This window comes from Micromonospora sp. NPDC005257 (assembly GCF_042872445.1).
Classification (GTDB): Bacteria; Actinomycetota; Actinomycetes; order Mycobacteriales; family Micromonosporaceae; genus Micromonospora.
Map to the genome: position 1 here is coordinate 1 of NZ_JBIAKL010000022.1, position 45,901 is coordinate 45,901.

The window sequence follows — 45,901 nt, forward strand, 5'->3', positions numbered from 1 at the left end:
GACTGCTGTCCTACCGGGAGCTTCGTCCTATCTGGAGCAGCGACACGCCGCTGAGCGCCTGCTCAGGAGCCCTTGATCACGATGAAAATGGCTCAGTGGAACGGAAGAACCGAGAACAGCTCGGGAATTCCGTAGAAGACGAGATACGGCCGCCTGCCCTGGGAAAGCTCGGTGGGGTGGATGTTCAGCCGCCGGTAGCCCATCTGCGCGATGGCTTCCTCGGCCCCGTACAGCCAGGCGTCCATCTCCTGATCGGTCGCCCGGGGATAGGCGCGCCTGCGCGCCTCCGCGTAGTTCAGGAGCCCGATGAGCCCCAGGACGACGAGCACGGCGCCGCCGACCCCGCAGAGGAACCCCAGGCAGATTGCCGCGTCACCGACGGCGAACATCACCAGGGCCATCAGCAGGAGTCCGCCACCGAATGCCAGCTTGACGTACTGGGCTACCGGTGTGGACGGCTCGGGCGCGAAGTACTTGCCGGCTCGCTCTGCGCGTTGTTCAGGATGCATCAGATTCCCTGGTTTCGGCTGAGCCCCTGCCACGTCGGGCACTCGACAGCAGGAACGTGGTTGATGATTTCGCGGGCGCGATCACTGCCGACGCCCCACAGCGCCGCCTGGAGGTCGCGAAGCCTGAAGCGGTCGGTCGGAATGCCACGGATTTCGTAGTAGTCTTCGATGATCAGCGCCCAGAGGGCTCGCAAATGGTTGCTCGTGTCGCCGGGATCGATCTGAATGCCGATCTGCAGCAGATTTTCCATCGCCCGGATCACCTCGTACCGGTATCCGCCGGGGCGCCGGCCGCCGAGAGCGGCCAGCACCCGGTAGTAGTAGACATCGACCTCGCGTGGATACATGTTCACGAGGGTGTTGAAGCGCTCCAGGGCACGTGCGTATGCCCCGTTGTTGAGAGCAGCGATCGCCTCGACGAATTCCGGGTCGACGCGGATCTGCTCCGGAAGCAGATCCGCAAGCGGTGGCCAGGCCTCAGCCAGCGTGGCAAGCGGGATGACCCACGAGATCCGCAGCCTCTTGTCCATGTCGGCTGTCGAAATCATGCCGACGACGCGGCCGGACGTGACGTCGACAATGGGGCCGCCGCTGTATCCGCGCTGGATCTGGCCGTCGAAACCGGGCAGACCGTTCACCTGAATGAGCTTCCCGGTCTCATCCGGCCCGATGACCTGGACCCGGGTCCGCTGACCGCGGTCGTCCGCCGACGAATACTGTTCCGGAAAGCCGAGCGCGTCGAGCGGCGTCTCCGGCCGCGGCGGCTCACTGGGCCCGAGCGGCGCCGCGGGCCAGCTCTCCGGAACGTCGACGACTGCCACGTCGGTCCCGTCGTACCGGCCCGGGCTCCAGCCCGGAACCGCGTAGCGCGCGGAACAGACCTGGCCCGAGCCCCAACCCCCTGGCGCCTCCGCCCAACACCGGACTCGACCCTCGACCACGTGAGCGCATGTGAGGGCCACGCCCGGCGCCACGACGAATGCGGTTCCCAGCACCTCCGACGGAGCACCACCATTCGTCGTGGCCCGGATCCGCAGCCGCCAGGGTTCAGAGGAGGTGATCATTTCGGGGCGGAGTCTTCCCGTCGCCAGACCAGTTCGACACCGAAGTTTCCTTCGTACGCGGTCTTCGCGATGACGGCGTTCATCTCAGCCGTCATCTTCACGGCAAAGGTGAGCTTGACCTCGCTCGGCCCCAGGTCCTCGCGAAACACACGCATGGCCTCCATGGCCGCCGAGCGGACGCTCCGAAGTGACTCGTCGAAGGATCTCGGCTCGGTGCGAGCACTGCGGCCCACCGGCCCGATACCGGCGTTTTCGCCATGGATCTCCAGCTCCTGGCCCTCGACCTCAACGAGAACCGGATCCGCTCCATGCACCGCAAATTGTCTGGTAACTGGCACAGCACTCCTTCAGCTGGAAGGAAAAGAGGGCATCGCGACAATGCAGACGACGCGCCAATGCGTCGGGGATCGACCGGCAGCACACCCGCAACTTGCGAGGATCGTTCAACCGGCTACAAAACGATCCTGGCGTTCGTGCGCTGATGCCAGGATCAGACATTCGGCCGGTTCGATTGTCAGCAACACGACTACTGGTCTCTACTTAGGACTTCGGGCTGAGGATCGGATATGCACCGGCACAGGACTGGTGACCGGATGGGCGATCCGGACGCCTATTCATCCACCATTTCCCGACGAGAGGGCACCGAGCGGATGACACCGGCTGAGCGGTGCTGATCCACCCGCGGCCGAGGGGCTTAGGGGATCACGTTCGGCGGCATCGAAGGCACCCCGCCTTCGGGTACGGTGACGCTTCACGAGTCGCGCCCTTACCGTCGAAGGCCTCGCCGTTCAGGAGGTGACGCGCGTGCGTAGGACCAGCCGTATGTTGTGCTGGCCGCTCAGCGTCTGCCTGATGGCGGCGCCGGCAGCCTGTACGTCCTCAAGCGGATCCAGCCAGGATGAGGCCAGACCAGTCGCACCAACTGCGTCCCTGGGCACTGACCCCAGTGCGTCCCCGTCGACTGACGTGAGCGCCGGACAGGAGTCGTGCACTGTATCCGTCGATGCGATCAAGGAACCGCCGGCGGGTTATCGGCTCGTGGGAGAGGACGTTGCAGTACCTGCACGGCCGGTGCTTCAAGCAGAGGAATCGGGGGAACCGGACCCGGCAGCCCGGCTGTTCGCCAAATGGGGACTGGTCGTACGCGGCGGCGCAGTGGTTGATCTTCGGGTGGCAGCCGGCTGGGAGGACAAGGCGCGTCTCGGATGGGGCTCGTCAGTGGTGCCAGCCGTGAGCGCCCATGTGCGTGCCTGCGCATCTGCCGATGACCGACCTGAGTGGCTGGCCTTCGTCGGCGGCACGTGGGTTGCGCGACCAACCTGCCTACCGCTCACCATTCAGTCGCGGGGGCAGACGGCACAAGTACGGCTGGGTATCGGTGTCCCTTGCGACGGAACCGACCCGCCGAGTTCCTAGTAAGGCTCGCCAGGAACCTCCGCCGTGAGGCGGATTCTCGACAAGGCCGAGGAAACGACTGGTGGGGCGGGCGAGAGCTAGAACCCGCGAACGACCCGGTCGGGTGCGGTTTTCTAGCAGCGAAGCGCGCCTCGTCTCCCTCGATGACCAGAATGAACCACGGCACCTCGCGCCCGTCCCATGCCGCACCACCGACCAGCCCGTCCGCAACCTCAAAGCCAGCCGGCACCGCAAGGTGGACCACGGCATGAGGCGGTCAACGCAGAAGACGACCCCCGTGAGAGCCTGTCGCGATGTCGCGTGCCCGCCTAGCGCTGACCGCCGGGGTTCTCCTGCTCATCGCCTCGTGCCTGCTGCCGTGCCTGCCGTTCCTGGATCTGTCCGGGATCTCGATGCCCTACCAGGACCCCACCCCCGAGATGCTGGAGAAGCAAGCCGCCGACATCACCACAGCCGAACACAGACTCGCCGTCCACACAGCCGTCGCCGGTGCACTCGCCGTAATCGGCCTGGCAGCCTTCATCTACGCCTGGAAGCACAGACAGACCCGCAAGGCCGACCACGGAATCTAGACCAAACGTAAAGCATGTGCTGGGACGGATTCGTCAAGCATGTGGTGAGACTAGACAGACGCGGTCGAGCCTGTGTCCTCCGCCGGGTTTCGCGGAGCACACCGCGTGGGGCTCGCACCTCCGGAACATCGGCGCGACCGGACTGCGGCAGCCCAGGCTTCGTACACATGTGCGATGTGCGGCTTTCGGAATTTCGACCTAGCCTGCGTGGTGACCGCCGCCGCGCCATTGGCCGTGGAATCGCGGCGGCGGTCTATTGCCCCACTCCAGGTATTCGAGAAGGAGCAACGTGACAATCCTAGTAACCGGAGCGACCGGCAACGTGGGTCGCCAGGTGGTGGCCGGGCTCGTCCGGGCCGGACGAACGGTGCGGGCGATGACCCGCCAGCCGCAAACGCACCGGCTACCGGACAGGGCTGAGGTGGTCCAGGGAGACTTCGAACGTCCCGCGACCTGGCGAGCGGTGCTGGACGGAGTGCGGTCGGTGTACCTGTTCCCGTTCGCGTACGCCGCGACCGACCATGGGTTCGTCGATGAGGCGTTGAAGGCCGGCGTCACCCGGTTCGTCGTGCACTCCGCGGCGGCGGCCGGGTTCACACCCGGAACCGGTGGCGACGGCGCGCTCGGGCGGCACCTGACCGATGAGCGGGTGGCGCACCGCGGGCTGGAACTGCTGGTGGAGGCCTCGGGTGCCGAGTGGACGCATGTGCGGCCGGGGTTGTTGGCCGCCAATTCGCTGCGGTGGGCCGACCGGATCCGAACCGAGCGGGTGGTGCGGGAACCGTACGCGTCGGCCGGCTATCCGGTGGTCCATGAGGCCGACGTAGCCGACGTGGCGGTCGCGGCGTTGCTGACCGACGACCATGTCGGTGCCGCGTACACCGTCACCGGCCCGGTGAAGGTCTCGCAGGCGGAGCAGGTCACCGCGATCGGTGCCGCCATCGGCGTGCAGGTGCGGTTCGAGGAGCTCGATCCGGCCGAGGCGCGCACGCAGTGGCTGCGCGACGGCTTCGATGAGGAAACCGCCGACTGGATGATCGCGCTGCTCGCCGACGCGGTTGACGGAACAGGTGCGTTGCCGCCGACGGACACCTATCTGCGGGTGACGGGGCGGCCACCGCGCACGTTCGCCCAGTGGGCCAACGATCACGCCACCGACTTCCGGCCCGAGGCGACGCGATGACGATTCTGGTCACGGGTGCCACCGGCATGGTGGGCCGACACGTCGTCGCCGAACTGGTGAAGACCGGGCATCGGGTCCGCGCACTCACGCGGACGCCGTCGGCGGCGAGCCTTCCGGACGGGGTAGAGGTCGTCGGCGGCGACCTGACGGATCCGCTGTCGCTGGAGCCGTCGCTGAACGGCGTCGAGAAAATGTATCTGTTCCCTGTCGGACGGACAGCGCGTGAGTTAGTTGCCGTCGCGAAGCGGGCCGGCGTGCGGCGCATCGTCGTGCTGTCCGGGGCGCTGGCCGACACCGACGACAGCGAGGACGGATACCTGGCGGTCGAACGTGCCGTCGAGGACTCTGGTCTGGAGTGGACGCACGTCCGGCCCGGGGAGTTTGCCGCGAACTGGCTGGACTGGGCCCCGTCCATCAAGGAAGGTCGGGTGGTTCGCCGCCCGTACGGGGCTGCGGTCACCCAACCCACCCACGAGGCGGACGTCGCCGCGGTCGCCGCGACAGTTCTCATCGAGGACGGGCACGCCGGCCGGACCTACACCCTCGCCGGCCCCGAGGCGCTCACCACCGTGGCGCAGGTGCACGCGATCGGCACGGCGATCGGTGCCACGGTGCGGTTCGAGGAGCTCGATCCGGCCGCGGCCCGGGCCGAGTGGATCGGCAACGGCTATCCAGAGACGTTTGTCGACTGGATCTTCACCATGTGGGCGGAGTCCGCGCGTGACCCTGCCCCGACGAACCAGGAGTGGGCAGGCATCGTCCCGCGCCTGACCGGCCGACCCGCACGGACATTCGCGCAATGGGCCACCGACCACGCGGCCGAATTCCTTTAACCGCGGTTCGCCTGGGTCGCCAGCAGCATGGCTGAGCTGAGAAAACGGCTGGTGGGGCGGGCGGGGTTCGAACCCGCGACCGAGGGATTATGAGTCCCCTGCTCTAACCGGCTGAGCTACCGCCCCGTCACCGCGCCGGATCGTAACCCGCCGATCGTTTCGCGGACCACCACCGGCCGGGCGGAAAGACTACCGCGACAGCACGATGGGCTACGCGAGGATAACAACGCGCAACCCACCGGCCAACGGCTCTACGCGCGCCGAAGATCGGCGAGAACGGCGCCGACCGTACGCCAGCCGCTGGCGAGCGCGCCCTGGATGGACGGGCTGTCCCGGTGGTCCCCGGCCACGTACAGGCCGTCGCCCAGCGCGACCGGTTTGCGCAGGCGGCCCTGCGGCGGCGGGGCGGCGGGCAGCGCGTCCGGCACGGTGACGGTGGTGAGGTGGGTCCAGTCGGCGGTGGAGCGGCCGTAGAGGCGGTCCAACTCGCGGCGGATCACCGGTTCGGGCGGGGTCTGCGGGCCGACCACCGAGGTGGCGACCAGGTGCTGGCCGTCGGGGGCGTACGTGGGTGCGGCCCGGCTCACCACCACCGTGTTGGCGATCGTTTCCCGCCGGTCGCCGTCGAGCAGCAGGATCGGCTCGTCCAGTGGCGCCGTGCCGGTGCGGTGGTAGTAGGTGGTGTAGGCGTGCATGCGTACCCGGGTAAGACCGGGCAGCAGCGTGGCCGCCGCCGGCGGGTCGACAGCGACCACGACGGCGCGGCAGGTGATCTCGCCGGACGGGGTGCGGACGCGGCCGGGCGCGACCTCGGTGACCGGGGTGTTCAGGTCGATCAGCTCGGCGGGCAGCGGCGCGGCGAGCGCCCGGGGCAGCGCCGCCATGCCGTCCGCGGGCAGGCCGATCCGGCCCCGGGCGAAGGAGCGCATGATGACCGCGAGGACGTGGCTGGAGGTGGCCAGCTCGCGGTCGAGCAGCACGCCGGACAGGAACGGCCGGAGCAGTTCCTCGATGATCGCGTCGGAGAGCCCGGCCCGGCGCAGCGCCTTCTCGGCTGTGGTCTCGGGCGTGTGGAGCAGCCGCCCGACCGGCAGCGTCGCGTAGCCGGCCGCGAGCGCGCCGAAGCGCAGCCGGTCGGTCAGTGATCCGATGCCGGCGGTGAGCGTGGCGGGCGCGCCGGCGGGTTCGCGCAGCGGGTTGACGAGTCGTTCCAGCCGGTCGCCGCGGCGCACCAGCACGCCGGGCGTGAACCAGCCCATCCCGAGAGCGCCGACGTCGACCAGGCCGGCCAGCCGCGGGTACGCGGTGTTCAGCACCTGGAAGCCGCGGTCCAGCAGGAACCCGTCGACCCGGTCGGTGGCGGCCCGCCCGCCGAGCCGGTCGGCGGCCTCCAGCAGCCGCCACGGCACGCCGGCCCGGTGCAGCCGCCGCGCGGCGGCGAGCCCGGCCAGGCCGCCGCCGACGACCACGACGTCGGTGTCAGGCACGCTCCACCCCCGCGCCGGCCCGGTCGCCCTCGCGGTGCGACCGCGACAACCGGCCCGGCCACCAGACCTTCGGACCGATGTCGTACGCGAGCGCGGGCACCAGCAGCGAGCGGACCACTATGGTGTCGAGCAGGACACCGACGGCGACGGCCACGCCCAGCTCGACGAGCACCACGAGCGGCAGCACGGCGAGTGCGGAGAACGTGGCGGCGAGCACGATGCCGGCGGAGGTGATCACGCCGCCGGTGACGGCCAGGCCGACGAGCACACCGGCGCGGGTGCCGCGGCGTACCGACTCCTCCCGGACCCGGCTCATCAGGAAGATGTTGTAGTCGATGCCGAGCGCGACCAGGAAGACGAACGCGAACAGCGGGAACGACTGGTCGACGCCGGGGAAGTCGAACACGTACCGGAACAGCAACGCGCACAGGCCCAGCGTGGCCAGGAACGACAGCACCACTGTGGCGATCAGCAGCACCGGGGCGACCAGGGCGCGCAGCAGCACGGCCAGGATGACCGCGATGACCAGCAGCACCACCGGGATGATCACGTTGCGGTCGCGGACCGAGGCGTCGGCGGTGTCCACGTTGATCGCGGTGAAGCCGCCGACCACGGCGTCCGCACCGGGCACCCGGTGCACGGCCTCGCGCAGGTCACGGATGGTGCGCTCGGCGCCGTTGCTGTCCGGCGCGTCGGCGAGCGTGACGTTGAGCTGCACCCGCCCGTCGACCACCTTCGGCGGAGCGGCCGGGTCGGGCGGCGCGTTCTCGCCACGCTGGCCGAGCGGCGCGACCGCGGCCACCCCCGGGACGCCCTGCGCCACCTGGGCGACCTGACGCGCGGTGTCCTGGGTGGTGAAGATGGTGGCGGGGCTGCCGGTGCCGGCCGGGAAGTGCCTGTCGATGACCTCCTGCCCGGCCACCGAGTCGGTGCGCTGGGTGAACAGCTGGGACTGGCCGAGCGTGGTGGCGCCGAGCTGGGTCACTCCGATCGCGAGCACTGCAAGCGCGACGGCGGTGACGATCCAGACGGTACGCGAGCGCCGCGCCACGAAGCCGGCGATCCGCGCCCAGATGCCGTGCTCGGCGCGCGGGTCGGCCTCGTCGTGCCGGGGCCGCCGGGGCCAGAACGCCCATCTGCCGCCGAGGACCAGCAGCGCGGGCAGGAACGTGAGCATCACCAGCAGCGTGGCGGCGATGCCGACGGCGCTCACCGGGCCGAGCGCCCGGTTGGAGTTGAGGCTGGACAGCAGCAGGCAGAGCAGGCTGACGATGACTGTGGCGCCGGAGGCGACGATGGCCGGCGCGGCGCCCTTCCAGGCGGTCCTCATCGCGTCCCAGGGCCGCTCGTGCCGGTGCAGCTCCTCCCGGTAGCGGGCGATGAGCAGCAGCGCGTAGTCGGTGCCGGCGCCGAAGACGAGCACGGTGAGGATGCCCTGCGCCTGCCCGTTGAGTTTGACGATGTCGTGGTCGTCGAGCAGGTAGACGAAGACGGCGGCGAGCGAGTATGACATCCCGGCGGCCAGCAGCGGGAAGACCCAGAGGACCGGGCTGCGGTAGACGATCAACAGGATGACCAGCACCACCGTGAGCGTGACCAGCAGCAGCGGCCCGTCGATCGCGCCGAACACCTCGATCAGGTCGCCGAGCAGCCCTGCGGGTCCGGCCACGTCGACTGTGAGCCCGTCGCGGTCCGGGCCGGCGATGTCGCGCAGGCGTTCCACCACCGCGCGGATCTGTTCGCCCTCGCCGCTTTCGATCGGGACGATCACCTGGGCGGCCTGCCGGTCCTGGCTGACGATCGGTGGCGGCAGCGGGCCGACCACGCCGGGCACGTCGGCGAAGCGGGCGGCGTCGGCCTGGATCCGTTGCTGGTCGACCGGGGTGAGGCCGCCGGCGCGTTCGTAGACCACGAGCGCCGGGGTGGTCTCCCGGTCGACGAATCCGGCGGCCAGGTCCTGTGCGCGGGTGGCCTCGGCGTCGGTCGGCAGGAAGGAGGCGTTGTCGTTGGTGGAGACCTCGCCGAGCTTGCCCGAGTACGGCCCGGCGACGCCGCCGATGATCAGCCAGCCGAGCACCACCGCCACCGCGACGAGCGTCGCGGTCCAGCGGCTGCGTCCTGCGGCCATCTCCACCGTCCTCGAATCGACGCATCAATCGACGCAGCGGGAGTCTAGGTCGACGCCGACCATCCTGCCGGGCGAACGGTGACTCGGGGGCGGAAACCGGGCAGCCGGGACACGCGAGGGGTGGGAACGACGAACGCCCGCCGGCGGGGCCGACGGGCGTGACATGGAGCGAAGCTCCCCCGATTGGACTCGAACCAATAACCTGCCGGTTAACAGCCGGCTGCTCTGCCAATTGAGCTACAGGGGACCGTGCACCGCTCGGATCGGATCTTTCCGCTCCGTGCGACGGGGACAAGAGTACAGGACATCCGGGGGTGGTGCGCCAGGGGGTTACCGGACCGGACCCGACCGGCGGACGCGCCAGAATTACGGACAAATCGTCATCTCGGCACAGGGAGGCATGAGCAGAGAGCAGGATGGGTAGTTAGCCGTCGACAGAGAACGCAGGCGCGAGATGGTCGTTCCGCCGAGCCGGCGGAAATCGGCAGAGAGCGTCAGGTACGGAAGGAGCCGCCATGCGCGGAAAGATCATGTTTCTTGGCGGGCTGGCTGCGGGATTCGTCCTGGGCGCCCGTGCCGGCCGGGAGAAGTACGAAGAGCTGGTGGTCCGCGGACGCAAGGTCCTCGACCACCCGACCGTCCAGGAGGCGGCCGGGGTCGCGCAGGCACAGGCGACCCGGCTCTACTCCGAGAGCAAGGACAAGCTGGGGCAGACCAAGCTGGGTGAGAAGCTCGCCACCGGCAACGGCGGCAAGCCGGGCATGACCGAGGCCGACAAGCCGTTCGCGGGCACGCCGGCCGCGGTCGGCAGCCGCAGCGCCAACGGCACGGCCTCGAACAGCACGTCCGGCTCGACCTCGACCGGCACGAGCACCAAGCCGTCCAGCACCGGCAACACGCTCTGACAACAGCGGACAGCGGGCCGGTCACCTCCGGGTGACCGGCCCGCTTTCGTGCGAACGAGGCTGCGCAGGCCCGGCTCCCGCTACCGGGGCGCGGCGGCCCACCGACGACCTGATGGCGCAGACGGATCGTGGCGGCCACGCTGCCCGGTGCAGGCCGCCGGCGATCCACCTACGTGATCAGGTCGGGAGCCGCCTGAAAGGGCGTGCCCGGCCGAGGTCACTCGCGGCTGCTGCTGAACGCGGCGTCGAAGGCCGCCGACGGGGCGTCGAACGCCAGGCGGCGGACGAACTGGAGTGCCTCCGGCGCGCCGACCAGGCGGTCCATGCCGGCGTCCTCCCACTCGACCGAGATCGGACCGTCGTAGCCGATCGCGTTCAGCGCGCGGAAGCAGTCCTCCCACGGCACGTCGCCGTGGCCGGTGGAGACGAAGTCCCAGCCGCGCCGCAGGTCGGCCCAGGGCAGGTGGGAGGAGAGCCGGCCGCGCCGCCCATCGCCGGTACGGACCTTCGCGTCCTTGCAGTCGACGTGGTAGATCCGGTCGGCGAAGTCGAAGATGAAGTTCACCGGGTCCAGCTCCTGCCACACGAAGTGCGACGGATCCCAGTTGAGGCCGAACGCCTCCCGGTGCCCGATCGCCTCCAGCGTGCGCTTCGTGGTCCAGTAGTCGTAGGCGATCTCGCTGGGGTGCACCTCGTGCGCGAACCGCACGCCCACCTCGTCGAAGACGTCCAGGATCGGGTTCCACCTGTCGGCGAAGTCCTGGTAGCCGCGCTCGATCATGGCCGGCGGCACCGGCGGGAACATCGCCACCGTGTGCCAGATGGACGAGCCGGTGAAGCCGACGACGGTGCGTACGCCCAGCTTCGCCGCCGCCCGCGCGGTGTCCTTGATCTCCTCGGCGGCGCGGCGGCGCACCCCCTCCGGCTCGCCGTCGCCCCAGATCCGGGCCGGGAGGATGTCCCGGTGCCGCTCGTCGATCGGGTGGTCGCAGACGGCCTGCCCGACCAAATGGTTGGAGACGGCGAACACCTGGAGGTTGTGCTTGGCGAGGGTGGCCAGCTTGCGCTCCACGTACGAGTCGTCGGCGAGCGCCCTGCCCACCTCGAAGTGGTCGCCCCAGCAGGCGATCTCCAGCCCGTCGTAGCCCCACTCGGCGGCGAGCCGGCAGACCTCGTCGAACGGCAGATCGGCCCACTGGCCGGTGAAGAGCGTGATGGGTCGCGCCATTGTCCTTCTCCCCTGTGGTGATGGGGGATTCCGTCGCGGACCGGGGCGAGGACGACCGGAGACGGCGGCGCGTGGGCACCGGTGGACGCCGGGGCGTCTGCTCCCGGACGGGTTGCGCCTCCCGCCGGTCACCGGCCACCTCGCGGTCGCCGCCTCCACTCTATGGCAGCCGTCACGGCAGGGTCCAGCAGTCATTCGCGCCGGTCGACGCACCCCCGGCCGAGAGTGCCTCGCGTATTTGTCCCGCCGATTTCGCGAGACAGCCGGGATCGAGCCGGTCCACCGGTGCGGCCGGGGAATCCCGGTCCGGCCGCACCGGAGGGCCGTGCTGGTCGTGCCGGCGGATTCCCGGCGGCACGCTCCCCGCCGCCGGCCTCGTCCCCGCCGCGGGGCGCAACCGCGGCGGGCCCTCGCCGGCCGGCGCCGGTGAGTGTCGGCGGACCCCGAGGGGTCGCCTCGGGTCAGGCGGAGGCTTCGGCCAGCGCGGGCTCCACCTCCGTCCAGGCGGCCCGCTCGGCCGAGCGGGTGACCGCGTCGAGCACGAGCTGGACCTGAAGCGCGTCGGCGAACGACGGGGCCGGGTCGGCGCCGGTGGCGACCGCCTCGACGAAGTCGCGCGCCTGGTGGGTGAAGGAGTGCTCGTAGCCGATGATGTGGCCGGGCGGCCACCACGCACCCAGGTACGGATGCTCCGGCTCGGTCACCAGGATCCGGCTGAAGCCCTGTTCGGCGGCGGGCCGGCTGGCGTCCAGGAACTCCAGTTCGTTGAGGCGTTCCAGGTCGAACACGACACTGCCGCGTGACCCGTTGATCTCGACCCGCAGCGCGTTCTTGCGGCCGGTGGCGAACCGGGTCGCCTCGTACGTGGCCAGCGCTCCCCCGTCGAGCCGGGCCACGAACACCGCCGCGTCGTCCACCGTCACCTGCCCCGTCGCGGTGCCGTTGCCGTCGGCCCGCGCGGCCAGTCCGCTCGACCCGGCGACCAGTGGCCGCTGGCGGACGAACGTCTCGGTCAGCGCGCTGACCCCCGTGACGAGCTGACCGGTGACGTACTGGGTCAGGTCGATGATGTGCGCGCCGATGTCACCGAGCGCGCCGGAGCCCGCCCTGTCCTTCTGCAACCGCCACACCAGCGGGAACTGCGGATCGACGATCCAGTCCTGGAGGTAGACCGCCCGGACGTGCCGGATCTCGCCGATCCGCCCGTCGGCCACCAGTTGCCGCATCAGGGCGACCGCCGGCACCCGCCGGTAGTTGAAGCCGCACATGGCGCGTACCCCGGACTCGCGTGCCCGGGCCGCGGCCTCGGTCATGTCGCGGGCCTCGGCGACGCTGTTGGCGAGCGGCTTCTCGCACAGCACGTGCTTGCCCGCGGCGAGCGCGGCGAGCGCGATCTCGCGGTGGCTGTCCCCCGGCGTGCAGATGTCGACCACGTCGATGTCGTCGGACTCGACGAGCCGCCGCCAGTCGGTGGTGTAGCCGTCCCAGCCGAGCCGGTCGGCGGCCTCGGCCACCTTCGGTTCGTCACGGCCGCAGACGAGCGCCATCCGCACCCGCGCCGGCAGGTCGAACACCCGGTTCACGGTGCGCCACGCCTGGGAGTGCGCGGCGCCCATGAACGCGTAGCCGACCATGCCGACGCGCAGGATGCTGTCGTGACTGGACAAGGTGGGTCTCCCCCCGTGTGTCAGAACCCGAGCTTCAGGTAGTCGCTCGCGTTCTCCTTGGTGATCGTCTCGGAGGCGAGCACGATCTCCTTCGGTACCTGGAGTTCGACCAGGTCGGACATGCCCTTCCCCTGGCCGATCAGGCGGGCCAGGGAGATGGCCGAGGAGGCCATCGACGGGCTGTAGGTGACTGTGGCCTTGAGGACCGTGTTGTCGGCGGCGATGTCCTCCATGGCCTTCTTCGAGCCGGCGCCACCGACCATGAGGAACTCCTTGCGGTTGGCCTGGTTGACCGCCGCGAGCACGCCGATGCCCTGGTCGTCGTCGTGGTTCCAGATCGCGTCGATCTTCGGCAGCGCCTGGAACAGGCCGGTCGCGGCCTGCTGGCCGGAGTCCACCGTGAACTCGGCCGGCCGCCGGTTGGCGACCTTCAGCCCGTACGAGGCGAGCGTGTCGGCGAACCCCTTCGAGCGTTCCTGGGTCAGCTCCAGCGACTCGATGCCGGGGATCTCGCCGATCACCGGGTTGCTCACGCCCTTGGCCTTCAGCTGCTCGGCGATGTAGGTGGCGGCGGCCACCCCCATGCCGTAGTTGTCGCCCTTGATCTGGCAGCGGTAGGCACGCGCGTCCGGGAAGGCCCGGTCCAGGTTGACCACCGGAATGCCGGCCTTCATCGCCTCCAGGCCGAACGCGTTGAGTTCCTTGCCGTCGTGCGGCAGCAGCACGATCACGTCCGGCTTCTGCGAGATCAGCGTGGACAGCGCCGCGCGCTGGGCCGCCGCGTCCGCGCCGGCCTCGACCGACTTCAGCTCCACGTCCTGGTACGCCCCGGCCTGCGCCTTGGCGTTGTTCGTGATGGCGGCGATCCAGCCGTGGTCGGCGGCCGGGGCGGAGAAGCCGATGCTCACCCTCTTGCCCGGCTCGGTGTCGGCGCCGGAGCCGGCCGCCTTGGTCTGCGCCTCGGTCGGGCTCTGCTCGTTGCTGGTGCAGCCGGCGAGCAGCACCCCGGCGGAGACGGCGGCCCCGCCGAGGAGCAGCCGGCGGCGGGACAGGTCCTGGCGCGGTGTTCTCATGACGCCTCCTGGGATGAGGTGGTGGGGTGGTTCCGGGTGTGGCGGGCCGGACCACAGTCGGCGCGACGGCGGCCTGGATGTGCGCGGTGGGGTCAGGTGGTGGTGGCCCGGTTGCGGGCGAGGAACTGCGTGAGGCTGCCGAACTGCACCTGCTGGACCAGGACGGCGGCGACGATGATGCCGCCCTTGACCATGTTCTGGGCCTCGGTGGAGAGGTTGTTGATGGCGAACAGGTTGGTGATGGTGGAAAAGATGATCACCCCGAGCAGGGAGCCGATGATCGTGCCCCGCCCGCCGCTGAGCAGCGTGCCGCCGATGATCGCGGCGGCGATGGCGTCCAGCTCGTAGAGGTTGGCCATGGCCGCCTGCGCGGAGGTGGCCTGCGCGGTGAGCATGACCGCGGCGATGCCGCAGCACAGGCCGGACAGCGCGTAGAGGAGAACCGTGTGCCGGCGGACGTTGATGCCGGCGAGCCGGGCCGCCTCCGGGTTGCCGCCGACCGCCACCGTACGGCGGCCGAACGTGGTCCGGTTCAACAGCACCCAGCCGGCCGCCACCACCGCCACCAGGATGTAGACCAGCAGCGGGATGCCGAGCACGTTCGTGCTGGCGATGCCGTTGATGAAGGTGTTGCCCGACACCTGGGTCTGCTTGTCGGAGATCTCCGCCGCCAGCCCTCGGGCGGCGACGAGCATGGCGAGCGTGGCGATGAACGGCACCAGCCGTCCGTACGAGACGAGCAGCCCGTTGACCACGCCGACGGCGAGCCCGACGGTAAGCGCGGTGAAGATCATGCCGCCCGCGCCGTAGCTCTGCGTGGCCAGTGTGGTGCACCACACCCCGGCCAGCGCGACGATCGCGCCGACCGACAGGTCGATGCCGCCGCCGATGATCACGAATGTCATGCCCACCGTGACCACGCCGACCACCGAGGCGAGCTTGAGGATGGTGAGCGTGTTGCCCCACACCCAGTTCGGGTCGCCGTAGAGGTCGGGGCGGGTCAGGATGCCGATGACCACCAGCACGACGAGCGTGGCGAGCAGGCCGAGGTTGCGCTTGGCGCCCTCCCCGCCGTCGCCGCGCCACCAGGAGAGCTTCGCCGACGCGCCGACCTTGGCGGTCTCCGCCCGCTCCACCGGAGGCGACTGCGCAGGCAGGGCGGATTCGGTGACGTCGCTCATGCCGGCGCCCCGCTCCGCGCGGCGCCGGCACGAGACTCTCCGGCGCTGTATCGATGATTCGCTCGCTGCCGCTCGCTCATGCCGGCGCGCCTTCCATGAGGGACCCCGCCATGACGAGGTCGAGCACTGTGTTCTCGTCCAGTTCGCCGGCCGGGGCCTCGCGGACCACGCGGCCCTCCCGCATCACCAGCACCCGGTCGGCCAGCCCCAGCACCTCGGGGACCTCGCTGGAGACCAGCAGCACCCCCACACCGCGGGCGGCCAGATCGCGGATCACCTGGTACAGCTCGGCCCGGGCGCCCACGTCCACGCCCCGGGTCGGCTCGTCGAGCAGCAGCAGCCGGGTGTCACCGAGCAGCCACCGGCCGACCACCACCTTCTGCTGGTTGCCGCCGGAGAGCGTCCGCACCGGCCGGCGTACGTCCGCGGGGCGCAGCTCCAGCGACGCGGCGATCCGGTCCGCCTCGGCGCGTTCCCGGGCGGTGTCGGTGAAGCCGAGGCGGGCGTACCGGCTGAAGGTGGCGAGCGTGACGTTGCGGTAGATCGGCTCGCCGAGCAGCAGCGCCTGGCTCTTGCGCTCCTCCGGCGCCATGCCCATCCCGGCCCGTACCGCAGCGCCCACACTTCCGGGACGCAGCGCCCGGCCGTCGACCCGGACCGTGCCGGCCTGCGCCCGGCGCGCGCCGAAGATGGTCTCCAGCAACTCCGATCGGCCGGAGCCGACGAGCCCGGCGATGCCGACGATCTCCCCCGCCCGGACCCGGAGCGAGACGTCGGCGAACTCGCCGTGGCGGGTCAGCCCGTCCACCCGCAGCAGTTCCGCGCCGCCCCCTTGGCCGGGCGGGCGCTGCGGGAAGACGTACTCGATGGTCCGTCCGGTCATCCGGGCGACCAGATCGCGGGTCGGTGTCTCGCGGGCCGGCAGGCTCGCCGCCGTGGTCCGGCCGTCCTTGAGTACGGTGACCCGGTCGCCGATCTCGCGGATCTCCTCCAGCCGGTGCGAGATGTAGATGACCGCGATGCCCTGCGCGGTGAGTTCCCGGATGATCCGGAACAGGTTCGCCACCTCGTCGTGGGCCAGCACGGCGCTCGGCTCGTCCATGATGATCAGCCGGGCCTCGTGGGACAGCGCCCGGGCCATGCTGACGATCTGCTTGCCCGCAGCGGGCAGGTGCCGCACCAGCCGTCCCGGCGGGATCTCCGGATGGCCGAGGCGGGCCAGGATCTCCCGGGTACGCCGGGCCGTGTGCCCCCGCCGGACGAACCCGAACCGGCGCGGCTCGTGGCCGAGGAACGCGTTCTCCGCCACCGACAGGTCGTCGACCAGATCGAGTTCCTGGTAGATGGTGGCGATGCCGGCGCGCATGGCGGCCTGCGGGGCGGCGAACGAGGCCGGCTCGCCCCGCCACAGCACCTCGCCCGAGTCCGGCCGGTGCACCCCGGCCAGCACCTTGATGAGTGTGGACTTGCCGGCGCCGTTCTGCCCCAGCAGGCAGTGCACCTCGCCGGCCCGCACCTCCAGCTGCACGCCGTCGAGCGCACGTACCCCCGGGAACGTCTTGACCACGTCGGTGAGGCGCAGCACCACCTCGCCCGCGACGGCGTCGCTCACGCTGCCTCCCCGAACGCGAGGTCGCTGGCGAGCACGGCGGCGCCGGCGACGCCGGCGCGCGGGCCCAGCTCGGACAGGACGACGGGCAGGTTGCCGGTGGCGAGCGGCAGTGAGCGGCGGTAGACCACGCTGCGGATCTCGGCGAGCAGGATGTGGCCGACCTGGGCGAGCCCACCGCCGATGACGATCATCGACGGGTTGGTGAAGCTGACCAGCCCGGCCAGCACGCTGCCGACCCGTCGGCCGCCGTCGCGGATGAGCCGGATGCAGGTGGCGTCCCCCTCGATCGCCCCCTGCGCCACGTCGAGCGCGGTCACCACGCCCCGGGCGGCCAGCCGCTCGGCCAGCGCCGGGGACACCTCGGCGCGGGCCGCGACGGTCGCCTCCCGGGCCAGCGCGGCGCCGCCGAACACCGCCTCCAGGCAGCCGACGTTGCCGCAGGAGCACATCGGACCGTTCGGGTCGGCCTGGATGTGGCCGATGTCCCCGGCGCAGCCGTCGGTGCCCCGGTAGACCTCGCCGTGCAGGTAGATGCCGCAACCGATGCCGGTGCCGATCTTGATGAACAGGAAGTCGTCGACCGAGTGGGCCACGCCGCCGTGCCGCTCCCCGATCGCCATGATGTTGACGTCGTTGTCCACCACCGCCGGGCAGCCGTGCTCCCGGGTGAGCACCTCGCGGACCGGGAACCGGTCCCAGCCCGGCATGATCGGCGGGGAGACCGGCACGCCGTCGCGGAAGCTCACCGGCCCCGGTACGCCGATGCCCACCGCGTCGAGCCGCTCGTACGCGCCCTCCACCCTGGCCTTGTGCAGCAGTTCGTTGACCCGCTGGAGCGTCACCTTCGGGCCGGAGCGGATGTCGGCGGCCTCGGTGTAGGCGGCCACCGTCTCCAGCCGGCCGTTGACCACCTCCACGTCGATCGAGCTGGCGCCCAGGTCGACGGCGGCGAAGCGCAGGTGCGGGCTCAGCTCGACGAGTGTGGAGCGTCGCCCGCCCCGGGAGGCGGCCAGTCCGGCCTCGGCCACGTACCCGAGGGAGACGAGCCGTTCCAGCTCGGCGACCAGGCGTGGGCGGGGCATCTGGAGCCGGCCGCCGAGTTCGGCGCGGGACACGGGGCCCTCGTCCCGGAGCAGCCGTAGAAGCCGTACGTGCAGGGGGTCGACCGTCCGCACCGGCAGTCACCTCCGCATCGGAGCCCGCCACATCGATGATGACGATGTGTGTCGTGCCCGACACAGTAGGAGTCTTCCGGGTGGCATGTCCATAGCTTCGGCACGCACGACGCAAACTTTTGTCTAGAAGAACAAAAGAAGGATTCGAATCATGAAAACGCGCCGCCCCGCCCGTGTTCGTTCCGGGCGGGGCGGCGCGTTTTCGGGTCAGCGGGAGTTCGTCCGGCCCTTCTTGCGCAGCTTGCGGTCGTCGCGCAGTTCGACGTAGGGCTCCTCGTCGGCCGGGTGCCCGGCCGCGATGGCGCGGCTGCGCTCCAACTCGGCGTCGAACTCCGCACCGAGCAGGATGGCGACGTTGCTCAACCACAGCCACACCAGGAAGATGATCACGCCGGCCACCGCGCCGTACGTCTTGTTGTACGAGCCGAAGTTGCTGACGTAGAGCGCGAACAGGCCGGACACCACCAGCCAGAGCACCACCGCGAGCACGCCACCCGGACTCACCCAGCGGAAGCCGCCGTGCCGGGCGTTCGGCGAAGCCCAGTAGAGGATCGCGAACATCAGACTCACGATCACCAGCAGCACCGGCCACTTGACGATGTTCCACACCGTGACGGCGGTCCCGCCGAGCCCGATCGCGTCTCCCACCTGCTCGGCCAGGCCACCGGTGAACACCACGATCACGGCGCTGATCAGCAGCATCACACCGATCACCGCGGTCACACCGAGGCGTACCGGCAGGGTCTTCCAGATCGGCCGCCCCTCCGGCACGTCGTAGATGCTGTTCGAGGCGCGCATGAACGCGGCGACGTAGCCGGAGGCCGACCAGAAGGCCGCCACCAGACCGACGATCGCCGCGATGCTCGCCAGCCCGCCGGACTGGCCTGCCTGGTCGATCGCGCTCTCGATGATGCGGCGGATGTTCTCCTCCGGTACCGCCTGCCCGACGGTGTCCCGTACCCCCTCGGTGGCCCGCTCGCCGAGCAGGCCGAGCAGCGAGATCAGCACCAGGACGCCCGGGAAGATGGAGAGCACGCCGTAGTAGGTCAGCGCGGCGGCCCAGTCGGTCAGGCTGTCGTCCTGGAACTCCCGAACGGTCCGCTTGAGCGTCGCCATCCAGCGCGTGGCCGACAGGTCGGCCGGGCTGTCCGGCCCGTCGTCCGGCCCCACCGGCCCCACCCGGTCGTGCGAAGCGAGGGCGTCGTCGTCGCGCCCGTCGCGGGCGTCGTCGTGGACGTCGCGGGCGGCCATGGCACCTCCTGATCGTCATGTCGTCCCGGACGACATGCCCTGGCGGCGGCGGCGATAACCACCCGCGCCCGCAAAACCGGCCACCCGACAGCCGCCCGTCGCCCGCCCTCTGCCGGTTCGCGCCCCACACCCGGGCTTCCAGCGCGTCATGCCGACGCCCCGCACGCCGCCCGCTCTCTCCTCGCCGGTGCGCGGTCCGTCGCTGTCCGCTGCTCCACAACTACCCTCGGCCACTCGCGCAACAGACACGCTCCGTAATCATGTGCGACGGCGGCTGCAGAGCAGGAAGGACGGGCGCGCCACCCTCGTCGACGCCCCGCCGCGCCCTCTCGCGATCTCGGCAACTTGTCGGCAGCCGCAGATATCCACTCGCGCGAGATCTCGACGATCGTCACGACGAGTGGAACCGCATGGGTGTCAACGGCGGGCGGAGACACCATGGCGCTCCACTCGGCGGGGCCGGCGGCGCGGTCGGGTGAGCGGGCGGGCCGGGGCGCGCACGACGACACCGCCGGTTCGGCGAAGCGGCGGTGTAAGCGGCCGGCCCGATGCCACCACCTCGGCGAAGTCGCGTTGGTCGGCGCCGCGCACGGTACCGCGCGCGACTCACCCGGCGCTCCACGCGCGGCGGACGCGGTCGGCGCGAGGGCGGGAGAGCCCGGCTCGGGCCGGTACGGCGGGTACCGCTCCACGCGAGGTGACACCGGGCCCTGCCGAACACTTTCCGTGACGGCAACCGTCCCAGAGGACCGCGTTTTCATCGTTGCAGAAGCCACCCGCCCACCCTCGGAAGTCAGCCGCGGGAGACCACCCCCAGTCGATGCGAAACAGTTTCAGGAAATGGGTACCACGAGTGAGTGGAACTCCATTCCGTCACTCATTGCAATGATGATCGGCAATGTTCCCACCATGCGCGCTATTCGCGTATCGTGCCCCCTCGTGCCGTCCGTTCGCCCCCCCGACGCGACTTCCCCCCAACCCCGGCCGCCGTCCGACGGACGACCGGGGTCCGACGTGGACGCCGAGGTGGTGTCGCTGCCACCGGACGACGGAAGCGTGGCCGGCCCCGAGTGGGCCGACGACGGGCCGGGCGAGACGCACCACCACAGCCGGACCGAACACCACACCGCGGCCGAGCAGCACAGCCCCGGCGGAAGCGACACCTACACCCCTGGCCAGACCCCGGAACAGACCCAGGACGCCCGTGAACTGGCGGCCCGGTTCGAGGAGGAGAAGCCGGGACGGGTGCTCGCCGGGCCGGTCGGGGTCCTCTTCACCGGTGTCACCGTCGCGGTCGGGCTGCTGACACTGTGGCAGGTGTTCTTCCCGCTGGCCCAGGGCAGCAAGTACTACCTCATCTTCTTCCTGGCCGGCATCCTGCCGATGGTTTTCCTCGCGTACCCCTCAGGGGTGCGGCTGCGCCGCACGGCGGTCGAGGTGGACGACCGGCACGGACCGACACCGGTGGACTGGCTGCTGGCCGCCGCGGCGCTCGTGGTCTGCCTCTACCCGGTGCTGCCGGTCACCATCGGCGCCGGTGGCGGCGGATACGACGCCTTCCTCGACCGGCAGGGCCTGCTGGACCCGCTGGACATCGCGTTCGGCACCGGGCTGCTGCTCCTGCTGCTGGAGGCGTGCCGGCGTACCACCGGGTGGATCCTGCCGGCGGTCTGCGTGCTGTTCCTCGGGTACGGCTACTACGGCGGGCTGCTGCCGCAGTCCATGCCGGTGGCACACGCGGGACTCGACTTCGGACAGCTCGTCGACGCGTTCTACAACTCCGACAGCGGCTTCTACGGCACGCCGCTGGACGTGGCCGCGTCGTACATCGTGCTGTTCACCATCTACGGCGCGGTGCTCGACCTGTCCGGCGCGGGCCGGTTCTTCGTGGAGCTGTCCGCCGCCGCGTTCCGCCGCTCCCGCACGGCCGCCGGGCGCACCGCCGTGGCCTCGGGCTTCCTGCTCGGCACGGTCTCCGGCTCCGGCGCCGCCACCACAGTCAGCATCGGCGCGGTGACCTGGCCGATCCTGCGCCGCGCCGGCTACCCGGCCGAGCGCGCGGGTGGCATGCTCGCCGCCGCCGGTGTCGGGGCGATCCTGTCGCCGCCCACGCTGGGCGCCGCGGCGTTCATCATCGCCGAATACCTGGGCGTGTCCTACCTGCAGGTGCTCGGCTGGGCGACGGTACCGACGATCCTCTACTACCTGGGCATCCTGCTCTCCGTCGAGATCGACGCCCGGCGCTCCGGCGTCCGGCCGGTGGTCATCGACACCGGCTCGGCGTGGCGGCTGCTGGCCCGTTTCGGCTACCACTTCCTCTCGCTCCTCGTGATCATCGTGGTGCTGGCGCTCGGCGCGTCGGCGATGCGGGCGGTCGTCATCGCCACCGTGGTCGCGGCGGTGCTGTCCTTCCTGGACCGGCGGCACCGGCTCACGCCGGCCCGGCTGGTGGCGGCGCTGCGCGACGGCGTACGCGGAGTGCTCGCGGTGAGTGCTGTGTGCGCCGCGGCCGGCATCATCACCGCCACCACCACGAAGACCGGCCTCGGGCCGCAGGCCGCCTCGCTGCTGATCAGCGGCGCGCAGGCGGTCAGCTCGGAGCCGGCCGTGGTGCTGGCGCTGACCGCCGTGCTCGCCGCGGTCGCGCTGAGCCTCCTCGGCCTCGCCGTGCCGGTCACCGCCTCGTTCGTCATCGGCTGGGTGATCATCGGCCCGGCGCTGCTGAACCTGGGCGTGGAAGCGCCCGCCGCGGCCATGTTCGTCTTCTACTTCGCGGTGCTGTCCGAAGTCTCGCCGCCGACCGCGCTGGCAGCGGTCGCCGCCGCCGCCGTCACCGGCGGCCGGCTGGTCCCGACCATGTGGCAGACCCTGCGCTACGCGCTGCCCGCGTACCTGATCCCGCTGGCCTTCGTGATGACACCGACCGGCCTCGGGCTCCTCGGCATCGGCGGGGCCGGGCGGATCATGACGGCCGGCCTGGTGTCGGCGCTGGGCGTGGCCGTGCTCGCGGTCGCCGCCGGCGGCTGGCTGCCCGGCGTGGGCCGGGCCGGCGTGCCGGAGCGGGTCGTCGGCGCGATCGCCGGGCTGGTGCTGCTCTGGCTGGAACCGCTGCCCATGGCGATCGGAGCGGCGCTCACCGCGCTCGCGGTCGCGGGCGTGTACGTCCGACGTGGCGCCGCCGGGCACCCCGGCCGCCCGGCGGTCGAGAAATCCGTGGACCATGGGGAGGAGAGAGAGTGGGACGGATCGACGCGAGGATAGTGGCGGGTGTCGGGACGCTCGTCCTGGTCGCCGCCGGCGCCGCCGGCTGCGGGGGCCGTCAGGACGGCGCGGCGAAGGACGACGCCGCCCGCGAGGTCAGTTGCAAGGTCACCAAGGACACCCGGGTCGGCATCGCCACCGGCAACGCCACCGGCGTGTACTACGTGGTCGGCAACGCGCTCGCCGGTGAGCTGAGCAAGGCCACCGACGGCAAGCTCACCGGGACGGCCGCCGAGACCGGCGCCTCGGTACAGAACGTCGAACAGCTCGTCGCCGGCCAGTACGACGTGGCGTTCTCGCTGTTCGACACCGCCGTCAACGCGGTGCAGGGCAAGGGGAGCTTCAGCTCGCCGCAGCCGGTCAAGGCGCTGGCCCGGATCTACGACAACTACACCCAGGTGGTGGTCCGCGCCGACGCGGGGATCACGTCGGTGGCCGACATGAAGGGCAAGAAGATCTCCACCGGCTCGCCCAAGTCCGGCACCGAGGTCATCGCCAACCGGCTGCTCACCGCCGCCGGACTGGACCCGGCCAAGGACGTCCAGGCGCAGCGGCTGGACCTCACCAAGACCGTCGACGGCATGAAGGACGGCAGCATCGACGGCTTCTTCTGGTCCGGCGGCGTGCCGACCGGCGGGGTCACCGACCTGTTCACCACGTCCGGCGACAAGGTGAAGTTCCTCGACATCAGCCCGCTGCTGCCGAAGATGGCCGAGCTGAACCCGGCGTACCAGGCCGGCACCATCGGCAAGGACGTCTACCGGACCCCGGCCGACGTGCCCACCATCGTGGTGCCGAACGTGCTGCTGGTTCGGGACAACCTGGACGCCGACGTGGCCTGCGCGATCACCCGGACGGTCTTCGAGAAGAAGGACGCCCTGGCCCAGGCGAACCCGGCGGCGAAGGGCATCGAGCTGGGCAACGCGCGCAAGACCGACCCGGTGCCGCTGCACCGCGGCGCGGAGCGGGCGCTGAGCGACCTCGGCGCGAGCTGACCCGAACGGGCCGGGCCCGGACTCGCGTCCGGGCCCGGCCCACCGACCCGATCCGGAGACCCCCGTGCCGCTGCCCCACCCGGCCCGCGTACGCCGGCATCACCGCTCCGCGGACCGCACCGGACGCCTCCGCTCGGTTCGCGTCCAACTGCTGGCCCCGATCCTGGTGGCCACCGCCGGCCTGGTCGTGCTGGGGGCGGCGCAGACCGACGCCGCGCTCGACGCGTCCGTCGACGCCGACCGGGCACGCGTGCTGGCCGGCACCGCCACCGCCACCGTACGGCTGGTGCACGAGCTGGAACGCGAACTGGGCGAGACGGCCGCGTTGCGCCAGCGCGGCGGCACGTCCGGCCGCCCGCTCGTGGACGCGCAGCGCCGCCGGGTGGACACGGCCGTGGACCGCTACCGCTCGGCCCAGGGAGACGCGCGCCGAGCCGCCCCGAATCTGGCCGGAGTGCTGGACGACGCGCGCGGGCGCCTGGAACAGCTCGCGCCCACCCGGGATCTGGCCCTGACCGGCGAGCGCGCCGACCCGGCGTACGTGTCGCTTGTGGAGTCGCTGCTCGCTGTCGCGGACGCGCTGCCGAGCCAGCTCCGCGACGCCGAACTGGCCAACCAGGCGCGCGAGGTGGCTTCGGTGGCCACCCAGGAGCACCTGTCCGCGCTGGAACGCGACCTGCTACGGGCGGTGTTCGTCCGGGGTGGACTGCAAAGTGGCGAACTGGCCCGGCTGGGCCGGCTGCGGGGCGCCCGGGAGCAGCGTCAGGCCGAGTTCCTGCGGATCGCCTCCGCCCCGGCGAACAGGGCCTGGTACCGCCTGGTCGACGGCGCCGACGTGACCACGGCTCGGCGGATGCGTGACGCCGTCCTCGACTCCGACGGCGCGCAGGGCACGGTGAAGACCGACGGTGACGCCTGGTACGTGGCGCAGAGCGGCGCGATCCGCCGGTACAACCTGCTCGGCCGGGATCTGACCGACGTGCTGGACCGGGACGCGGCGGACCTGGCCAGCGAGGCGCGGGTGCGCGCGGTGCTGACCGCGGGCGCGACGAGCACGGTCGCGCTCGGCTCGCTGGTCACCGCCGTGCTGCTGGCGGTACGCACCAGCCGGCGGCTGCGCCGGCTGCGGGTGGCCGCGCTGACCATGGCGAACCGGGAGCTGCCGGAACGGATCACCGCGATCGCGGCGGGCGAGCGGACACCCGCCGATGGTCCGGCGACCCGGATGACCGACGGGATCCGGCGGGGCCAGGACGAGGTGGCGCAGGTCGCCGAGGCGTTCGACACGGTGAACCGGGCGGCGTTGCGGCTGGCCGGGCAGCAGGCCGAGCTGCGGCTGGACGTGACGCGGATGGCGGAGGCGCTGGCCCGGCGCATCCGTACGCTCATCACCCGGCAACTGCGGCTGCTCGACGACTTCGAGCGTGAGGAGACCGACCCGGACGCGCTGGCCCGGCTGTTCGCGCTCGACCACCTCGCCGCCCGGCTGCGGCGTAACGGGGAGAACCTGCTGGTGCTCGCCGGTGGCGAGCCCGGCCGGGGCCACGAGGGCGCGTTGCTGCTCGACGACGTGGTGCGAGCGGCGGCCTCCGAGATCGAGGACTACCTGCGGGTGGAGATCGACGTGCCGACCGCGGCGGTGCACGGCGTGGCGGCCGGAAACCTGGTGCACCTGCTGGCCGAGCTGCTGGAGAACGCCACCGTCTACTCGCCGCCCGACGCCCGGGTGTTCGTCGACGGCCGGCGCACCGTCGACGGCCTGGTGTTGCGCGTACGTGACCAGGGCATCGGCGTCAGCGAGAGCCGGCTCGCCGAGATCAACGAGCGGCTGGCCGCGCCGGCCACGCTCTCCAGCGCCGCGGCGGGCAGCATGGGCCTGCACGTGGTGGCCCACCTGGCCGCGCGGCACGGGATCCGGGTGCAGTTGCACAACCCGGGCAGCGGGACGGTGGCGCAGGTCGACGTACCGGAGTCGGTGCTGACCCGGGTGGAGTCGGTGGCCTCCCGGCCGGCCGTGGAACGGCGACCGCGCGCCGCGGCCTGGTTCAAGGCCGGGCCCGCCGCTCGGTCGGCGCCCGGCTCCCGTGAGCTGGTCACCACCGCCACGGCCGCTGTCGGCCCGGTGCGCGGGGTCGCCGCCGTCCGCACGCCCGGTGCCGCGTTGCTGGCGCCGAGCGCGGCCCGGATCCGGCCGATGAGCACGCCGCCGACGCCCGTACCGACCACCGCCGCCGGGCTGCCCCGGCGGCCGGTGGGCGGGCACCTGCCCGAGCAGATGCCGGATGCCCCCGCGCCGCCGCCGGCGACCGACCTGCTCGACCCCGAAGTGGTACGCGCCCGGCTGTCCGCCCTCGCCGAGGGGGTGGCCAGCGCCACGCGCCGTGCCCCGAACACCACACCCAACGGGAGAAGACCATGACCTCACCGTCCACCGGACTGGACTGGCTGCTGGCGAACTTCGCCGAGCAGGTGCCGGACGTCTCGCACGCGCTCGCGGTCTCCGAGGACGGGCTGCGGCTGGCGTCCTCGCCGGACCTCGCACCCGATCAGGTCGACCAGCTCTCGGCGGTGATCAGCGGGCTGGCGAGCCTGACCGTGGGCGCGGCCCGGCTGATGTCCGCCGGCCGGGTACGCCAGCAGATCGTGGACATGGACGGCGGCGTGATGCTGGTGATGGCGGTGGGCGAGCGGGCGCTGCTGGGCGTGCTGGCCGCGCCCGGCTGCGACCTGGGCCAGATCGGCTACGAGACGGCGACGCTGGTGCAGCGGGTCGCGGAGGCGCTGGAACCGGCGGCCCGCCGGTGACCGGCCGCCCGCTGCGGTTGCTGGCCGCGTTGATGACGGCGGTGCTGGTGACCGCCGGCTGCGCGGCAGAGGACTCCGCTCCGGAGTCGTGGCACGACGGCCGGATCTTCCTGGCCACCGGCAACACCACAGGCGTCTACTACCAGCTCGGCGGCGGGTACGCCGACCTGATCAGCCGCCACCTGCCCGGGTACGAGGCGCGGGCGGAGCCGACCGGCGCGTCGGTGGAGAACATCACCCGGGTGGCCGGCGGGGACATGGAGATCGCGTTCAGCCTTGCCGACACGGCGGCGGACGCGGTCGACGGGCGCGGGGCGTTCGACAAGCAGCCGCAGCCGGTGCGGGCGCTGGCCCGGGTGTACAGCAACTACACCCACGTGATCGTCCGCGCCGACGGCAAGATCGGCAGCTTCGCCGACCTGCGCGGCAAGCGCATCTCCACCGGTTCACCGAAGTCCGGCACCGACATCATCGCCGGGCGCCTGCTCACCGCCGGTGGCATCGATCCGACCCGGGACATCCAGCGGTTCAACCTGTCGCTGCCGGAGACGGTCAAGCGGATGCGGTCCAAGGGCCTGGACGCGATGTTCTTCTCCGGCGGCCTGCCCACGCCGGGCGTCAAGGACCTGCTCTCCTCCTCGCCGGGCGCGTTCCGGCTGCTGCCGCTGGACGAGCTGATCGAGCCGTTGAGCGCCCGCTTCGGCGCGGTCTACACCACCGCCACGCTGCCGAAGGACGTCTACGGCACACCCGAGCCGACACCGACCATCACCGTGGCGAACGTGATCCTGGTGGCGGCGGACATGCCGGAGCAACTCGCGTACGACCTGACCCGGGTGCTGTTCACCTGGCAGGGGGAGCTGATCCAGGTGCACCCGGAGGCGGCGAACTTCAACCGGGCGAGCGCCGCGGCGACCCGGCCGATCCCGCTGCACCCGGGCGCGGAACGGTTCTACCGCGACGGCGGCTGAGCACGGGAGGGCGCCTCGGCGGCACGGGGCCGGGGCGCCTCGACGAACCGCGCCGGCTAGGGCGTCCAGTCGCGCCGTAGCAGGCCGTAGATCACCATGTCTTCGAAGCCGTCGCCGTCGTACCCGCGCTCCCGCTGGGTGCCCTCGTGGACGAAACCGCACTTCTCGGCGGTACGCCGCATGGCCGTGTTGCCGGCGAGCGTCTCGATCTCCAGGCGCCGCAGGTTGCGGTTGCGGAAGCCGTACCGGCAGAGCAGCCGGATCACCTCGGTCCCGTAGCCCTGGCCACGCGCCTCCGACAGCAGCATGATGCCGAGGTGGGCGTATCCGTTGAAGGTGTTGATGCCCCACAGCACGCCGGTGCCGAGGAACGTGCCGTCGGACACGGTCTCGGCCAGCAGCGACACCGGAGCGCCGACGTCCGGCTGCTCGGCGGCGCGCTTCTCCAGCCGAGTCCGGACCTGGTCGACGTGGTGCGGCAGGAACGGGTCGTCGTCGGTCAGGAGGTGCAGTTCCGGATCGGCGTGCAGGCGGAACAGGTCCGGCGCGTCGTCGGGAGTGGGCGGGCGCAGGCGGACCCGGTCGGTGGCGAACATGCCGCGACGCTAACGGCCGGTGGAGGGGCCGACAACCGGATTTGGCGTGCCTACCGACCGGTCGGTAGGGTGGCGGCCATGACCCCGCTCGTGCTCGCCACCGCCCTGACCAAGACCTATGGGAACCGGGACGCCCTGCGCGCGCTCGACCTGACCGTCGCGCCCGGCAGCCGGTTCGTCGTGCTCGGCCACAACGGCGCGGGCAAGTCCACGCTGCTGGAGATCGTCGCGACGCTGCGCACCCCGACGTCCGGCTCGGTACGCGTCGGCGGGTTCGACACCGTGACGCAGGCACGGGAGGCGCGGCGCCTGATCGGTCTCACGCCGCAGACGAACGCCCTGGACCCGCTCGCCTCCCCGACGGAGGTGCTCGACTTCCACGGCGTCGCGCTCGGGCTGGGACGCCGCGACCGGGCCCGCCGTACCCGGGAGCTGGTCGACCTGTTCGGCCTGGGCGAGCACCGCTCGACCCGGGTCGCCAAGCTCTCCGGCGGCACCCGCCGCAAGCTGGACCTGGCCGTGGCGCTCGTCGCCGAGCCCGCCGTGGTGATCCTGGACGAGCCGACCACCGGCCTGGACCCGCTCGCGCGCATCGACTTCTGGACCGAGCTGACCCGTCTCAACCAGGGCGGAACGTCGCTGCTCATCTCGACCCAGGACCTGCACGAGGCGGACGTGCTGGCCACCGAGATCGCTGTGCTCCGGGACGGCCGGGTGGTCGCCCAGGGGTCACCGGCGTCGCTCAAGCAGCGCGTCGGCGCTCGTACGCTGACGCTCGACATGTCCGGCGCGGACGCCGCGAACGCGCTGGCCGCCGCGTCCGAGGCCGGGTTCCGCGCCGACCCCGATCACCCGGACCGGGTACGCCTCAGCGTGCCCGACGATCCGCGGGCCCTGGCGAAGGCCCTGGCCGAGGCCGGCGACGCCGCCGCCGACATCACCCGGCTCCACCTCGCCGAGCCCTCCCTCGACGACGTCTTCGTCGCCCTCGCCGCCCGCTGAGGCGTGCCCCACCCGGAACCCCGAAAGGCCCGAATCCGTGCTCCCGCTCGCAGTCACCCCGCCTCGCCGCTCGCCGGCCCCTGTCGTCCTCGCGGCGATCAGACGCTCGACCCGGGCCGTGCTCCGTACGCCCGCGCTGCTGATCGCCCCGGTCGCGCAGTCCCTGTTCTTCCTGCTCGTCTACGCCGGCCAGCTCGACTCCGTCGGCAGCGCCTACCTGGACGGGACGAGCTTCATCGCGTTCCTGCTCCCGCTGATCCTGCTCACCGGCGTCGCCACCGGCGCGGGCGCGGCGGGCACGCTGGTGCTGGGCGACCTCACCAGCGGATATCTGGACCGCCTCCGGCTCGCCCACGGCACCACGACACCGTTCCTCGTCGGCCCGGTCGTCGCCGCGCTGATCGCCGTCGTCCTCCAGATGGCGGTGACCGTGGCCGGGGCCACGGCGATCGGCTACCGGCCGGAGAGCTGGTCCGGCGTCGCCGGGATGCTGCTGCTGATGCTGGCCCTGGGCCTCGGTGTCGCGCTGCTGAGCATGGCGCTCGCGATCCGCTCGGCCTCGGCGTCGACCACCAACCTGGTCACGCTGGCCGTGTTCGGCCTGTCGTTCTTCACCGGCGTGTTCGCGCCGGTCGACGAACTCGCCGGCTGGATGCGGGTGATCGCCGTCGTCAACCCGCTCACCTATATCGTCGACACCGCCCGCCAGCTCGGTGGGGACGCGTCGCTCACCGCGGCTCCGATCGGCGTCACGGCGATCGCCGCCCTCGCCGTCGCCGGAACCGCCGCCTGCGCCCTCGCCCTCCGCCACGCGAGAGAGAACCGATGAGCCCCACCGACACCCGCACCCAGATCATGGACGCGTTCGCCGAGCAGCTCGCCGCGACCGGCTACCAGGGCATCTCCCTGGTCGGCGTGGGCCGCAGCGTCGGCATCCAGAAGCCGTCCATCTACCACCACTTCCCCGGCGGGAAGGAGGACCTCTACATCGCGGTGGCGGAACGGTACATCCGCGACGTCGGCGGCCTGATCTCGGCGGCGCTGTCCGGCCCCGGCGACGTGCCGCGGCGGCTGCACGCGCTCGCCACCGTCGCCGCCGGGCAGCACGGCGACGCGATCACGTTCGAGCAGCGCATCTACGACACGTTGCCGCTCGTCTCCGCCGAGACCAGCGAGCACGTCTCGGGCCTCTACGTCGCCCTGATGCTGGCGCCGGTGACCCGGTTCTTCGCCGACGCCCGGGACGAGGGCGCCGTCACCGGCGAACCGGAGTTCCTGATGAACGCGTTCCTGCACCTGGCCCGCGCGGCCGACCTCACCGACGACACCGGACCCGCCCGGGTCGTCGCGCTCTTCCTCGACGGCGCCCGCCCACGTGTCTAAACTAAGCACTTAGCTAACCGAGGAGGTCGCGCTGTGTCCGCTGAGGCTGTGCACTACAACATGCATGACGCCAAGACGCACCTGTCGCGCATCATCGAGCGGGTGGAGCGCGGCGAAGAGATCATCATCGACCGGGCGGGCACCCCCGTGGCAAAGGTCGTACCGCTGGTGCGCCGGACCGACCGCACGGCGGTCGGCTCCCTCGCGGGGCAGGTGGACCTCTCGGGTGACTGGGATTCGCCGCAGACCAACGCCGAGATCGCCGCCGACTTCGGGATCGGCGCATGACCCTGCTGCTGGACACTCACGTCGCGCTCTGGGCGATCACCGGCGACGCCACCCTCGGCGTCGAGTTCCTCGACCGGCTACGCCACGATCCCGACATCTTCCTCTCCCCGGTCAGCCTCTGGGAGATCACGATCAAGCAGCAGGCGGGAAAGCTCGCCGGTCCTCCCGAACTCGCGGAGCGGGTGCGGGACATGGGTTTCCGTGAACTACCGGTGACCCATGGCCACGCCATCACCGCAGGCCGCCTGCCGCCGCATCACCGGGATCCCTTCGACCGCATGTTGGTGGCGCAGGCGATCACGGAGAACCTGACCCTGGCCACCCGCGACGCTTCCATCCCGCTCTACGAGGTCGACGTCCTCAAGGTGTAGGCCTCAGGCGTCGGCGGGGGTGGTGGCGGCACGCGCCGCCGCTACCAGCCGGGCGGTCTCGGCGGTCACCGCCTCGTCGCCGGGCGTCCCCGGGTCGTAGCGGACCGTCCAGGTCAGACCGTCGACCCCGGGCACCCGCCGGGCCGCGATCCGCCCGGCGCCGCCGGGCATCTCGTGGTGCGAGGTGTACGCCACCGAGCCGGTGACCCGGGCCCGGACCTGGTGCGGCAGGTCACCGGGGTCGACGAGCAGGTACGTCTCGGGGAGGCCGTCGGCGACCACCAGGTAGCCGTCGTGCTCGGCGACCGGCTCGGCCGGGGTGACTGTCAGCTCGCGGCCCGACCAGACCGCCTTGAGGATGTCGTGCCAGCCGATGCGGTCCACCCGGCCGGGCAGCCAGAGCCCCCGGTTGCTGGCGACCAGCACGCCGTCGTTGCCGCCCTCGCCGGTCCCCGCGGCGGCCCAGGCGAGCACCCGCTCGTCGGCGGCCAGTGGCGGCCGGTCGGCCGACGGGAGTTTCGGCCGGCGGTTGAACAGACCCATCACAAACCTCCGGCGGCCTGCTCGCGCAGTGCCCGTGCGTGCTGTTCCAGCGAGAGCAGTTCCCCGAACAGCGCGAAGTATTCGTCCTTGTTGCTCACCGGGTTGATCCGCTGGACCTTCGATTTCAGGTCCCGGATGCGGCCGGTGACCGAACTCCACTGGAGCCGCGCCATGGTGATCGAGACGTACCGCGGGTCGGGCTCGCCGTCGATGCGCAGCGGCTCCACCGCCAGCTCACCGACGAGCGCCTGCCCGGCCAGGTCGTCGCAGGCGTCGCGGACCCGCTCGATCCAGACCGCGCCGCCGGTGGCGCCGGACGCGCCGCCGGCCGCGGCCACGGCGGCGCGCACCGCGACGTGCACCGGGTGCTGGTAGTCGCCCGCCTCGACCGCGTCGAACATCGGGCCGGCCAGTACCGGCTCCTGCAACGCCAGCTTCAGCGCCTCCCGCTCCACCATGGACCGGGGATTGTCCACAGCGGGCACGGCCCGGGCGGGGCGCGCGGGCGCGGCGCGGTTGCCGGGCGCCGGCTGCCCGTGCGCGGCGGTGAGCACCGCACGCTGCACCGGCTCGATCTCCATGCCGAGGTCACCGGCGAGCTTGCGCACGTACTCCGGGCGCTTCTCCCGGTCCTTGATCTTCGCCACCAGCGGCGCGGCGCGGCGCATGGCCTCGACCCGGCCGTCGACGGTGTCCAGGTCGAACCGGTTGATCATGTGCCGGAGCGCGAAGTCGACGAGCGGCTCGCGGCGGGCCACCAGGTCGCGTACGGCCAGGTCGCCCTTTGCCAGGCGCAGCTCGCACGGGTCCATGTTGTCCGGGCTGACCGCGATGAAGGTACGCCCGACAAAGCGCTGGTCGTCCTCGAAGGCGCGCAGCGCGGCCTTCTGCCCGGCCGCGTCGCCGTCGAAGGTGAAGATGATCTCCCCGGCCCGTTCGTCGCTGTCGAACAGCACCCGGCGCAGCACCGAGATGTGGTCACCGCCGAACGCGGTGCCGCAGGTCGCCACCGCTGTCGGCACGTCGGCCAGGTGGCAGGCCATCACGTCGGTGTAGCCCTCGACCACCACCACCTTGCCCTGCTTGGCGATCTCCCGCTTGGCCTGGTCGATGCCGTAGAGGACGTGCGACTTCTTGTAGATCGGCGTCTCGGGGGTGTTCAGGTATTTCGGGCCGTCGTCGTCGTCGAAGATCTTGCGGGCGCCGAAGCCGATGACGTCGCCGGTGATGTCCCGGATCGGCCACATCAGGCGACGGCGGAAACGGTCGATCAGCGAGCCGGAGCGGGCCGGGCGGGAGAGGCCGCCGGTGACCAGCTCGTCGTGGGTGAAGCCCTGCTGGCGCAGGTGCTTGGTGAGCAGGTCCCAGGCGTCCGGGGCGAATCCGCAGCCGTACCGCTCGGCGGCGGCCCGGTCGAAGCCGCGCCGGGCGAGGAACTCGCGGGCCGGGCGGGCGCCGGCGGTGGTGAGCTGGGCCTGGTAGAAGTCGGCGGCGGCGGCGTGTGCGGCCACCAGGCGCTGCCGCTGCCCCTGCTGCGGCCGGGGCCGCGGCGCGGACCTGTCGTCCTCGACGTAGCGCAACTGGATGCCGGCGCGGGCGGCCAGCCGCTCTACCGACTCGACGAAGCTGAGGTGCTCGGCGTCCATCAGGAACTTGATCGCGTCGCCGCCGACCCCGCAACCGAAGCAGTAGAACACGTTGCGGGCGGGCGAGACGTTGAACGACGGGCTCTTCTCGTCGTGGAACGGGCAGAGCCCTTTGAGGTTGCCGCCGCCGGCCGACTTGAGCGTCACCACCTCGGAGATGACGTCCGCGATGGCGGTGCGCTCGCGGACCAGCGCGATGTCCTCGTCCCGGATCCGCCCCGCCATGACCGCCACCCCCTCGGCGTACATCCTGCCCTGCCGGACCGCCGTTCCGGCGGCCGGGGGGACGGGCGTGTGGCCGACCACGCCCGTCCCGACGGCTCAGGCCGAGCGGGCCGCCGCGGGGTCGCCGATGCGGGGGAACGGCTCGATGGAGAACACCACCTCGACCGGCACCTCGAAGTACGCGGCGATGCGCAGCGCCAGGTGCAGGCTGGGCCGGAACTCGCCGCGCTCCAGGTAACCCACTGTCTGGTAGTGCACACCGAGCGCGTCGGCCAGCTGCCGCCGGGAGATGCCCCGTTCGGCGCGCAGCACCGCGATGCGGTTGTGCACTGTCTCGCTCATCGACGCCCTCTCATCCGACCCGCTGCATGGCCCGCTCCCGCCGGGCGGCGACCCGCGAGCCGGACTCCCGGCGGGCCATCCTGCGCAGCACCACAGGGGCCAGCACCAGCCCGAGCACCGCCCAGGCGCCGAGCACCCCGAGCGTCTCCAGGTGCCGCCAGGAGCCGCCGAGTTCGACAGCCGCCAGGTCGGCCGGGAGCAGCGCCGAGCGCATGCCCAAGCCTAGCCAGTAGAGCGGGAAGACCTGGGCGACGCCCTGCAGCCAGCCGGGCAGGTCGTTGATCGGGTAGAAGATGCCGGACATCGCGATCAGACCGAAGATCGGCATCACCACCAGGCCCATGTTGCGCGGGTTCTCGACCAGCGAGCCGATCACCGCGCCCAGCGGCAGCGTCGCCACCAGCCCGAGCGGCACCACCCAGGCCAGGGTGAGCCAGGCGCCGGGGTCGCCGAGCCGCAGCCCGTCGAGAAAGAACAGGCCCGGTGTGAGCTGGATGGCTACGCCGATCAGCGAGACCGCCGCGACCAGCACGATCTTGCCGACCAGGTAGCCGAGCATGCCGTCCGGGATCGCCTTGGCGCGCAGCAGCGTGCCGTCCTCCCGGTCGATCACGAGCTGGTTGGCCAGGCCGAGCAGGCCGCCGAAGATCAGGCCCATGCCCAGCGCGCTGGGCAGCGTACGGGCGCCGAGGGAGAAGTCGGTGCCGGGCACCGTCGAGCCGCGCATCCAGAACACGGCGACCAGCAGCACGACGGTGGGGAAGAAGTAGGTCCACAGGTCCTGGCCGTTTGTGAACGTGGCGCGCAGCTCGATCACGCCGCGTCGCAGCCCGGCCCGGAGCGCGTTCGTGGTGGGGTTCATCGGTTCGCCTCCTGCTGCCACACCCGCTCGGCCCGGCCGGTACGGATACCCGTCTCCTCCTCGTGCACCAGCGCCAGGTACGCGTCCTCCAGGCTGGCCCGGCGCACCTCCAGCTCTTGTATCCGGTCGCCGTGCTCGCGGAGCAGGGTGCGCAGGAACGCGGTGGCGTCGGGGGTGGCGTGCACGTACCGCTCGCCGTCGCGGGTCCAGCGCACCTCGGCGTCCCCCGCCACGCGCCGGGCGAGCTGGTCCGGGGACCCCTCGGCGATGATCCGGCCACCGGCCAGGATGAGGATGCGGTCGGCCAGCTTCTCGGCCTCGGCGAGGTCGTGCGTGGTCAGCACGATGGTCGTGTCGTCCAGGTCGGCCAGGCGGTGCACCAGCTCGTGGAACTCGCGCCGGGCGGCCGGGTCGAAGCCGACAGTCGGCTCGTCCAGGAACAGCAGCTCCGGCCGGCCGACGATGCCGACCGCGACGTCGAGCCGGCGGCGCTGGCCGCCGGAGAGCCGGGCCACCCGGCTGCCGGCGTGCGCGGCCAGGCCCACCGTCTCCAGCAGCTCGTCGACCGGCCACGGGCGCGGGATCCGGTCGGTGGCGTACGGCGCGTAGAAGTCGCCGAGGTGGGCGAGCAGTTCCCGCACCCGCCACTTGCCGTGGTCGCGCCAGGACTGGAGCACCACGCCCAGCCGTGCGCGCCACCGTTCGTCGCCGCCCGCGGGGTCGGTGCCGAGCACCCGCACCGTGCCGGCCGAGGGCAGCCGGAAGCCTTCGAGGATCTCGATGGTGGTGGTCTTGCCCGCGCCGTTGGGCCCGAGCAGCGCCACCACCTCGCCCCGCCGGGCGGTCAGGTCGACGCCGTGCAGCACGTCGACGGCGCCGTAGCGCATGCGCAGATCCCGCACGTCGAGGACGAGATCCTCGTCGGGTGGTCGCGGGGCCGCGACGGTCCCGGAGAGTTCGATCGCAGTCATGCCTCGAAATGTAGCACCTGTACTACAAATCGAGGTACCCCCACTCAGCCGCGAGGCCTGTGGAACCAGCGGGTGACGGGGCCGATGCCCATGCCGGCGCTGAACATCATGACGATCCAGGTCGGCGCCCAGCCGGATCCGGCGAACGCCTCGGGAGGCCCGTCAGGCGGCGGCCTCCTCGGCCTCGACCGCGGCGTTCCAGGCCGGCTTCGTGGAGCGCCAGCCCTCGTCGTCCATGCCGCGCCGCCAGTAGCCGGAGATGGACAGGTCACCCCGGGGCACGCCGCGTTCCAGGCGCAGCAGCCGCCGCAGCTCCTTGACCGCGCCGGCCTCGCCGTGCACGAACGCGTGCACCCGGCCGGGCGGGAACTCCAGCGCCCGGACCGCCTCGACCAGCGGCTCGCCGTACGGGCGCCCGTCCCGGTGCAGCCAGCGCAGGTCGAGGGCGGCGGCACTGGTCAGCGGCAGTTCGTCGGCCGGGCCGCCCACCTCGACGTACACCGTCGCGCGGGCCCCGGCGGGCAGCCGTTCCAGGGCGGCGGCGATGGCCGGCAGCGCGCTCTCGTCGCCGGCCAGCAGGTGCCAGTCGGCCGCCGGGTCCGGCGCGTACGCCCCGCCCGGCCCGGTGAACAACACCCGGTCGCCGGGACGCAGCGCCGCCGCCCACGGCCCGGCCAGCCCCTCGTCGCCGTGGTGCACCACGTCCACCGTCATCTCACCGGCCGCGGCGTCCCAGGCCCGGACCGTGTACGCGCGCAGACGCGGCCACTGCTCCGCCGGGAACTCCCGCTTGATCGTGGCCAGGTCGACCGGGTACGGATAGGTCACCCCGGCCGGCGGGAAGACGAACTTCACGTAGTGGTCGGTGTACGCGCCGACGGGCAGCCCGGCCAGCTCGGGACCGCCCAGGACGAGGCGGATCAGGTGCGCCGTGGGCCGCGTGGTCCGGACGACCGTGGCGGCGGTGAGCTTCTTCGGGCGATCCGTCATGACGCTTAGGCTAGCCTAAGCTCCGCGGCGGTGAATCCGTCAGCTCGGTGACACCAGGCGGGCGTGCCAGGCCAGCGCGGCCGGATCGGTGAGCGAGGCGACCTGGTCGATCACCACGCGCAGCCGCCCGTCGTCATCCGGAGCGTCCCGCCACAGCGGCGCGAACATCGGATCCAGCGCGTCCGGCGCCCGGTCCAGCAGCGCCACGACCAACCCGGCCAGGACGTCCCGCTGCCGCGCGTAGCGCTCCTCCGCACCGGGGCGGCGCATCACGTACCGCAGCGCGATGCCCTTGAGCAGCGCGCACTGCGCCCGGATCCGGCGCGGCACCACCAGGTCGGCGGCGTAGCGGCGGTGTGGGCCGGGGCCGTGGCGCTGCTGCGTGGCGGCCACCACTGCGGAGACGAACCGGCCGGTGAGCACGCTCGTGGTGGCCTTCAGCGCGGCGAGGGCGCGGTGGCTGCCGTCGTACGCGGCCAGCGGGGCGAGAACCGGATCGGCGAGCAGCTCACCCAGCACCTCGCCCAGGTCCTCCGGCGCCTCGCCGGAGTAGGTGGCGGCAACGTCGGCGCAGAGCGCCCGCCGCTCGTCCTCCTCGGCCAGCAGCGGGCGCAGGTCGACGTACCCGCCGTGGATGCCGTCCTCGACGTCGTGCACCGAGTACGCCACGTCGTCGGCCCAGTCCATCACCTGAGCCTCCAGGCAGCGCCGGTCGCCGGGCGGGGCGCCCTCGCGCAGCCAGTCGAAGACCGGGCGGTCGTCGGCGTACACGCCGAACTTGCGTTCACCGGGCCGGCGCGGCCACGGGTACTTGCTCACCGCGTCCAGCGCGGCCCGGGTCAGATTCAGCCCGGCCGGGCGCCCGTCCGGGGCGAACACCTTCGCCTCCAGCCGGGTGACGACCCGCAGCGTCTGCGCGTTGCCCTCGAAGCCGCCGCAGGCGGCGGCCAGCTCGTCCAGCGCGTACTCCCCGTTGTGCCCGAACGGCGGGTGCCCCAGGTCGTGCGCCAGCCCGGCGGTGTCCACCACGTCCGGGTCGCAGCCCAGCCGGGCGCCCATCTCGCGGGCGATCTGCGCGACCTCCAGCGAGTGGGTCAGCCGGGTACGCAGGAAGTCGTTCGTCCCGGCGGCGTGCACCTGGGTCTTCGCGGCGAGCCGGCGGAACGCCGCCGAGTGCAGCACGCGGGCGCGGTCCCGCTCGAACGGCGACCGGCCGTGCCCGGTGTCCTTCGGCGCCTCGTCGACCAGCCGGGCCGCGTCGCTCATCTCTCCCGCAACACGCAGAACTCGTTGCCCTCCGGATCGGCGAGCACCGTCCACTCCACGTCTCCCTGGCCGATGTCGACGTGCCGCGCGCCCATGTCGACAAGACGCTCCACCTCGGCCTCCATGTCGGCCGGACGCAGGTCGATGTGCAGCCGGTTCTTCCCCTCCTTCGGCCCGGCGACCGGGACGAAGACGAGACCGGGCGCGGTGTCGGGAGTGCGGCGGATCTCCACCTCGTCCGGCTTGTCGGAGATCACCTGATAGCCGAGCGCCTCCGCCCACCAACTGGCGAGCCGGGACGGGTCCCGGGCGTCGATGGTCAGGTTCTCCCAGACGGCGGTCATGCGCCCACCCCTCCTGATCGACACGTGGCGGAAGCTCAGGTTACGCCGAGGAGACCGGAAAGGCGCGTCGGGCGTACGCGGGGCCGCCGGCGAGCACCGGCGGCCCCACGTCGGTCAGCGGGAGTCCGAACCGGTGGTGGTGATGGCCGCGCGACCCGCCTCCAGCCGGGCCACCGGCACCCGGAACGGCGAGCAGGAGACGTAGTCCAGTCCGACCTCGTGGAAGAAGTGCACCGAGTCCGGGTCGCCGCCGTGCTCGCCGCAGACGCCGAGCTTCAGCCCTGGACGGGCCGCCCGGCCCTCCTCGGCGGCGATGCGGATCAGCCGGCCGACGCCGTCGGTGTCGATCGACTCGAACGGCGAGATGCCGAAGATGCCCAGTTCCAGGTAGCGCCAGAAGAACGCGCCCTCCACGTCGTCGCGGGAGAAGCCCCAGCCCATCTGGGTCAGGTCGTTGGTGCCGAAGGAGAAGAACTCGGCCGCCTCGGCGATCTGCCCGGCGGTCAGCGCCGCCCGGGGCACCTCGATCATCGTGCCGATCAGCACCTCGACGCCGCTGTCCCCGACCACCTCGGCGATGATCCGCTCGGCCTCGGCGCGTACCGTCTCCAGTTCCTGCACGGCGCCGACCAGCGGCACCATGATCTCCGGGTAGGCCGTACCCCCGTCGCGGACGACGGCGACGGCGGCCTCGGCGATCGCGCGGACCTGCATGGCGAACAGGCCCGGGATGACCAGGCCGAGCCGGACGCCGCGCAGGCCCAGCATCGGGTTCTCCTCGTGCATCCGCCGCACGGCGGCGAGCAACGCCTCCTCCTTCGCGACGTCCTCGCCGCGCTCCTGGGCCACCGCGACGTTCACCGCGAGCTGCTCCAGCGGGGGCAGGAACTCGTGCAGCGGTGGGTCGATCAGCCGCACGGTGACCGGCAGGCCCTCCATCTCCCGGAAGATCTCGACGAAGTCGGCCCGCTGCAGCGGCAGCAGCGCGGCGAGCGCGTCCTCGCGCTCCCGCGCGCCGGAGGCGAGGATGAGCCGCTCGACCAGCTCGCGGCGGTCGCCGAGGAACATGTGCTCGGTGCGGCACAGGCCGATGCCCTCGGCGCCGAAGCGCCGCGCCCGGGCCGCGTCCGCGCCGGTGTCGGCGTTCGTGCGCACCCGCAGCCGCCGCGTGGCGTCGGCGTGCGTCATGATCCGGTGTACGGCGCGGACCAGCGCGTCGTCGATGGTCTCCGGGTCGAGTTCGCCCTCGAAGTACTGCACCACCTCCGACGGCATGACCGGCACCTCGCCGAGGTAGACAGTGCCGGTGGTGCCGTCGATCGAGATCACGTCGCCCTCGTTCACCACGTGGCCGCCCACTGTGAACTTCTTCGCCGGCACGTTCACCTCCAGCTCGTCGGCGCCGGAGACGCAGGTCTTGCCCATGCCGCGGGCCACCACGGCGGCGTGGCTGGTCTTGCCGCCCCGCGAGGTCAGGATGCCCCTGGCGGCGATCATGCCGTTGAGATCGTCCGGGTTGGTCTCCCGGCGGACCAGGATCACCGCCTCGCCCTCGGCGGCCAGCTCGACCGCGCGGGCCGAGGTGAACACGACCTTGCCGGACGCCGCGCCCGGGGAGGCGCCGATGCCCTTGGCGACCGGCTGGAACTCGTGGTCGAGCTGGAAGCGCGGGAACATGAGCTGGGCGAGCTGCGCGCCGTTGACCCGGTGCAACGCCTCGTCCAGGTCGATCAGGCCCTCGTCGACGAGCTGCCCGGCGATGACGAACGCGGCGGCGGCGGTACGCTTGCCGACCCGGGTCTGGAGCATCCAGAGCTTGCCGCGCTCGATGGTGAACTCGATGTCGCAGAGGTCCTTGTAGTGCTCCTCCAGCCGGGCCATGATGCCGAGCAGCTGGTCGTAGGAGGCCTTGTCGAGCTGCTCCAGCTCCTGCAACGGCACCGTGTTGCGGATGCCGGCGACCACGTCCTCGCCCTGGGCGTTCGCCAGGTAGTCGCCGTAGATGCCCTGCGCGCCGCTGCCCGGGTCGCGGGTGAACGCGACGCCGGTGCCCGAGTCGGGGCCGAGGTTGCCGAACACCATCGCGACCACGTTGACGGCGGTGCCCAGGTCGGCCGGGATGCGCTCCTGCCGGCGGTAGAGCACCGCCCGCTCGGCGTTCCACGAGTCGAAGACCGCGCGGATGGCGAGGTCGAGCTGCTCGCGCGGCTCCTGCGGGAACTCGCGGCCGGTGTGATTGGCGAAGATCTTCTTGTACGCGTCGACCAGCCCGCGCAGGTCGTCGGCGTCCAGGTCCAGGTCGTTGTGCGTGCCCTTGGCGCTCTTGATCTCGTCCAGCGCGTGCTCGAACTCCTCGCCCGGCACCTCGCAGACGGTCTTGCCGAACATCTGGATCAGCCGCCGGTAGGAGTCCCAGGCGAACCGATCCGCGCCGCCGGAGGCGACCCGGTCAGCACTGCCTCCGGCCTGCCGTGCGAGTCCTTCGACGCTGCGGTCGTTGAGGCCGACGTTGAGGACGGTCTCCATCATGCCGGGCATGGAGAACTTGGCGCCGGAGCGGACCGAGACCAGCAGCGGGTCGTCCGGGTCGCCGAGGCGCCGGCCCATCTCGCGCTCCAGCGACTCCAGGTGCGCCTCGATCTGCGCGGCCAGGCCGTCCGGCTCGCGCCCGGTCGTCAGGTACGTCTTGCAGGCCTCGGTGGTGATCGTGAAGCCGGGCGGGACCGGCAGCCCGAGGTTCGTCATCTCGGCCAGGTTGGCCCCCTTGCCGCCGAGCAGATCCTTGAGATCCCTGTTGCCCTCGGCGAAGTCGTAGACGTACTTCCGCTCGACCGAATCGTGCGCTGCCACCAGAGCCCTCCCACGCGCGCCATTGACACTTAACGAAGGTTCAGTTCGGACATACCCCGGTAGTGACCACCGGCAATCCCGGCTCGTCAGCGTCGGTGGGCCGAAGGCTAGGCGAGTTTCGCGAAACCTGGGAGCGTTCGGTGACTTTCGGCACAACGGTCACCACAATCCGCGTTCGTACGGGTTTTTGGGAACGCTTCCACGAGCACGATCACGCAATTCCGCTTCCTCTCGTACTCTTGACGTCACTACATCTCGCGGATCCTCACCTTTGCCATATCCCGCGCGAATACACCCTCGGAGCCGCCGTCGTGCCGACGACCCCCACCGCCCCGGAGACCGGGCCGGAGCCGACCGCCACCCGCCCTGCCAGCACACCTTCCGGCGACGTACCCCCGATGTCGCCGCCCGGTGCGGCGTCCCTCGCCGGTGCGGTGCCCTCGGCCGGTGCGGGAGCGCCGGCCGGTGCCGCGGCGGACGCAGGGCTGCCCGGCGTGCCGGCGCCCGCCGCCGAGTTGGCGCGTGTGGCCGCGAGCCGCGCCGACGGCGCGCTCGCCACAGCGGCGCCGGCCCGCCTCGACGACGTGGTGCCGGCGCCCGAGCGGGTGGTCCCGGACCCGGCGGCGGACTTCACCCTGAGCGCGGACGCGGTGCTGCGGGTCAGCCCCGCGGGGCGGGACGTGGCCGAACAGCTCGCCGCCTGGCTGCGCCCGGCCACCGGCTTCCCGCTCCCGGTCGCCGACGCCCCCGAGGGCGGCCCGCCGACGCTCACGCTGTCCCCGGCCGCCCTCGCCCGATCCGGCGAGCCGGACGGCACACGGCTCGGAGACGAGGGCTACCGGCTCGACGTGACCTCCGGCGGCGTCCGGATCACCGCCGCCACCCCGGCCGGGCTGTTCCACGGCGCGCAGACGCTGCGGCAGTTGCTACCCGCGCCGATCGAGAGCCCGACCGTGGTCGCCGCGCGCTGGGCGGTGCCCGGCGGCACCATCGTCGACCGGCCGCGCTTTCCCTACCGGGGTGCCATGCTCGACGTCGCCCGCCACTTCTTCGCCGTCGAGGACGTACTGCGGGTGGTCGACCACCTGGCCCGCTACAAGCTCAACCACCTGCACCTGCACCTCACCGACGACCAGGGCTGGCGGATCGCCGTCGACTCCTGGCCCCGGCTCGCGGAGGTCGGCGGCGCGACCGCTGTCGGGGGCGGGCAGGGCGGCTGGTACACCCATGCCGACTACCGCCGCATCGTCGCGTACGCCGCCCGCCGCCACGTGACCGTGGTGCCCGAGATCGACCTGCCGGGCCACACCAACGCGGCGCTCGTCGCGTACCCCGAGCTGGCGCCCGGCAAGATCGCGCCGCCGCCGTACACCGGCACCGAGGTCGGGTTCAGCTACGTCGACCCCGCCGACGAGCGGACGTACGACTTCGTCGCGGGCGTGGTCGGCGAGGTGGCCGCGCTGACGCCCGGACCGTGGCTGCACCTCGGCGGCGACGAGGCGTTCAAGGTGCCGGCCGACAGCTACCGCACCTTCGTGGACCGGGCGCAGCGGCTGGTCGCCGTCACCGGCAAGACAGTCGTCGGCTGGCACCAGCTCGCCCCGGCCGAACACGTCGACGGGCGCGTCCTGCAGTGGTGGGGCACGAACGGCGACGACCCGGAGACCGCCGACGCGGTACGCCGGGGCGCCCGGCTGATCCTCTCCCCCGGCAACCGCGCGTACCTGGACATGAAGTACGCCCAGGACACCCCGATCGGGAACGACTGGGCCGGTCTTATCGACGTACGCCGGGCGTACGAGTGGGATCCGGCGACCCACGTGCGGGGCGTACCGGCCGAGGCGGTGCTGGGGGTGGAGGCGCCGCTGTGGACCGAGTCGGTCACCACGATCGCCGAGGCCGAGTTCATGCTCTTCCCACGCCTGCCCGCCGTCGCCGAGCTGGGCTGGTCACCGCGCGAGACGCACGACTGGCCCCGGTTCCGCAGCCGGCTGGCCGGCCAAGGCCCGCGCTGGACCACCGCCGGCATCACCTTCCACCCCTCCCCCGAGATCCCCTGGCCGGTGACGGTGCCACCGCAGCACCGCCCGACCGACCGGCCCGGTCACGACCGCACGCCGCTGGGGTGAGGCCGGTGGCGTCGTCCGGCCAGCCTCACAGTCAGGTCAGACATCTCATCCCGGTGATCCCGTTGGCGAGCTCGCTGCCGGACCCACTCAGCACCCGGACCGAGTTGACGTCGCCGGAGTAGGCCACCTCGCCCGCCCGGTCGCACAACTGCCGGCCCGGGCCGGCGTCACCGTCGCCCAGCGTGGTGGCGACCACGACCGTGGTGCACTGCCCCTCCACTGTCACCGCGCGGACCTGGTCCGACCGGAGGTGCCGACTGACCGTGTCGGCGATCGCCCCGCACGGGACCTCGGTGGCGGTCGGACTCGGCGCCGCGGCACCCGGCGAGGGCGGGCTGGACGGGCCGTCGGCCTCGGAACAGCCGGCCAACGACGCGATGCCGAGCGTGATCACCGAGGTGACGAGCGTGACGTGCCTGACCGGGCTCATGTGCTGACCGTCCTTACGTGTCGGATTTGGTCTCGAAGCGGGCGTCATGCCGGTGCCCGTCCGGTGAGCAGCAGGAGACCGGCGGGCAGCCGGTAGCCGGCCCCGGGCTCGCGGAACCGGGCGAGCAGTGCGGCCACCCCGGCCCGCGCCGCGGCCTGCCGCGACGGGCCGGCGGCCCGGTACACGGCCCCGGCCGGGCCGACCTCGATCAGCCAGTCGGCGACGGTGTCCGGGTCGTCGGGTGCGGTCAGGGTGACATCGTGGGAGTCCACCGCGATGTCGTCGAATCCGGCCTCGGCCAGGACGCGACGGGCCCGCGCCGGGTCGGCGAGGGCGAACGGCCCCGGCTCGTCGCCGACCGGCAGTGGCGGCAGCGCCCCGACGTGCGGGGCGGCGCCGAGCACCGCCGCGATCAGCCACGGGGTCGTGCTCCCGTCCCGGAAGACGGTCGCCGCCAGCCGTCCCCCGGGGCGCAGCGCCCGCCGTAGGGTGCGGCACCCGGTGACCGGGTCGGCGAGCAGCATCAGGGCCATCCGGGAGTGCACCGCGTCGAACGGCGCGCCCGGGACGACGTCCAGGGTGTCCAGGTCGGCCACCATGAACCGCAGCCGAGGATGACGGCCGTTCGGGAAGCGCGCGACGGCGGCGGCCAGCATCTCGGCGGACAGGTCGAGGCCGACGGCCTCCCCGGTCGGCCCGACCGCCGCCCCCAACTCGGCCGTGGTGCCGCCGCAGCCGCAGCCGACGTCGAGGATCCGCTCGCCCGGCCGCGGGCGCAGCCACTCCAGGGCGACCGCGCCGAGTGGTCGCCCCCAGTGGTCCTGGCGGTCGGCGTGGCGCACCCAGCCCGGTGCCGCCCCCGACCAGAAGGCGGCGTTGCGGTCCCGCAGGTCGGCCAGGTCCGCCATCAGAACGGCATCTCGGCGCCGTCGACCGTCACGGACCGGAAGCCGGCGGCCTTGCTCGCGTCGAATCCGTCGGCCTGGGCCGCCAGGCCCGCCGCCCGGACGAGTCGCTCGGACTGGAAGCGCCGGAACGCGGCCTCGTCCTGCCAGATGTTGATGATGCGCCAACCGCCCTCGACCGGCCCGGCGACGTGGGCGAGCAGGCCCGGCGGCCGGTCGGGACCGAGGTGTCGCTCGACCAGCCGGTATTCGTCCTCGCTGACGCCGGGCATCTCCTGAACCACACCAAACGGCACGATGATCAACTCTTTTCGATAGAGTGTTGCTCTATCTAATAGATGACTACACTCGCGCCGTGGGTGTCAAGAGGAGGTACGAGTCGGCAAGACGTCAGGAGCAGGCCCGCCAGACCCGGCGGGCGATCCTCGACGCGGCCGGCAAGCTGTTCGTCGACCCGGGCTACGCCGCCACCCCGCTGACCGCCGTCGCCGCCGAGGCCGGCGTGGCCGTACAGACCGTGTACGCGATCTTCGGCAACAAACGCCACCTGCTCTCCGCGCTCGTCGACGTGACCATCGCCGGCGACGACGAACCGGCCGCACTGCCCGACCGGCCGTTCGTCGCGGAGATCCGGGCGCTGCCCGACGCCCGGGCGAAACTGGCCCGCTACGCCCGGCACCTCAGCGCGACCCAGGCCCGGCAGGTCGACATGATGATCGCCCTCACCGGCGCCGCCAGCGCCGACCCCGACGCAGCCGCCATCTGGCGCAAGAACGTGGCGGAACGCCGGCGCGGCATGGCGATGTTCGCGGCCGAACTCGTCGCCACCGGCTCCGTGCGACCCGACCACGACGTCGACAGCGTCGCCGACGTGCTGTGGCTGGCGATGGACTTCCGCAACTACGACTGGCTGGTGCGGCAACGCGGCTGGCCGGTCGACCGGTTCGAACGCTGGTACGTCGACACCGTCGCCGCCGCCGTGCTGGCCTGAGCCGCCCCGGCCCGCCGAACCGCACCCCGCCGTTGGGTCTGGGGTGCGCCGTCCGGTCCGGGGGCACGTGGGGCATCGATCGAGTTGATGGATCTGAGGTATGTCTGGAAAGTCCGGATCGGCCGGCCCGGAATCCCTGCCCGCCTCCGGGCGTTGTACATGGCTGGACGCGGTGAGCCGGCCGGAGCCCGTGCCGGTGGAATGCCGGACCCCGCCCGTCGGTTACACCCCCCGAGCCGCCCGAGCGCTCCGAGCAGGTCGCCGCCGCTGACCGCCGGGCCGGGCAGACCCCCGCGGCGCCCCCGTGCCGCACACCCCCGAACCAGAGGAGTCGCATCATGCGTACCGATCTGATCCGCAAGACCGTTCTGACCGCTGCCGGTATCGCCGCCACCGCCGGTGGCATCGCCGGCCCCGCCATCGCCGCGCAGGCCACCCCGGCCGAGCGCGC

41 protein-coding genes and 2 tRNA genes are annotated in these 45,901 nt (G+C 72.0%); 16 read left to right on the forward strand and 27 right to left on the reverse strand.

Annotated elements, in window-relative coordinates; all coding sequences use genetic code 11:
- Positions 1-92 precede the first annotated feature (92 nt).
- The 3 genes from ACFYO8_RS28985 to ACFYO8_RS28995 are packed head-to-tail and all read right to left on the reverse strand — an operon-like array spanning position 93 to position 1,911.
- On the reverse strand, positions 93-509 hold the full coding sequence (locus tag ACFYO8_RS28985; RefSeq protein ID WP_387257803.1) for a hypothetical protein: 417 nt from the start codon (positions 507-509) through the stop codon (positions 93-95).
- The gene (locus tag ACFYO8_RS28990) at positions 509-1,573 is read right to left on the reverse strand and encodes a serine protease (RefSeq protein ID WP_355094686.1); all 1,065 of its coding nucleotides are present in this window, start codon (positions 1,571-1,573) and stop codon (positions 509-511) included. Before ACFYO8_RS28990 ends, ACFYO8_RS28985 begins: the two co-directional genes overlap by 1 nt.
- Positions 1,570-1,911 carry a CU044_2847 family protein gene (locus tag ACFYO8_RS28995; protein WP_152037854.1) on the reverse strand — a complete coding sequence of 114 codons (342 nt, stop codon included), beginning with the start codon at positions 1,909-1,911 and terminating at the stop codon, positions 1,570-1,572. Before ACFYO8_RS28995 ends, ACFYO8_RS28990 begins: the two co-directional genes overlap by 4 nt.
- 1,371 nt (positions 1,912-3,282) lie before the next feature.
- Between ACFYO8_RS28995 and ACFYO8_RS29000 the strand changes: the two genes are divergently transcribed.
- From ACFYO8_RS29000 to ACFYO8_RS29010, 3 genes are all read left to right on the forward strand, one after another.
- Positions 3,283-3,561, forward strand: a complete 279-nt coding sequence (locus ACFYO8_RS29000; protein ID WP_355094684.1) for a hypothetical protein — start codon at positions 3,283-3,285, stop codon at positions 3,559-3,561.
- Between the two features lie 289 nt (positions 3,562-3,850).
- On the forward strand, positions 3,851-4,744 hold the full coding sequence (locus ACFYO8_RS29005; RefSeq protein WP_355094682.1) for an NAD(P)H-binding protein: 894 nt from the start codon (positions 3,851-3,853) through the stop codon (positions 4,742-4,744).
- Positions 4,741-5,577 carry an NAD(P)H-binding protein gene (locus tag ACFYO8_RS29010; protein ID WP_355094680.1) on the forward strand — a complete coding sequence of 279 codons (837 nt, stop codon included), beginning with the start codon at positions 4,741-4,743 and terminating at the stop codon, positions 5,575-5,577. Before ACFYO8_RS29005 ends, ACFYO8_RS29010 begins: the two co-directional genes overlap by 4 nt.
- A gap of 49 nt (positions 5,578-5,626) precedes the next feature.
- On the opposite strand, the gene ACFYO8_RS29015 is transcribed toward ACFYO8_RS29010, so the two are convergent.
- The 4 genes from ACFYO8_RS29015 to ACFYO8_RS29030 all read right to left on the reverse strand — a co-directional run bounded on the left by ACFYO8_RS29015 (position 5,627) and on the right by ACFYO8_RS29030 (position 9,439).
- Positions 5,627-5,703 (reverse strand) — tRNA-Ile (locus ACFYO8_RS29015).
- 125 nt (positions 5,704-5,828) lie between these two features.
- Complete coding sequence (locus ACFYO8_RS29020) at positions 5,829-7,064, reverse strand: NAD(P)/FAD-dependent oxidoreductase (RefSeq protein ID WP_387257806.1); 1,236 nt, start codon at positions 7,062-7,064, stop codon at positions 5,829-5,831.
- Positions 7,057-9,192: an MMPL family transporter gene (locus ACFYO8_RS29025; RefSeq protein WP_387257808.1), complete on the reverse strand. Its 2,136-nt coding sequence runs from the start codon at positions 9,190-9,192 to the stop codon at positions 7,057-7,059. The genes ACFYO8_RS29020 and ACFYO8_RS29025 overlap by 8 nt, the downstream gene beginning before the upstream one ends.
- A gap of 174 nt (positions 9,193-9,366) precedes the next feature.
- A tRNA-Asn gene (locus ACFYO8_RS29030) sits at positions 9,367-9,439 on the reverse strand.
- 268 nt (positions 9,440-9,707) lie between these two features.
- Here ACFYO8_RS29030 and ACFYO8_RS29035 point away from each other — a divergent pair.
- Positions 9,708-10,097: a hypothetical protein gene (locus tag ACFYO8_RS29035; RefSeq protein ID WP_355094674.1), complete on the forward strand. Its 390-nt coding sequence runs from the start codon at positions 9,708-9,710 to the stop codon at positions 10,095-10,097.
- Between the two features lie 217 nt (positions 10,098-10,314).
- Here ACFYO8_RS29035 and ACFYO8_RS29040 read toward each other — a convergent pair whose 3' ends face one another.
- The 7 genes from ACFYO8_RS29040 to ACFYO8_RS29070 form a co-directional block, all read right to left on the reverse strand.
- Positions 10,315-11,325, reverse strand: coding sequence for a sugar phosphate isomerase/epimerase family protein (locus ACFYO8_RS29040; protein ID WP_354872408.1), 1,011 nt, complete (start codon positions 11,323-11,325; stop codon positions 10,315-10,317).
- A 461-nt stretch (positions 11,326-11,786) separates the two neighbouring features.
- Positions 11,787-12,959, reverse strand: a complete 1,173-nt coding sequence (locus ACFYO8_RS29045) for a Gfo/Idh/MocA family protein (protein WP_387188851.1) — start codon at positions 12,957-12,959, stop codon at positions 11,787-11,789.
- Between the two features lie 53 nt (positions 12,960-13,012).
- Complete coding sequence (locus ACFYO8_RS29050; protein WP_354872414.1) at positions 13,013-14,065, reverse strand: substrate-binding domain-containing protein; 1,053 nt, start codon at positions 14,063-14,065, stop codon at positions 13,013-13,015.
- A gap of 92 nt (positions 14,066-14,157) precedes the next feature.
- Entirely contained in the window at positions 14,158-15,246 is a 1,089-nt protein-coding gene (locus ACFYO8_RS29055; RefSeq protein WP_355015154.1) for an ABC transporter permease, read from the reverse strand.
- A 76-nt stretch (positions 15,247-15,322) separates the two neighbouring features.
- Positions 15,323-16,858 carry a sugar ABC transporter ATP-binding protein gene (locus ACFYO8_RS29060; RefSeq protein WP_354872419.1) on the reverse strand — a complete coding sequence of 512 codons (1,536 nt, stop codon included), beginning with the start codon at positions 16,856-16,858 and terminating at the stop codon, positions 15,323-15,325.
- Entirely contained in the window at positions 16,855-18,033 is a 1,179-nt protein-coding gene (locus ACFYO8_RS29065; RefSeq protein WP_354872421.1) for an ROK family protein, read from the reverse strand. The genes ACFYO8_RS29060 and ACFYO8_RS29065 overlap by 4 nt, the downstream gene beginning before the upstream one ends.
- A gap of 207 nt (positions 18,034-18,240) precedes the next feature.
- Complete coding sequence (locus ACFYO8_RS29070; protein WP_354872424.1) at positions 18,241-19,284, reverse strand: YihY/virulence factor BrkB family protein; 1,044 nt, start codon at positions 19,282-19,284, stop codon at positions 18,241-18,243.
- A gap of 1,014 nt (positions 19,285-20,298) precedes the next feature.
- On the opposite strand from ACFYO8_RS29070, the gene ACFYO8_RS29075 reads away from it, so the two are divergent.
- The 5 genes from ACFYO8_RS29075 (at position 20,299) to ACFYO8_RS29095 (ending at position 27,316) form a co-directional block, all read left to right on the forward strand.
- Positions 20,299-22,545, forward strand: a complete 2,247-nt coding sequence (locus ACFYO8_RS29075; RefSeq protein ID WP_354872427.1) for a TRAP transporter fused permease subunit — start codon at positions 20,299-20,301, stop codon at positions 22,543-22,545.
- On the forward strand, positions 22,521-23,540 hold the full coding sequence (locus ACFYO8_RS29080) for a TAXI family TRAP transporter solute-binding subunit (protein WP_354872429.1): 1,020 nt from the start codon (positions 22,521-22,523) through the stop codon (positions 23,538-23,540). The genes ACFYO8_RS29075 and ACFYO8_RS29080 overlap by 25 nt, the downstream gene beginning before the upstream one ends.
- Positions 23,541-23,604: 64 nt before the next feature.
- A complete protein-coding gene (locus tag ACFYO8_RS29085; RefSeq protein ID WP_354872431.1) occupies positions 23,605-25,959 on the forward strand; it encodes a sensor histidine kinase in 2,355 nt (784 codons plus the stop codon).
- The gene (locus ACFYO8_RS29090) at positions 25,956-26,345 is read left to right on the forward strand and encodes a roadblock/LC7 domain-containing protein (RefSeq protein WP_354872434.1); all 390 of its coding nucleotides are present in this window, start codon (positions 25,956-25,958) and stop codon (positions 26,343-26,345) included. Before ACFYO8_RS29085 ends, ACFYO8_RS29090 begins: the two co-directional genes overlap by 4 nt.
- On the forward strand, positions 26,342-27,316 hold the full coding sequence (locus tag ACFYO8_RS29095) for a TAXI family TRAP transporter solute-binding subunit (RefSeq protein ID WP_354872437.1): 975 nt from the start codon (positions 26,342-26,344) through the stop codon (positions 27,314-27,316). Before ACFYO8_RS29090 ends, ACFYO8_RS29095 begins: the two co-directional genes overlap by 4 nt.
- Positions 27,317-27,372: 56 nt before the next feature.
- Here ACFYO8_RS29095 and ACFYO8_RS29100 read toward each other — a convergent pair whose 3' ends face one another.
- Entirely contained in the window at positions 27,373-27,912 is a 540-nt protein-coding gene (locus tag ACFYO8_RS29100) for a GNAT family protein (RefSeq protein WP_354872440.1), read from the reverse strand.
- A gap of 78 nt (positions 27,913-27,990) precedes the next feature.
- On the opposite strand from ACFYO8_RS29100, the gene ACFYO8_RS29105 reads away from it, so the two are divergent.
- Genes ACFYO8_RS29105 through ACFYO8_RS29125 form a run of 5 tightly spaced genes read left to right on the forward strand, consistent with a single transcriptional unit; the run spans position 27,991 to position 30,956 of the window.
- On the forward strand, positions 27,991-28,914 hold the full coding sequence (locus ACFYO8_RS29105; protein WP_354872442.1) for an ABC transporter ATP-binding protein: 924 nt from the start codon (positions 27,991-27,993) through the stop codon (positions 28,912-28,914).
- A 37-nt stretch (positions 28,915-28,951) separates the two neighbouring features.
- Positions 28,952-29,743, forward strand: a complete 792-nt coding sequence (locus tag ACFYO8_RS29110) for an ABC transporter permease (protein ID WP_354872444.1) — start codon at positions 28,952-28,954, stop codon at positions 29,741-29,743.
- Positions 29,740-30,297, forward strand: a complete 558-nt coding sequence (locus ACFYO8_RS29115) for a TetR/AcrR family transcriptional regulator (protein WP_354872447.1) — start codon at positions 29,740-29,742, stop codon at positions 30,295-30,297. The genes ACFYO8_RS29110 and ACFYO8_RS29115 overlap by 4 nt, the downstream gene beginning before the upstream one ends.
- A 33-nt stretch (positions 30,298-30,330) precedes the next feature.
- Positions 30,331-30,585 (forward strand): type II toxin-antitoxin system prevent-host-death family antitoxin, encoded by a 255-nt coding sequence (locus ACFYO8_RS29120; protein ID WP_354872450.1) that lies wholly within the window; start codon positions 30,331-30,333, stop codon positions 30,583-30,585.
- Positions 30,582-30,956 carry a type II toxin-antitoxin system VapC family toxin gene (locus ACFYO8_RS29125; protein WP_354872453.1) on the forward strand — a complete coding sequence of 125 codons (375 nt, stop codon included), beginning with the start codon at positions 30,582-30,584 and terminating at the stop codon, positions 30,954-30,956. The genes ACFYO8_RS29120 and ACFYO8_RS29125 overlap by 4 nt, the downstream gene beginning before the upstream one ends.
- Before the next feature lie 3 nt (positions 30,957-30,959).
- Here the strand turns inward: ACFYO8_RS29125 and ACFYO8_RS29130 are convergent, their stop codons facing one another.
- The 9 genes from ACFYO8_RS29130 to ppdK form a co-directional block, all read right to left on the reverse strand.
- Positions 30,960-31,499 (reverse strand): hypothetical protein, encoded by a 540-nt coding sequence (locus tag ACFYO8_RS29130; protein ID WP_354872456.1) that lies wholly within the window; start codon positions 31,497-31,499, stop codon positions 30,960-30,962.
- Positions 31,499-33,394, reverse strand: coding sequence for a DNA primase (gene dnaG, locus ACFYO8_RS29135; protein ID WP_354872459.1), 1,896 nt, complete (start codon positions 33,392-33,394; stop codon positions 31,499-31,501). The genes ACFYO8_RS29130 and dnaG overlap by 1 nt, the downstream gene beginning before the upstream one ends.
- A 72-nt stretch (positions 33,395-33,466) precedes the next feature.
- Positions 33,467-33,712 (reverse strand): helix-turn-helix transcriptional regulator, encoded by a 246-nt coding sequence (locus ACFYO8_RS29140; protein ID WP_013287928.1) that lies wholly within the window; start codon positions 33,710-33,712, stop codon positions 33,467-33,469.
- A gap of 10 nt (positions 33,713-33,722) precedes the next feature.
- Complete coding sequence (locus tag ACFYO8_RS29145; RefSeq protein WP_354872463.1) at positions 33,723-34,574, reverse strand: ABC transporter permease; 852 nt, start codon at positions 34,572-34,574, stop codon at positions 33,723-33,725.
- Positions 34,571-35,545 carry an ABC transporter ATP-binding protein gene (locus tag ACFYO8_RS29150; protein WP_354872466.1) on the reverse strand — a complete coding sequence of 325 codons (975 nt, stop codon included), beginning with the start codon at positions 35,543-35,545 and terminating at the stop codon, positions 34,571-34,573. The genes ACFYO8_RS29145 and ACFYO8_RS29150 overlap by 4 nt, the downstream gene beginning before the upstream one ends.
- 162 nt (positions 35,546-35,707) lie before the next feature.
- A complete protein-coding gene (locus ACFYO8_RS29155) occupies positions 35,708-36,535 on the reverse strand; it encodes a siderophore-interacting protein (protein WP_355094272.1) in 828 nt (275 codons plus the stop codon).
- Positions 36,536-36,574: 39 nt separating this feature from the next.
- Positions 36,575-37,801 carry a deoxyguanosinetriphosphate triphosphohydrolase gene (locus ACFYO8_RS29160; RefSeq protein WP_355094274.1) on the reverse strand — a complete coding sequence of 409 codons (1,227 nt, stop codon included), beginning with the start codon at positions 37,799-37,801 and terminating at the stop codon, positions 36,575-36,577.
- A complete protein-coding gene (locus tag ACFYO8_RS29165) occupies positions 37,798-38,145 on the reverse strand; it encodes a VOC family protein (protein ID WP_354872474.1) in 348 nt (115 codons plus the stop codon). The genes ACFYO8_RS29160 and ACFYO8_RS29165 overlap by 4 nt, the downstream gene beginning before the upstream one ends.
- A gap of 114 nt (positions 38,146-38,259) precedes the next feature.
- A complete protein-coding gene (gene ppdK / locus ACFYO8_RS29170) occupies positions 38,260-40,995 on the reverse strand; it encodes a pyruvate, phosphate dikinase (protein ID WP_354872477.1) in 2,736 nt (911 codons plus the stop codon).
- 311 nt (positions 40,996-41,306) lie between these two features.
- Between ppdK and ACFYO8_RS29175 the strand changes: the two genes are divergently transcribed.
- Positions 41,307-43,124, forward strand: a complete 1,818-nt coding sequence (locus ACFYO8_RS29175; protein ID WP_354872480.1) for a family 20 glycosylhydrolase — start codon at positions 41,307-41,309, stop codon at positions 43,122-43,124.
- Between the two features lie 31 nt (positions 43,125-43,155).
- Here ACFYO8_RS29175 and ACFYO8_RS29180 read toward each other — a convergent pair whose 3' ends face one another.
- From ACFYO8_RS29180 to ACFYO8_RS29190, 3 genes are read right to left on the reverse strand one after another with little or no spacing between them, the layout of a single operon-like run.
- Positions 43,156-43,554 (reverse strand): hypothetical protein, encoded by a 399-nt coding sequence (locus tag ACFYO8_RS29180; RefSeq protein ID WP_354872482.1) that lies wholly within the window; start codon positions 43,552-43,554, stop codon positions 43,156-43,158.
- A gap of 44 nt (positions 43,555-43,598) precedes the next feature.
- Positions 43,599-44,462, reverse strand: coding sequence for a methyltransferase domain-containing protein (locus tag ACFYO8_RS29185; protein WP_354872485.1), 864 nt, complete (start codon positions 44,460-44,462; stop codon positions 43,599-43,601).
- Complete coding sequence (locus tag ACFYO8_RS29190; RefSeq protein WP_354872488.1) at positions 44,462-44,755, reverse strand: hypothetical protein; 294 nt, start codon at positions 44,753-44,755, stop codon at positions 44,462-44,464. Before ACFYO8_RS29190 ends, ACFYO8_RS29185 begins: the two co-directional genes overlap by 1 nt.
- Before the next feature lie 59 nt (positions 44,756-44,814).
- Between ACFYO8_RS29190 and ACFYO8_RS29195 the strand changes: the two genes are divergently transcribed.
- Positions 44,815-45,450 carry a TetR family transcriptional regulator gene (locus ACFYO8_RS29195; protein WP_354872491.1) on the forward strand — a complete coding sequence of 212 codons (636 nt, stop codon included), beginning with the start codon at positions 44,815-44,817 and terminating at the stop codon, positions 45,448-45,450.
- The last annotated feature ends 451 nt before the right edge of the window (positions 45,451-45,901 follow it).

Bases quoted from the DNA above. Each gene is read 5' to 3' on its own strand.
- ACFYO8_RS28985 (WP_387257803.1), bottom strand. From the start codon at position 509: ATGCATCCTGAACAACGCGCAGAGCGAGCCGGCAAGTACTTCGCGCCC.
- ACFYO8_RS28990 (WP_355094686.1), bottom strand. From the start codon at position 1,573: ATGATCACCTCCTCTGAACCCTGGCGGCTGCGGATCCGGGCCACGACG.
- ACFYO8_RS29000 (WP_355094684.1), top strand. From the start codon at position 3,283: ATGTCGCGTGCCCGCCTAGCGCTGACCGCCGGGGTTCTCCTGCTCATC.
- ACFYO8_RS29010 (WP_355094680.1), top strand. From the start codon at position 4,741: ATGACGATTCTGGTCACGGGTGCCACCGGCATGGTGGGCCGACACGTC.
- ACFYO8_RS29025 (WP_387257808.1), bottom strand. From the start codon at position 9,192: ATGGCCGCAGGACGCAGCCGCTGGACCGCGACGCTCGTCGCGGTGGCG.
- ACFYO8_RS29035 (WP_355094674.1), top strand. From the start codon at position 9,708: ATGCGCGGAAAGATCATGTTTCTTGGCGGGCTGGCTGCGGGATTCGTC.
- ACFYO8_RS29040 (WP_354872408.1), bottom strand. From the start codon at position 11,325: ATGGCGCGACCCATCACGCTCTTCACCGGCCAGTGGGCCGATCTGCCG.
- ACFYO8_RS29045 (WP_387188851.1), bottom strand. From the start codon at position 12,959: ATGGTCGGCTACGCGTTCATGGGCGCCGCGCACTCCCAGGCGTGGCGC.
- ACFYO8_RS29050 (WP_354872414.1), bottom strand. From the start codon at position 14,065: ATGAGAACACCGCGCCAGGACCTGTCCCGCCGCCGGCTGCTCCTCGGC.
- ACFYO8_RS29055 (WP_355015154.1), bottom strand. From the start codon at position 15,246: ATGAGCGACGTCACCGAATCCGCCCTGCCTGCGCAGTCGCCTCCGGTG.
- ACFYO8_RS29070 (WP_354872424.1), bottom strand. From the start codon at position 19,284: ATGGCCGCCCGCGACGTCCACGACGACGCCCGCGACGGGCGCGACGAC.
- ACFYO8_RS29090 (WP_354872434.1), top strand. From the start codon at position 25,956: ATGACCTCACCGTCCACCGGACTGGACTGGCTGCTGGCGAACTTCGCC.
- ACFYO8_RS29100 (WP_354872440.1), bottom strand. From the start codon at position 27,912: ATGTTCGCCACCGACCGGGTCCGCCTGCGCCCGCCCACTCCCGACGAC.
- ACFYO8_RS29105 (WP_354872442.1), top strand. From the start codon at position 27,991: ATGACCCCGCTCGTGCTCGCCACCGCCCTGACCAAGACCTATGGGAAC.
- ACFYO8_RS29115 (WP_354872447.1), top strand. From the start codon at position 29,740: ATGAGCCCCACCGACACCCGCACCCAGATCATGGACGCGTTCGCCGAG.
- ACFYO8_RS29125 (WP_354872453.1), top strand. From the start codon at position 30,582: ATGACCCTGCTGCTGGACACTCACGTCGCGCTCTGGGCGATCACCGGC.
- ACFYO8_RS29130 (WP_354872456.1), bottom strand. From the start codon at position 31,499: ATGGGTCTGTTCAACCGCCGGCCGAAACTCCCGTCGGCCGACCGGCCG.
- dnaG (WP_354872459.1), bottom strand. From the start codon at position 33,394: ATGTACGCCGAGGGGGTGGCGGTCATGGCGGGGCGGATCCGGGACGAG.
- ACFYO8_RS29140 (WP_013287928.1), bottom strand. From the start codon at position 33,712: ATGAGCGAGACAGTGCACAACCGCATCGCGGTGCTGCGCGCCGAACGG.
- ACFYO8_RS29145 (WP_354872463.1), bottom strand. From the start codon at position 34,574: ATGAACCCCACCACGAACGCGCTCCGGGCCGGGCTGCGACGCGGCGTG.
- ACFYO8_RS29150 (WP_354872466.1), bottom strand. From the start codon at position 35,545: ATGACTGCGATCGAACTCTCCGGGACCGTCGCGGCCCCGCGACCACCC.
- ACFYO8_RS29155 (WP_355094272.1), bottom strand. From the start codon at position 36,535: ATGACGGATCGCCCGAAGAAGCTCACCGCCGCCACGGTCGTCCGGACC.
- ACFYO8_RS29160 (WP_355094274.1), bottom strand. From the start codon at position 37,801: ATGAGCGACGCGGCCCGGCTGGTCGACGAGGCGCCGAAGGACACCGGG.
- ACFYO8_RS29165 (WP_354872474.1), bottom strand. From the start codon at position 38,145: ATGACCGCCGTCTGGGAGAACCTGACCATCGACGCCCGGGACCCGTCC.
- ACFYO8_RS29180 (WP_354872482.1), bottom strand. From the start codon at position 43,554: ATGAGCCCGGTCAGGCACGTCACGCTCGTCACCTCGGTGATCACGCTC.
- ACFYO8_RS29185 (WP_354872485.1), bottom strand. From the start codon at position 44,462: ATGGCGGACCTGGCCGACCTGCGGGACCGCAACGCCGCCTTCTGGTCG.